General features: G+C 67.3%; 55 protein-coding genes (2 of these 55 only partly in view). 32 read left to right on the forward strand and 23 right to left on the reverse strand.

Annotation, left to right across the window (positions count from 1 at the left end):
- From OH146_RS01300 to tkt, 3 genes are all read right to left on the reverse strand, one after another.
- A protein-coding gene (locus tag OH146_RS01300) for a phosphoglucose isomerase-related protein (RefSeq protein WP_265156584.1) crosses the window boundary here: on the reverse strand, window positions 1-1277 show its 5' portion. It extends 322 nt beyond the left edge of the window; only the first 1277 of its 1599 coding nucleotides appear in the window; it begins with the start codon at window positions 1275-1277; its stop codon lies off the left edge, out of view.
- Window positions 1274-2383, reverse strand: a complete 1110-nt coding sequence (tal, locus tag OH146_RS01305; RefSeq protein ID WP_265156586.1) for a transaldolase — start codon at window positions 2381-2383, stop codon at window positions 1274-1276. The genes OH146_RS01300 and tal overlap by 4 nt, the downstream gene beginning before the upstream one ends.
- 86 nt (window positions 2384-2469) lie before the next feature.
- Window positions 2470-4563 carry a transketolase gene (gene tkt, locus OH146_RS01310; RefSeq protein ID WP_265156588.1) on the reverse strand — a complete coding sequence of 698 codons (2094 nt, stop codon included), beginning with the start codon at window positions 4561-4563 and terminating at the stop codon, window positions 2470-2472.
- Window positions 4564-4830: 267 nt separating this feature from the next.
- Here tkt and OH146_RS01315 point away from each other — a divergent pair, with 267 nt between their 5' ends.
- Window positions 4831-5751 carry a heme o synthase gene (locus tag OH146_RS01315; protein WP_265156591.1) on the forward strand — a complete coding sequence of 307 codons (921 nt, stop codon included), beginning with the start codon at window positions 4831-4833 and terminating at the stop codon, window positions 5749-5751.
- A gap of 34 nt (window positions 5752-5785) precedes the next feature.
- Here OH146_RS01315 and OH146_RS01320 read toward each other — a convergent pair whose 3' ends face one another.
- Window positions 5786-6826: a COX15/CtaA family protein gene (locus OH146_RS01320; RefSeq protein WP_434056244.1), complete on the reverse strand. Its 1041-nt coding sequence runs from the start codon at window positions 6824-6826 to the stop codon at window positions 5786-5788.
- Window positions 6827-7219: 393 nt separating this feature from the next.
- On the opposite strand from OH146_RS01320, the gene sufB reads away from it, so the two are divergent.
- The 5 genes from sufB to OH146_RS01345 are packed head-to-tail and all read left to right on the forward strand — an operon-like array spanning window position 7220 to window position 11305.
- Window positions 7220-8638 (forward strand): Fe-S cluster assembly protein SufB, encoded by a 1419-nt coding sequence (gene sufB / locus OH146_RS01325; RefSeq protein ID WP_265156594.1) that lies wholly within the window; start codon window positions 7220-7222, stop codon window positions 8636-8638.
- On the forward strand, window positions 8639-9841 hold the full coding sequence (gene sufD / locus OH146_RS01330; RefSeq protein WP_265156597.1) for a Fe-S cluster assembly protein SufD: 1203 nt from the start codon (window positions 8639-8641) through the stop codon (window positions 9839-9841).
- Window positions 9838-10161 (forward strand): non-heme iron oxygenase ferredoxin subunit, encoded by a 324-nt coding sequence (locus OH146_RS01335; RefSeq protein WP_265156599.1) that lies wholly within the window; start codon window positions 9838-9840, stop codon window positions 10159-10161. Before sufD ends, OH146_RS01335 begins: the two co-directional genes overlap by 4 nt.
- Before the next feature lie 45 nt (window positions 10162-10206).
- Complete coding sequence (gene sufC / locus OH146_RS01340; RefSeq protein ID WP_265156601.1) at window positions 10207-10971, forward strand: Fe-S cluster assembly ATPase SufC; 765 nt, start codon at window positions 10207-10209, stop codon at window positions 10969-10971.
- Window positions 10972-10975: 4 nt separating this feature from the next.
- The gene (locus OH146_RS01345; RefSeq protein WP_265156603.1) at window positions 10976-11305 is read left to right on the forward strand and encodes a metal-sulfur cluster assembly factor; all 330 of its coding nucleotides are present in this window, start codon (window positions 10976-10978) and stop codon (window positions 11303-11305) included.
- 16 nt (window positions 11306-11321) lie between these two features.
- Here OH146_RS01345 and OH146_RS01350 read toward each other — a convergent pair whose 3' ends face one another.
- Window positions 11322-12011 carry a biotin transporter BioY gene (locus OH146_RS01350; RefSeq protein WP_265156605.1) on the reverse strand — a complete coding sequence of 230 codons (690 nt, stop codon included), beginning with the start codon at window positions 12009-12011 and terminating at the stop codon, window positions 11322-11324.
- A gap of 99 nt (window positions 12012-12110) precedes the next feature.
- Between OH146_RS01350 and OH146_RS01355 the strand changes: the two genes are divergently transcribed.
- Entirely contained in the window at window positions 12111-13709 is a 1599-nt protein-coding gene (locus tag OH146_RS01355; RefSeq protein WP_265156607.1) for an ABC-F family ATP-binding cassette domain-containing protein, read from the forward strand.
- A 9-nt stretch (window positions 13710-13718) separates the two neighbouring features.
- On the opposite strand, the gene OH146_RS01360 is transcribed toward OH146_RS01355, so the two are convergent.
- From OH146_RS01360 to OH146_RS01370, 3 genes are read right to left on the reverse strand one after another with little or no spacing between them, the layout of a single operon-like run.
- Window positions 13719-14570, reverse strand: coding sequence for an SURF1 family cytochrome oxidase biogenesis protein (locus OH146_RS01360; protein WP_265156609.1), 852 nt, complete (start codon window positions 14568-14570; stop codon window positions 13719-13721).
- On the reverse strand, window positions 14567-14788 hold the full coding sequence (locus OH146_RS01365) for a hypothetical protein (protein ID WP_265156612.1): 222 nt from the start codon (window positions 14786-14788) through the stop codon (window positions 14567-14569). The genes OH146_RS01360 and OH146_RS01365 overlap by 4 nt, the downstream gene beginning before the upstream one ends.
- Entirely contained in the window at window positions 14785-15066 is a 282-nt protein-coding gene (locus tag OH146_RS01370) for a DUF3099 domain-containing protein (protein WP_265156615.1), read from the reverse strand. The genes OH146_RS01365 and OH146_RS01370 overlap by 4 nt, the downstream gene beginning before the upstream one ends.
- Before the next feature lie 115 nt (window positions 15067-15181).
- Here OH146_RS01370 and OH146_RS01375 point away from each other — a divergent pair, with 115 nt between their 5' ends.
- Window positions 15182-15910, forward strand: a complete 729-nt coding sequence (locus OH146_RS01375) for a beta-ketoacyl-ACP reductase (RefSeq protein WP_265156618.1) — start codon at window positions 15182-15184, stop codon at window positions 15908-15910.
- On the opposite strand, the gene serB is transcribed toward OH146_RS01375, so the two are convergent.
- Window positions 15907-16551, reverse strand: coding sequence for a phosphoserine phosphatase SerB (gene serB / locus OH146_RS01380; RefSeq protein ID WP_265156621.1), 645 nt, complete (start codon window positions 16549-16551; stop codon window positions 15907-15909). The two genes, OH146_RS01375 and serB, sit on opposite strands and share 4 nt — an antisense overlap.
- Window positions 16552-16588: 37 nt before the next feature.
- Window positions 16589-17830: a glucose-1-phosphate adenylyltransferase gene (gene glgC, locus OH146_RS01385; protein WP_265156624.1), complete on the reverse strand. Its 1242-nt coding sequence runs from the start codon at window positions 17828-17830 to the stop codon at window positions 16589-16591.
- A gap of 46 nt (window positions 17831-17876) precedes the next feature.
- Between glgC and glgA the strand changes: the two genes are divergently transcribed.
- The 3 genes from glgA (at window position 17877) to OH146_RS01400 (ending at window position 20233) form a co-directional block, all read left to right on the forward strand.
- Window positions 17877-19079, forward strand: a complete 1203-nt coding sequence (gene glgA, locus OH146_RS01390; protein WP_265156627.1) for a glycogen synthase — start codon at window positions 17877-17879, stop codon at window positions 19077-19079.
- A gap of 32 nt (window positions 19080-19111) precedes the next feature.
- Window positions 19112-19894: an ABC transporter ATP-binding protein gene (locus tag OH146_RS01395; RefSeq protein WP_265156630.1), complete on the forward strand. Its 783-nt coding sequence runs from the start codon at window positions 19112-19114 to the stop codon at window positions 19892-19894.
- Window positions 19895-19981: 87 nt separating this feature from the next.
- On the forward strand, window positions 19982-20233 hold the full coding sequence (locus tag OH146_RS01400) for a type B 50S ribosomal protein L31 (RefSeq protein WP_265156633.1): 252 nt from the start codon (window positions 19982-19984) through the stop codon (window positions 20231-20233).
- A 73-nt stretch (window positions 20234-20306) separates the two neighbouring features.
- On the opposite strand, the gene OH146_RS01405 is transcribed toward OH146_RS01400, so the two are convergent.
- Both OH146_RS01405 and treS read right to left on the reverse strand, forming a co-directional pair.
- Window positions 20307-20996: an exonuclease domain-containing protein gene (locus OH146_RS01405; RefSeq protein ID WP_265156634.1), complete on the reverse strand. Its 690-nt coding sequence runs from the start codon at window positions 20994-20996 to the stop codon at window positions 20307-20309.
- A gap of 9 nt (window positions 20997-21005) precedes the next feature.
- The gene (treS, locus tag OH146_RS01410; RefSeq protein ID WP_265156637.1) at window positions 21006-22742 is read right to left on the reverse strand and encodes a maltose alpha-D-glucosyltransferase; all 1737 of its coding nucleotides are present in this window, start codon (window positions 22740-22742) and stop codon (window positions 21006-21008) included.
- Between the two features lie 106 nt (window positions 22743-22848).
- Here treS and OH146_RS01415 point away from each other — a divergent pair, with 106 nt between their 5' ends.
- Both OH146_RS01415 and OH146_RS01420 read left to right on the forward strand, forming a co-directional pair.
- Window positions 22849-23748, forward strand: a complete 900-nt coding sequence (locus tag OH146_RS01415; protein ID WP_265156639.1) for an alpha/beta fold hydrolase — start codon at window positions 22849-22851, stop codon at window positions 23746-23748.
- Window positions 23745-24854, forward strand: a complete 1110-nt coding sequence (locus OH146_RS01420) for a glycosyltransferase family 4 protein (RefSeq protein WP_265156642.1) — start codon at window positions 23745-23747, stop codon at window positions 24852-24854. The genes OH146_RS01415 and OH146_RS01420 overlap by 4 nt, the downstream gene beginning before the upstream one ends.
- Here OH146_RS01420 and OH146_RS01425 read toward each other — a convergent pair.
- Both OH146_RS01425 and OH146_RS01430 read right to left on the reverse strand, forming a co-directional pair.
- Window positions 24808-25440, reverse strand: coding sequence for a histidine phosphatase family protein (locus OH146_RS01425; RefSeq protein WP_265156645.1), 633 nt, complete (start codon window positions 25438-25440; stop codon window positions 24808-24810). The two genes, OH146_RS01420 and OH146_RS01425, sit on opposite strands and share 47 nt — an antisense overlap.
- Window positions 25437-26333, reverse strand: a complete 897-nt coding sequence (locus tag OH146_RS01430) for a Sir2 family NAD-dependent protein deacetylase (protein WP_265156648.1) — start codon at window positions 26331-26333, stop codon at window positions 25437-25439. Before OH146_RS01430 ends, OH146_RS01425 begins: the two co-directional genes overlap by 4 nt.
- Before the next feature lie 118 nt (window positions 26334-26451).
- On the opposite strand from OH146_RS01430, the gene OH146_RS01435 reads away from it, so the two are divergent.
- The 3 genes from OH146_RS01435 (at window position 26452) to OH146_RS01445 (ending at window position 29805) form a co-directional block, all read left to right on the forward strand.
- Complete coding sequence (locus tag OH146_RS01435) at window positions 26452-27255, forward strand: TrmH family RNA methyltransferase (RefSeq protein ID WP_265156650.1); 804 nt, start codon at window positions 26452-26454, stop codon at window positions 27253-27255.
- 45 nt (window positions 27256-27300) lie between these two features.
- Window positions 27301-28530, forward strand: a complete 1230-nt coding sequence (locus OH146_RS01440) for a D-alanyl-D-alanine carboxypeptidase family protein (RefSeq protein ID WP_265156652.1) — start codon at window positions 27301-27303, stop codon at window positions 28528-28530.
- A gap of 168 nt (window positions 28531-28698) precedes the next feature.
- On the forward strand, window positions 28699-29805 hold the full coding sequence (locus OH146_RS01445; protein ID WP_265156655.1) for a fatty acid desaturase family protein: 1107 nt from the start codon (window positions 28699-28701) through the stop codon (window positions 29803-29805).
- A gap of 43 nt (window positions 29806-29848) precedes the next feature.
- Here the strand turns inward: OH146_RS01445 and OH146_RS01450 are convergent, their stop codons facing one another.
- Window positions 29849-30610, reverse strand: coding sequence for an SGNH/GDSL hydrolase family protein (locus OH146_RS01450; protein WP_265156658.1), 762 nt, complete (start codon window positions 30608-30610; stop codon window positions 29849-29851).
- Between the two features lie 121 nt (window positions 30611-30731).
- Here OH146_RS01450 and OH146_RS01455 point away from each other — a divergent pair, with 121 nt between their 5' ends.
- A complete protein-coding gene (locus OH146_RS01455) occupies window positions 30732-32546 on the forward strand; it encodes a DEAD/DEAH box helicase (protein ID WP_265156661.1) in 1815 nt (604 codons plus the stop codon).
- Window positions 32547-32608: 62 nt separating this feature from the next.
- Here OH146_RS01455 and OH146_RS01460 read toward each other — a convergent pair whose 3' ends face one another.
- Window positions 32609-33886, reverse strand: a complete 1278-nt coding sequence (locus OH146_RS01460; RefSeq protein ID WP_265156664.1) for a glutamyl-tRNA reductase — start codon at window positions 33884-33886, stop codon at window positions 32609-32611.
- 38 nt (window positions 33887-33924) lie between these two features.
- Here OH146_RS01460 and hemE point away from each other — a divergent pair, with 38 nt between their 5' ends.
- Genes hemE through hemL form a run of 8 tightly spaced genes read left to right on the forward strand, consistent with a single transcriptional unit; the run spans window position 33925 to window position 42261 of the window.
- Complete coding sequence (hemE, locus tag OH146_RS01465; RefSeq protein WP_265156667.1) at window positions 33925-34998, forward strand: uroporphyrinogen decarboxylase; 1074 nt, start codon at window positions 33925-33927, stop codon at window positions 34996-34998.
- A 10-nt stretch (window positions 34999-35008) separates the two neighbouring features.
- Window positions 35009-36418, forward strand: a complete 1410-nt coding sequence (locus OH146_RS01470) for a protoporphyrinogen/coproporphyrinogen oxidase (protein ID WP_265156669.1) — start codon at window positions 35009-35011, stop codon at window positions 36416-36418.
- Complete coding sequence (hemQ, locus tag OH146_RS01475) at window positions 36415-37113, forward strand: hydrogen peroxide-dependent heme synthase (protein ID WP_265156671.1); 699 nt, start codon at window positions 36415-36417, stop codon at window positions 37111-37113. Before OH146_RS01470 ends, hemQ begins: the two co-directional genes overlap by 4 nt.
- Window positions 37110-38255, forward strand: coding sequence for a ferrochelatase (locus OH146_RS01480; RefSeq protein WP_265156673.1), 1146 nt, complete (start codon window positions 37110-37112; stop codon window positions 38253-38255). The genes hemQ and OH146_RS01480 overlap by 4 nt, the downstream gene beginning before the upstream one ends.
- Window positions 38252-39196 carry a hydroxymethylbilane synthase gene (gene hemC / locus OH146_RS01485; protein ID WP_265156675.1) on the forward strand — a complete coding sequence of 315 codons (945 nt, stop codon included), beginning with the start codon at window positions 38252-38254 and terminating at the stop codon, window positions 39194-39196. The genes OH146_RS01480 and hemC overlap by 4 nt, the downstream gene beginning before the upstream one ends.
- A gap of 7 nt (window positions 39197-39203) precedes the next feature.
- On the forward strand, window positions 39204-39947 hold the full coding sequence (locus OH146_RS01490) for a uroporphyrinogen-III synthase (protein ID WP_265156677.1): 744 nt from the start codon (window positions 39204-39206) through the stop codon (window positions 39945-39947).
- On the forward strand, window positions 39944-40921 hold the full coding sequence (hemB, locus tag OH146_RS01495; protein ID WP_265156679.1) for a porphobilinogen synthase: 978 nt from the start codon (window positions 39944-39946) through the stop codon (window positions 40919-40921). The genes OH146_RS01490 and hemB overlap by 4 nt, the downstream gene beginning before the upstream one ends.
- Before the next feature lie 26 nt (window positions 40922-40947).
- Window positions 40948-42261: a glutamate-1-semialdehyde 2,1-aminomutase gene (gene hemL / locus OH146_RS01500; RefSeq protein WP_265156682.1), complete on the forward strand. Its 1314-nt coding sequence runs from the start codon at window positions 40948-40950 to the stop codon at window positions 42259-42261.
- 9 nt (window positions 42262-42270) lie between these two features.
- Here hemL and OH146_RS01505 read toward each other — a convergent pair whose 3' ends face one another.
- The 3 genes from OH146_RS01505 to OH146_RS01515 all read right to left on the reverse strand — a co-directional run bounded on the left by OH146_RS01505 (window position 42271) and on the right by OH146_RS01515 (window position 46265).
- The gene (locus OH146_RS01505) at window positions 42271-44487 is read right to left on the reverse strand and encodes a right-handed parallel beta-helix repeat-containing protein (protein ID WP_265156684.1); all 2217 of its coding nucleotides are present in this window, start codon (window positions 44485-44487) and stop codon (window positions 42271-42273) included.
- A gap of 288 nt (window positions 44488-44775) precedes the next feature.
- Window positions 44776-45615: an endonuclease/exonuclease/phosphatase family protein gene (locus tag OH146_RS01510; RefSeq protein ID WP_265156686.1), complete on the reverse strand. Its 840-nt coding sequence runs from the start codon at window positions 45613-45615 to the stop codon at window positions 44776-44778.
- Window positions 45612-46265 (reverse strand): LysR substrate-binding domain-containing protein, encoded by a 654-nt coding sequence (locus OH146_RS01515; protein ID WP_265156688.1) that lies wholly within the window; start codon window positions 46263-46265, stop codon window positions 45612-45614. Before OH146_RS01515 ends, OH146_RS01510 begins: the two co-directional genes overlap by 4 nt.
- Window positions 46266-46323: 58 nt before the next feature.
- Here OH146_RS01515 and OH146_RS01520 point away from each other — a divergent pair, with 58 nt between their 5' ends.
- A complete protein-coding gene (locus OH146_RS01520; protein WP_265156690.1) occupies window positions 46324-47061 on the forward strand; it encodes a glycosyltransferase family 2 protein in 738 nt (245 codons plus the stop codon).
- Between the two features lie 70 nt (window positions 47062-47131).
- Window positions 47132-47416: a hypothetical protein gene (locus OH146_RS01525; protein WP_265156692.1), complete on the forward strand. Its 285-nt coding sequence runs from the start codon at window positions 47132-47134 to the stop codon at window positions 47414-47416.
- A gap of 24 nt (window positions 47417-47440) precedes the next feature.
- On the opposite strand, the gene OH146_RS01530 is transcribed toward OH146_RS01525, so the two are convergent.
- Window positions 47441-48334, reverse strand: coding sequence for a Cof-type HAD-IIB family hydrolase (locus tag OH146_RS01530; protein ID WP_265156694.1), 894 nt, complete (start codon window positions 48332-48334; stop codon window positions 47441-47443).
- A 93-nt stretch (window positions 48335-48427) separates the two neighbouring features.
- On the opposite strand from OH146_RS01530, the gene OH146_RS01535 reads away from it, so the two are divergent.
- Both OH146_RS01535 and OH146_RS01540 read left to right on the forward strand, forming a co-directional pair.
- Window positions 48428-48676: a DUF1653 domain-containing protein gene (locus OH146_RS01535; protein WP_265156696.1), complete on the forward strand. Its 249-nt coding sequence runs from the start codon at window positions 48428-48430 to the stop codon at window positions 48674-48676.
- Window positions 48677-48728: 52 nt separating this feature from the next.
- Complete coding sequence (locus tag OH146_RS01540) at window positions 48729-49367, forward strand: YitT family protein (RefSeq protein ID WP_265156698.1); 639 nt, start codon at window positions 48729-48731, stop codon at window positions 49365-49367.
- Between the two features lie 60 nt (window positions 49368-49427).
- Here the strand turns inward: OH146_RS01540 and OH146_RS01545 are convergent, their stop codons facing one another.
- Window positions 49428-50870, reverse strand: a complete 1443-nt coding sequence (locus OH146_RS01545) for an NCS2 family permease (RefSeq protein WP_265156700.1) — start codon at window positions 50868-50870, stop codon at window positions 49428-49430.
- 97 nt (window positions 50871-50967) lie between these two features.
- On the opposite strand from OH146_RS01545, the gene OH146_RS01550 reads away from it, so the two are divergent.
- The 3 genes from OH146_RS01550 to OH146_RS13845 all read left to right on the forward strand — a co-directional run bounded on the left by OH146_RS01550 (window position 50968) and on the right by OH146_RS13845 (window position 54905).
- On the forward strand, window positions 50968-52560 hold the full coding sequence (locus tag OH146_RS01550) for a bifunctional phosphatase PAP2/diacylglycerol kinase family protein (RefSeq protein ID WP_265156702.1): 1593 nt from the start codon (window positions 50968-50970) through the stop codon (window positions 52558-52560).
- A gap of 165 nt (window positions 52561-52725) precedes the next feature.
- Window positions 52726-53460: an alpha/beta fold hydrolase gene (locus tag OH146_RS01555; RefSeq protein ID WP_372508485.1), complete on the forward strand. Its 735-nt coding sequence runs from the start codon at window positions 52726-52728 to the stop codon at window positions 53458-53460.
- Window positions 53457-54905 carry a sensor domain-containing protein gene (locus OH146_RS13845; RefSeq protein ID WP_265156704.1) on the forward strand — a complete coding sequence of 483 codons (1449 nt, stop codon included), beginning with the start codon at window positions 53457-53459 and terminating at the stop codon, window positions 54903-54905. Before OH146_RS01555 ends, OH146_RS13845 begins: the two co-directional genes overlap by 4 nt.
- Here OH146_RS13845 and OH146_RS01565 read toward each other — a convergent pair.
- Window positions 54891-55754 carry an NAD-dependent epimerase/dehydratase family protein gene (locus OH146_RS01565; RefSeq protein ID WP_265156706.1) on the reverse strand — a complete coding sequence of 288 codons (864 nt, stop codon included), beginning with the start codon at window positions 55752-55754 and terminating at the stop codon, window positions 54891-54893. The two genes, OH146_RS13845 and OH146_RS01565, sit on opposite strands and share 15 nt — an antisense overlap.
- A 293-nt stretch (window positions 55755-56047) precedes the next feature.
- Window positions 56048-56991: the 3' portion of an alpha/beta hydrolase family protein gene (locus OH146_RS01570; protein ID WP_265156708.1), read on the reverse strand. Its footprint extends 865 nt past the window's final position; the window shows 944 of its 1809 coding nt (coding positions 866-1809); its start codon lies beyond the right edge, outside the window; it ends in the stop codon at window positions 56048-56050.

Here is a 56991-nt window from a genome sequence, read left to right on the forward strand (position 1 = left end):
GCGAGGCGATTGAGGTAGGCCTGCACCGCGACGTAGCCCGAGCCGGGCACAGAAGCGAGGAGGCGGTCCACCGCTGCCTCGAGTGTCTCGACGCCATCGAGCGCAATCCCGCCGGCCCGTACCTCGATTGAGTCAACCGTGAAGGCGGGAGCGGAGGGCTCCGGACGCTCGTCGAGCAGTCCGCGCGTCGCGACCTTGGCCGACTCGACATCGGGCTGGTCGAAGGGGTTGATGCCGAGAAGCCTGCCGGCGACCGCGGTCGCGTACTCCCAGACGAGGAGCTGCGCTCCCAGCGTGCCGCTGATTTCGACCTCTCCCTCGACGACCTCGCGAGTCTCCCGTGCACTTTCGACGAGTCGAACGACCTGTACATCGTCGGCGGGAGAGACCACCTCCGGTGCGTCGGGGCCGAGGACGATGGGAAGAATGCCCTTGCCCTCCTTGCCCGTCGATTCCGCGATGAGCTGCTCGGCCCAGTCGGCGAAGCCCACGATGTAGGTTCCGTCGGGAACGATCGCGAGCTTGTCACGGAGCGGACGCGTCCCTGCCATCACGGCGCCGAGGATGAGGCCGGGGTTCTCTTCGTGGTCGACGGCGAGCCGGCCCGCGATCGAAGACGCCTCGTCGAGGAGCGCGGCGATGTCGACGCCGGCGAGACCCGAGGGGACGAGCCCGAATGCCGTGAGGGCCGAGTACCGCCCGCCGACATTGGGGTCGGCATTGAAGACGCGGTAGCCGTCAGCGCGCGCCGAGCGGTCAAGCGGTGAGTCGGGGTCCGTCACCACGACGATGCGGTCGACGGGATCGATTCCGGCATCACGGAAGGCCTGCTCGTATACACGCTTCTGGCTGTCGGTCTCGACCGTCGACCCCGACTTCGAGGAGATGACGACTGCTGTCGAGGCGAGCCGGTGAGTGAGCGCCGCGGCGACCTGAGAGGGGTCCGTGGCGTCGAGGACCGTGAGAGGTACCCCGGCGGTGCGGGTGATGACCTCGGGGGCGAGGGAGGATCCTCCCATGCCCCCGAGCACGATGTTGTCGACACCCATTGCGTGCAGGTGCTCGCGGAGGGCGAGGATGTCGTCGACGAGTCCCTCCGAAACAACTACCGCTTCGGTCCAGCCGAGCCGGCGACTCGCCTCGTCCTCCGCCGCGGGGCCCCAGAGCGTTGCGTCCTGCGCCGTGATCCTCGACGCAACGAGGTCGGAGACGAGCTGTGGCACGACGCGCTCGACAGCGTCGCGCGCGTCACCGCTCACCGTGATGTCGAAGCTCACCGCGCAGCCTCCAGTGCGGCGCTTACGGTGTCGAGCAGCTCATTCCAGGAGACGATGAACTTGTCGACGCCCTCGGACTCGAGCTGGGCGGTCACCTCCTCATAGGAGATGCCCAGCGCGTCGATCTCGTCGAGCACCTCGTTGGCCTCGGGGTAGGCACCGGTGATGGTGTCTCCACGGATGACGCCGTGGTCGAAGGTCGCCTCCATCGTCTTCTCGGGCATGGTGTTGACCGTGTGGGGGGCGACCAGCTCCACGACGTAGGCGGTGTCGGGGAGTGCCGGGTCCTTGACCCCCGTCGAGGCCCAGAGCGGGCGCTGGATGTTGGCGCCCGCTGCGAGGAGCCCCTTGGCGCGCTCCGTGTCGAACGACTGCTCGAAGACCTGGTAGGCGAGCCGCGCATTCGCGATCCCTGCCTTGCCCTTGAGTGAGAGCGCCTTCTCGCCGCCGATCTCGTCCAGACGACGATCGATTTCAGTGTCGACGCGGGAGACGAAGAAGGAGGCTACCGAGCGGATGGTGGAGAGGTCGATTCCCTCGGCGCGTGCCTGTTCGAGCCCCGTGAGGTAGGCGTTGATGACGTCGCGGTAGCGCTCGAGGCTGAAGATGAGCGTGACGTTGACGCTCACCCCCGAGGCAGTGAGGGCCGTGATCGCCTCGAGGCCTTCCACGGTCGCGGGGACCTTGATCATGGCGTTCGGGCGGTCGACCTTCTCCCAGAGCTGTCTTCCCTGCTCGATCGTCGCCGCAGCGTCGTGTGCGAGTCCTGGCTCGACCTCGATCGAGACGCGGCCGTCCTGGCCATTCGTTGCGTCATAGACGGGGCGGAGCACGTCGCATCCGTTGGCCACGTCATCGGTCGTGATCTCGAACACGGCCTCGGTGACATCGGCACCGGCTGCCGCGAGGGCCGCGACCTGCTCGTCGTAGGCATCACCCTTGGCCAGGGCGCTCGCAAAGATCGTCGGGTTTGTGGTCACGCCGACGACGCTGCGCTCCTCGAGCAGGCGCTGAAGGGCGCCAGAGGTGATGCGCTCGCGCGAGAGGTCGTCGAGCCAGATGCTGACGCCGGCGGCGCTGAGGTCTGCGAGGGGGTTGGTGGTCATGGCTTCATCTTCCGCTTGGCTGCTGTGCAGGGGGTGGGAGCTGTGCAGGGGAGGGCGGATCAGCAAGCGCGGATCCGCCCCCGAGGTCACACCGCGCCGAGGGACTCGCGCGCGGCGGCCACGGCGTGCTCTGTCGTCATGCCGAACTCGCGATAGAGCGTCTTGTAGTCCGCGGATGCGCCGAAATGCTCGATCGAGACGCTGCGGCCTGCATCGCCCACGTACGGGCGCCACGTCAGAGAGACGCCGGCTTCGATCGAGACTCGGGCGCGCACGGCGGCGGGAAGCACCGACTCGCGGTACTCGGCATCCTGCTCCTCGAACCACTCAAGGCAGGGAGCGGAGACGACGCGAGCGTTGATGCCCTCCGAGCGCAGCTGCTCCCGTGCGTCGATCGCGATCTGCACCTCCGAGCCGGTCGCGATGAAGATCACGTCGGGGCTTCCGCCGGGCGCCTCAGCAAGCACGTAGGCTCCGCGGGAGACGTTTCGTGCTGAGGCAAGCGTGTCGCCCTCGGCATCGCCCTCGCCACGCGCGAACACGGGCACGTTCTGTCGGGTGAGCGCGATGCCTGCCGGGCCCTCTCTGCGTTCCAGGATCGTCTTCCATGCCCAGGCGACCTCGTTCGCGTCCGCGGGCCGCACGACGTCGAGCCCGGGGATGGCCCGCAGCGACGCCAACTGCTCGATGGGCTGATGCGTGGGGCCGTCCTCGCCGAGGGCGACCGAGTCGTGGGTCCAGACGAAGATGGAGGGCGCCTTCATGAGGGCGGCGAGACGCACGGCGGGGCGCATGTAGTCGCTGAAGATCAGGAACGTGCCTCCGAAGGGGCGCGTGTTGCCGTGGAGGACGATTCCGTTGAGGATCGCCGCCATTGCGTGTTCCCGGATGCCGAAGTGCAGCACTCGCCCGTACTGGTTGCCCGACCATTCCTCCGTGGATCGGTGAGCGGGCACGAAGGAGGCGCCCCCCGCGATCGTCGTGAGGTTGGACTCCGCGAGGTCGGCGGAGCCGCCCCAGAGTTCGGGGATGACGGAGCCGAGTGCGCCGAGCACCTTGCCCGAGGCGGCGCGGGTGGAGACATCCTTGCCCGCTTCAAAGCTCGGCAGGACCTCGTCGATCCCCTCGGGAAGCTCACCCGACAGAACGCGGTCGAGAAGTTCCTTGCGCTCGGGGTTCGCCTTTGCCCAGGCTTCGAAACCCTCGTTCCACTCGGCGTGGGCACGCTTGCCGCGGTCGACGGCCTGACGGGTGTGGGAGATGACCTCGTCAGAGATCTCGAAGGTCTTCTCGGGGTCGAAACCGAGCACCGACTTGGTGGCGGCGAGCTCGTCGGTGCCGAGCGCGGAACCGTGGATCTTACCCGTGTCCTTCTTGTTGGGTGCGGGCCAACCGATGATCGTCTTCAGGATGATCAGCGAGGGCTTGGAAGTCTCTGCTTTCGCCGCTTCGATGGCGGCGTGAAGCTCTTCGATGTCCTCGTGGTACTCGCCCGTCTTCTTCCAGTCAACGACCTGCACCTGCCAGCCGTAGGACTCGTAGCGGGCATGGACATCCTCCGTGAACGCGATGTCGGTGTCGTCCTCGATCGAGATCTGGTTGCTGTCGTAGATCGCGATCAGGTTGCCGAGCTCTTGGTGCCCGGCTAGCGAGGATGCTTCGCTCGTGACGCCCTCTTGAAGGTCGCCGTCGCTCGCGATGACATAGACGTGGTGGTCGAAGGGGCTCGCGCCGGGGGCGGCGTCGGGGTCGAAGAGACCGCGCTCGAAACGAGCGGCATAGGCGAAGCCGACAGCGGACGCGAGGCCTTGCCCGAGCGGGCCGGTCGTGATCTCGACGCCGTCGGTGTGGCCGTACTCAGGGTGTCCAGGGGTCTTCGAGCCCCAGGTGCGCAGCGCCTTAAGGTCGTCCAGCTCGAGGCCATAGCCGCCGAAGTAGAGCTGAATGTACTGCGTGAGGGATGAGTGACCAGCCGAGAGGATGAAGCGGTCGCGCCCGATCCACTGGTTGTCGCTCGGGTCGCGGCGCATGACCTTCTGAAACAGTAGGTACGCGGCGGGAGCGAGGGACATCGCCGTGCCGGGGTGCCCGTTGCCGACCTTCTCGACGGCGTCGGCTGCGAGCACTCGCGCCGTGTCGACGGCGAGGCTGTCGATGGGATCCCATTGGAGAGCTGCCACGTGAATCTGACCCTTCTGACGCAGGTTGTGTGCACGCCGTTCGGCGCGCATCCGTTGTGCAGCCGCCCGTACGATGTCCGGAACTCCGAGCGTGCATTGGCCACGACGCGGTCGGAGACGGGGGAGTCGCAATGAACCGGGGGAGACTTTCCCAAGTATAGGGACAGCCGGTGTGTCGGAGGTGTTGCTGCAGGCTCTCTCGGGCGCCGATGCCTTGTGAGTGGCCTAGACTTGATGGCTGGAGTCAGAACAGCCGTTAGAGGAGCGATGGACGCAGCCGTAGACACTCCGATCCGTCAGGAGAGGGCCCACGGGATCGCGAGGATTCGGGCGTATGTGGCGCTCACGAAGCCGCGCGTCATCGAGCTTCTGCTCGTCACGACCGCGCCGGTCATGATCCTCGCCCACGGTGGCATTCCCGATCTGTGGCTCATGTTGTGGACCCTCGTGGGCGGCGCCCTCAGCGCTGGAGCGGCTGGCGCCTTCAACTGCTATATCGATCGGGACATCGACCGGGTCATGGCCCGCACGAGTGGGCGTCCCCTGGTGACCGGTGCCCTGAGCGATCGTGAGGCGCTTGTCTTCTCCTGGGTGCTCACGGTGCTCTCGATCGGCGTACTGTGGCTCGCGACGAACTGGCTCGCGGCGACGCTGTCGGCAGCGGCCATCTTCTTCTACGTCGTCGTCTACACGCTCATTCTCAAGCGCCGCACGTCGCAGAACATCATCTGGGGCGGGATCGCCGGATGCTTTCCCGTGCTGATCGGATGGGCGGCTGTCACGGAATCCATCAGCTGGTCGCCCATCATCCTGTTCCTCGTGGTGTTCCTGTGGACGCCTCCGCACTACTGGCCGTTCTCGATGCGCTTCCGTACCGATTATGCGACGGCCAACGTTCCGATGCTGTCGGTCGTGCGAGGGCGCTCACAGGTGGGCCTGCAGACGATCCTCTACGCCTGGGCGACCGTGGCGTGCTCGCTGCTGCTCATCCCCGTGCATCCGATGGGTCTGACGTACTCGGTCGTGGCCCTCGCCTCCGGTGCCTGGTTCATCGTCGAGTCACACCGGCTCTACAGCAGGGCGATCCGGGGCGAAGAGGTCAAGCCGATGAAGCTCTTCCACGCGTCGATCACGTATCTCACGCTCGTCTTCGTCGCGGTGGGCGTCGACCCGCTCCTGCCCTTCTAGCTTCTTCCGAGGGGGCGGATGCCTCGCTCCGAGGCTACTTCGCCGGAACGGTGGAACTTGCCCCCGCCGATGCGACCCCATCCACGGAAGGATTGGCCGGTCGCTTCAGGCGCAGCACGATGACCGTGTAGGCCGCAGCTGACAGCGCCGCGAGCACCATGTGGATGCCCACGAGCAGGGGCGGCAGACCGTTGCGAGCCTGTGCAACGCCCACGACGACCTGCACGACGATCACGAGGGCCAGTACGACGAGCCAGCGGCGCAGCGGGAGGCGCAGCGCCCATGCGGCCGCGGTGAGGACCGCGACCAGTAGCGCAAGCACGTAGCCGGGCCAGGAGTGGACATGCGCGAGCGCCGACGCGTCGAAGCCCTCACGGATGACGTTCGCGTCTCCCGAGTGCGGTCCCGAGCCGGTCGTGAGCACGCCGAAGAAGATCGTGGCCGCAAGCGCCAGCCCCGTGGCGTGACTCAGGATCGCGAACCAGAGCGGAACGGCGAGTTCGCGAGGGCCTGGGACGTCACTCATTCGCACGAGGTAGGCCGCCGTGACAGAGACGAGCACTACTGACAGCGTGTAGTGGAACCCCACGATGAAGGGGTTGAGCTGCGTCAGCACTGTGATCCCGCCCACGAAGGCCTGCGCCATCACGCCGATCAGGACGACCCATGCGAGCGCGGCCAGATCGCGGCGCTCGGGAACTGTGCGCAGAGAGTGCACCGCACCGGCGACCGTCACGAGGATGAGGCCCCCGGTGAAGAAGGGGAAGCCGGCAGCTCCCGTGAAGCCCGCGACTGCGGCGAGTCCCCACGCAGCGGCGCCGGCACCGAGGGCACCCAGGGCGAACCAGAGCGCGGCGGCGAGGGAGCGGCGCCCGCCGACGGCACGCAGCGTCGTGAGCAGGACGATGATCGCGAGGATGCCCACCAGCCCCGTGAGTGTCCGGTTGCCGAACTCGATCACCCCGTGGAAGCCCATGGCCTCGGTGGGCACGAGAGACTCGGGCGTGCACAGGGGCCACTCCGAGCATCCGAGGCCCGAGCCGGTCAGCCGCACTGCCCCGCCTGTCGCGATGATGAGGACCTCGGCGCAGAAGGAGAGCCAGGCGGCGACACGCAGGGTGCGGCCAAGGGGAAGGGGGAGTCGGCCGAGGAGTCCCTGATGGCGTGCAGGCGCGGGCGACTGGTGGTTCACTGGCAACATTCTCTTTTCGGCAGCAGCACCCTATAGAATTGACGAGTTCATGAACATAGCCAATGCCGGGGTGTCAGCGTAGACATTCGGGGGTGAGCCCCGTTTTCCCTGTTCATTCTAGGCAGGCTGCATCGGCACGGGATGCCAGGCAACCGACCGGGCGAACGTCACCCCGCATTGCGAGACGCACGCGCGAGCGTGAGATCACGGCACACGGATCGGGAATGAACACCCCTGTGCATCCGTTGGAGTCAGTGAGGATTGAAGAGGTAAGCCATGTCAGATGTTCTGATCGACCGCCCGGAACTCTCCAGCCTGGGCATCTACGAGTTCGGCTGGTCCGACACGGATGTCGCGGGTGCTTCGGCCCGCCGCGGACTCTCGCCCGAGGTTGTCGCCGACATCTCGCAGCTCAAGGGCGAGCCGGAGTGGATGCTGAAGAATCGGCTCAAGGCGCTCTCGTTGTTCTACAAGAAGCCCATGCCGTCCTGGGGTGCCGACCTTTCGGGCATCGACTTCGACAACATCAAGTACTTCGTTCGCTCCACCGAGCAGCAGGCGGCGTCATGGGACGACCTGCCCGAGGAGATCAAGAACACCTACGAGAAGCTCGGCATCCCGGAGGCGGAGCGTCAGCGCCTCGTCGCGGGCGTCGCGGCGCAGTACGAGTCTGAGGTTGTCTACCACCAGATTCGTGAGGATCTCGAGGCGCAGGGTGTGCTCTTCCTCGACACCGACACGGCGCTGCGCGAGCACCCCGAGATCTTCCAGGAGTACTTCGGCACCGTCATCCCTGCGGGCGACAACAAGTTCGCCGCCCTCAACACGGCGGTGTGGTCCGGCGGTTCCTTCGTCTACGTGCCGCCCGGCGTTCACGTCGAGATCCCGCTCCAGGCATACTTCCGCATCAACACGGAGAACATGGGCCAGTTCGAGCGCACGCTCATCATCGCCGACGAGGGCAGCTACGTGCACTACATCGAGGGCTGCACGGCCCCCATCTACAAGTCGGACTCGCTGCACTCGGCCGTCGTCGAGATCGTGGTGAAGAAGAACGCCCGCGTGCGTTACACGACCATCCAGAACTGGTCGAACAACGTCTACAACCTCGTCACCAAGCGCGCGATCGCGCATGAGGGCGCGACTATGGAGTGGGTCGACGGCAACATCGGCTCGAAGGTCACGATGAAGTACCCCTCGGTGTACCTGGTGGGCGAGCACGCCAAGGGCGAGACGCTCTCCGTCGCCTTCGCGGGCCCCGGGCAGCACCAGGACGCCGGCGCGAAGATGGTGCACATGGCGCCGCATACGCAGTCGTCGATCGTGTCGAAGTCGATCGCCCGTGGGGGCGGCCGAACCGGCTACCGCGGCGAGATCCGCATCGCAGCGGGGGCCCACCACTCGGCCAACACCGTGCGCTGTGACGCCCTCCTGGTCGACACGATCTCGCGCTCGGACACCTACCCCGTCACCGATATTCGTGAGGATGACGTGCTCATGGGCCACGAGGCCACCGTCTCCCGCGTGAGCGAGGAGCAGCTGTTCTACCTCATGTCCCGGGGTCTCCCGGAGGATGAGGCGATGGCGATGATCGTACGCGGCTTCATCGAGCCGATCGCGCGAGAGCTGCCGATGGAGTACGCCATGGAGTTGAACAAGCTCATCGAGATGGGCATGGAAGGATCCGTCGGATAGATGTCAGTACCCGTAACATCCGCGAAGCCCCGAACAGAAGCACCGCTCGACCACTCGAAGATCGGCTCGGCTCAGCACAGCGCCGGGGGTCTCGGGCTCTCACCCGTGCAGACGCGCTCCGAACGTTTTGCCGCGTATGAGGTCGAGCGTTTTCAGCCTGCGAGGCCGACCGACGCCGAGTGGAAGTACACGCCCCTCGCCAAAGTCGAGCCCCTCACTGCCGGTGAGCTCGACGGTGGCAGCTACGAGTACGAGTCCCAGGTGCAAGGCGGAGCGAGCGTGTCTTGGATCGCTCGTGACGACGCGCGCATCGGCACCGCGGGAACACCCGAGGACCGAGCATCCGCCAACGCCTGGAGCTCCTTCGAGCGTGCCCTCGCAATTGAGATCGAGGGCGAGGATGCCGCCGCGACCGTCGCTCGTCGGGCGATGGGCGGCACGGCGCGCGCCGCGCACCTCGTGATCGAGGCGGCGCCCAACTCCCGTGGAGTCGTTGTGCTCGAGAACACCGGCGGGGCGCTTCTCGCCGAGAACCTGGAGATCATCGTCGGAGACGCTGCAGAGCTCACGGTCATCAGCCTGCACGAGTGGGAGGATGACGCCATCCACCTCGCGAGCCACTTCACGAGCATCGGGCGTCAGGGTCATCTCAAGCATGTCTCGGTGACGCTCGGTGGCGATGTCGTCCGTGTGAACCCGACCGCGCGGCTCGGAGCCGAGCGCGGTGAGGTTGAGCTCTACGGCCTGTACTTCGCGGACGCCGGGCAGCACATCGAGCACCAGGTGTTCGTGAATCACGATGCTCCTCACACGACGTCGACCGTCACCTACAAGGGCGCCCTCCAGGGCGACGGTGCGCACACGGTGTGGATCGGCGATGTGCTGATCGGTCGCAATGGGACCGGCACCGAGAGTTATGAGCAGAACCGTAACTTGCTGCTCTCCGACGGCGCGAGGGCCGACTCCGTGCCCAACCTCGAGATCGAGACCGGAGACATCGTCGGCGCCGGTCACGCGAGCGCGAGCGGTCGTTTCGATGACGAGCAGCTCTTCTACCTGCAGGCCCGCGGCATTCCTGAGGATGAGGCGCGACGGCTCGTCGTCCGTGGCTTCCTGGGAGAGGTCGTGCAGAAGATCGGCGTTCCCGAGATTGAGGAGCGACTGGACGCGGCGATCGAGGCCGAGCTGGCGGTGACACCGTGAGCGTCCGTATCTGCGCCCTCGACGACCTGTCGGTGAGCACTCCCGTGCGCGTCGTCATCGAAGAGACTCCCATTGCCGTCGTCCGTGACTCAGAGGGGGCGGTGCACGCCATCGGCGACACCTGCACTCACGGCGACATCTCGTTGGCCGAAGGCTTCGTCGAGAACGGCACTCTCGAGTGCTGGGCTCATGGCTCGCAGTTCTCCCTCAGTACCGGCAAGCCGCTGACCCTTCCCGCATACGAGCCCGTTCCGGTCTTCGCTGTGACGATCGTTGATGGCGACGTCTACATCGATCCGACCCCGACCTACCCGTCCTGAGCATCCGGCCACAGCATCGGCCGAAGAGAGAGAAGTACTCACACCATGTCTGAACTGACCATCCGGGACCTCCACGTCTCCGTCGAGACCGAGCAGGGCAACAAGAAGATCCTCAAGGGTGTCGACCTGACCATCAAGTCCAATGAGATTCACGCGGTCATGGGGCCGAATGGCTCGGGTAAGTCGACGCTCGCCTACACGCTTGCGGGGCACCCGAAGTATCACGTCGAGGGCGGATCGATCGAGCTCGACGGTGAGGACGTGCTCGAGATGAGCGTCGACGAACGTGCTCGCGCCGGTCTCTTCCTGGCGATGCAGTATCCCGTTGAGATTCCGGGAGTGACGGTGACGAACTTCCTTCGCACCGCCAAGACCGCCATCGACGGGGAGGCCCCCGCCATCCGTTCCTGGGTGAAGGACGTACGCGAGTCAATGCAGAACCTGCGCATGGACAAGTCCTTCGCGGAGCGCAACGTGAACGAGGGCTTCTCGGGCGGCGAGAAGAAGCGTCACGAGATCCTCCAGCTCGAGCTGTTGAAGCCGCGTTTCGCGGTGCTCGATGAGACCGACTCGGGCCTCGACGTCGACGCTCTCAAGGTCGTCTCCGAGGGCGTCAACCGTGCGAAGGAATCGACGGGTCTTGGCCTGCTTCTCATCACGCACTACACGCGCATCCTGCGGTACATCAGCCCCGACTTCGTCCATGTTTTCGTCGACGGTCGCGTCGCCGAGGAGGGCGGGGCCGAGCTTGCCGACCGCCTTGAGAACGAGGGCTACGATCGCTTTCTTACGGGCACGAACGTAGGCTAGTCGCATGGCTGTTGCGCTCGAGCCCCAGCTCTTCGACCGCGTCGAGGAGGCACTCAAGGAGGTCATGGACCCCGAGCTCGGGGTCAATATCGTCGACCTCGGGCTGATCTATGACCTGACCTGGGATGAGGAGCACGACGCTCTCATCATCAGCATGACGCTGACGTCGGCGGGCTGCCCGCTGACTGACGTCATCGAGGATGAAACCGCTCAGGCGCTTGACGGCGTCGTCGAGCAGTTCCGGATCAACTGGGTGTGGATGCCGCCGTGGGGTCCCGAAAAGATCACCGACGACGGCCGCGACATGATGCGGGCTCTCGGCTTCGCCATCTAGTAGAAGCGTCCGCGCGTCAAATGCGCAGGCTGTCTGTCTGCGGGCGTGGCGGGGCTTTCGCTGCCTTCCGCACGAGCCTGCCGTCGATGTACCACGCTCCCGTGATGATGATCGCCACGACGAGATCCTTGATGACCCCGGCAAGCACGAGCGGGAGGAATCCTTCCTCGACTGCGCTGAGAAGGTCGTAGCCGCGCACCGCCATGAGCCGTAGGACGCCCAGCGTGTACACGACGAGTGTGATGACGATCGAGCTCCCGAAGGCGGGCAGGAAGCGGCGGTCCCATCCCCGCGCGGCGCAGAGGCCCGCGAGGATGCTCGCGACGACGAAGCCGACGAGGTATCCGCCGGTGGCACCCATCAGATGCTGCCAGCCCGCCGTGGCCTGGTTGAACACAGGGACGCCGGCGGAACCGAGTGCGACATAGAGAGACAGGGCTAGGCCTCCGCGGAGCGCGCCGAGCCCGTATCCGACGAGGAGCACGCCGATGATCTGGCCGGTCGAGGGCACGGGCCACAGGGGCACGACGAACTGTGCTGAGAGCGCAACGACGGCGGCACCACTCAAGATGAGGACGAGATCCATGAGCAGCGCAGGCGTGAACAGGCGGTCGGCGAGCGTGTCCGGGCCCAGGTGGATGCGGCGGCGATTGAACGAGTTGAAGGCGCCGCGAATCCCGACGGTTCTTGGATCGAGCAACGTCACCTCCCCACCCCGGAACGCCCGAGCGGCCGAAGGCAAATATACTAGGGGTTTCCCCCCTTGCCCCCGCTCCCTTCCGGAGCATTCGAATGGATTCTGCCTGTGCTGAGCGTGATGGACCTCGAGATCCGTGTCGGCGCTCGCACACTCATGGAGGGGGTCACCTTCCGTGTCGACAAGGGTGACAAGATCGGCCTGGTCGGGCGCAATGGCGCTGGCAAGACCACGCTGACCAAGACGCTCGCGGGGGAGACGCTGCCGACGAGCGGCAAAATCGAGCGCTCGGGGGAGGTCGGCTACCTGCCCCAGGATCCTCGCTCCGGCAATCCCGAGGATCTCGCTCGCACGCGCATCCTCGACGCCCGTGGGCTGGGCCAGCTCGTGCTGGGCATGCAGGAGGCGAGCGCTCAGATGGCTTCGCAGGACGCAACGGTCGCGGAGGCTGCCATGAAGCGGTATTCGCGACTGACGGACCGCTTCGACGCGCTGGGTGGCTACGCCGCCGAGGCTGAGGCGGCGTCCATCGCGAGCAACCTCAATCTTCCCGACCGCATCCTCGACCAGTCGCTCTCGACCCTTTCAGGCGGACAGCGTCGTCGTATCGAGCTCGCCCGCATCCTCTTCTCCGACGCCGAGATCATGATCCTCGATGAGCCGACCAACCACCTCGACGCCGACTCGGTCGTCTGGCTCCGTGAGTTCCTGAAGGGCTACAGCGGAGGCTTCATCGTCATTAGCCACGACATCGACCTCGTAGGCGAGACCGTCAACAAGGTCTTCTATCTGGACGCCAATCGGCAGGTCATCGACATCTACAACATGGGCTGGAAGCACTACCTGCGCCAGCGCGAGGCAGATGAGGAGCGGCGTAAGAAGGAGCGTGCCAACGTCGAGAAGAAGGCGAGCGTGCTGCAGCAGCAGGCGGCGCGCTTCGGAGCCAAGGCGAGCAAGGCGGCCGCCGCGCACCAGATGGTGCGGCGCGCGGAGAAGATGCTGTCGGGCCTAGAGGAGGTGCGCGCTGCGGATCGCGTCGCCAAACTGCGCTTTCCCGAACCCGCTCCGTGCGGTCGCACGCCGCTCATGGCGCACAATCTCAGCAAGAGCTATGGCTCCCTCGAGATCTTCACGGCCGTCGATCTCGCGATCGATCGCGGCTCCAAGGTCGTCGTGCTCGGCCTCAATGGCGCGGGCAAGACCACCCTCCTTCGGATGCTCGCGGGGGTGGATGCTCCGGATACCGGTCAGGTCGAGCCCGGCCACGGGCTTCGTATCGGCTACTACGCGCAGGAGCACGAGACCATCGACGTCAAGCGCTCCGTGCTCGAGAACATGATGTCGGCCTCGCAGAACCTCACGGAGACCGAGGCGAGGCGGGTTCTCGGCTCCTTCCTCTTCACGGGGGATGACTCGCACAAGCCCGCAGGGGTGCTCTCGGGCGGAGAGAAGACGCGCCTCGCCCTCGCCATGATCGTCGTCTCAGGGGCCAACGTGCTGCTCCTCGACGAGCCGACGAACAACCTTGACCCGGCCAGCCGCACGGAGATTCTCGACGCGCTCGCCAACTATTCAGGCGCGGTTGTGCTCGTGAGCCACGATGAGGGCGCCGTGGAGGCTCTCAACCCCGAGAGGGTGCTCATCCTGCCCGACGGTGTCGAGGATCACTGGAGCCCGGACTACGCCGAGCTGATCTCGCTCGCCTGAGCGGAGGCCTCAGCCGCGCGCCTCGTCGAGGAGAGCATCCTCGATTTCATCGTCGGTGGGGGCGCGACGCGAACGTCGGCTCTCTCGGCGCTCGGCGGCACGGCGCACTCGCTCGTCGTCCGAGTTGACGACTCGGTACTCCTGGCGCAGCGCCCAGCCGAGTCCGACGAAGGCAAGCAGTGCGAAGACGTACCACTGCAGGGCGTAGGAGAGGTGCGGGCCCTCGTCGGGCTCCGGCCTCGGTGGGGTCAGCAGCGCCTCGGCGGGTGCCGGGTCCTGCGAGGCGACGAGGCCGTACGCGCCCGTGTAGGTGGGAAGCCCGAGGCGCTCGGCCACTTCCGTGAGATGAATCGTCGCGATCTGGTTCGTCCCGGCGGGCGCACCTCGTCCGGGGAGCGTGGGTTCGCCCGCCTTGAGCCGAGCGACGACAGTCACCCTACCCTCCGGCGCCGCAGGCACAGCATCCGGTTCATCCTGCGCAGAGCCGGTCGGCACCCAGCCGCGATCCACCACGAAGACGCTTCCGTCATCGAGTTGCAGGGGCGTCAGTACTTCGAAGCCGGGCGCGCCCCGCAGGGGCCGGTTCCGGACCAGCAGCTCTTCGTCGCGGAGATACTTACCCTGCAGGACGACGGGCGTCCACTGTTGCTCATCGTCGTAGGCGTCGAGGGTCGGTAGCACCTCGTGCAGCGGTTCCGGCTCTCGGTCGTAGTTGTCCTCGACGAGCCCGATTGCGTGCTGCGCCTCGGCGCGCCGATCGAACTGCCAGTTGCCGAAGCCGACGCTCACGATGGCGAAGACCACGACGAGCGCGAAGTACCCCGCCCAGCGCGGTGTGAGCACGAAGCGCCAGCTGCTCACGACACCGCCTCGTGGAAGGGCGTGACCTCCACAGGAAAGTCCCGCGCCGCGAGGTAGTCGCGCAAGAAGTCCACGTGCCCGGCGCAGGCCAACCAGGTCTTCCTTCTGTCGACACCGTGGATGCGGGGATTACGCCAGAGCACGGCCCAAGCAGCAGCATTCGAGCAGCCGGCGCGGGAGCACCTGGGGGACCCCGCCTCGGCACCGAGGCCGATCATCCGCGCTCCTGGTCGCCGCCGTATACGACGACGCTCCGTGGCTCCGGCTTCTCGAGTGCGCCGCCACTTGAGGGGGAGACGTTCGCGACGATGACAGCGATGTACGGGAGCACGACGGCTCCAATCGCGGGAATGAGCAGCCACCAGCCCGGCGTGAAGAAGCAGGCGAAGATGCAGACTACTCGGATGCTCATGGCGATCGTGTAACGGAGCATGCGGCTGCGACGGTCGTCATCGGGCGACCGGGGAAGCGTGGTAATCGATTGCGGCTGTGCCATGGGAGGTCTGCCTCTAGCCTACGACTAAGATCGTATGAGTTTGCCGGGTGCTCGACGCTCCCGAAGGTCTGCGGTGCCGGGAGTTCCTCGGCGGAATGGATGTGGTGACGAAGCGATGACGGATGTCACGGCGGAAGGCACGTCAAGGACCGTGCTGGTCACGGGCGGCAATCGTGGTATCGGTTACGCGATCGCCCAGGAGTTCGTTGCGCAGGGCCATCGGGTGGCCGTGACGGCGCGTTCAGGGGAGGGGCCGGACGGCTCCCTTACGGTGCGTGCGGACGTGACGGACGCGGAGTCGATCGACGCAGCATTCGCGCAGGTGGAGGCAGAGCTCGGCCCCGTCGAGGTCGTCGTCGCGAACGCCGGCATTACGCGGGACACCCTTCTCATGCGCATGAGCGACGAGGATTTCACGTCGGTCGTCGACACCAACCTCACGGGAGCTTTCCGCGTCGTCAAGCGCGCCTCGAAGAACATGCTGAGGGCGCGATTCGGGCGCATTGTCCTGGTCTCGAGCGTCGTCGGCCTCTATGGCGGGCCAGGGCAGGCGAACTACGCCGCGTCGAAGGCCGGTCTCGTGGGCTTCGCGCGCTCGGTGACGCGGGAACTCGGTGGGCGAGGCATCACGGCGAATGTCGTCGCACCGGGTTTCATCGAGACGGACATGACCGCGGAGCTGCCGGAGGACACTCAGAAGCAGTACAAGGCGAGCATTCCTGCCGGGCGCTTCGCATCGCCGCAGGAGGTCGCCCGCGTTATCACGTGGCTCGCGGGAGATGACGCCGCCTATATCAGCGGCGCGGTCATCCCGGTCGACGGCGGCCTAGGGATGGGGCACTAGGCCTTCGCGCGCTCGAGGCCGATCGCGGGAAGGACGAGCGAGAGGTCGCGCTCGTCGAGTACGAGGTCAGCGGCCTCCCTGACGGAAGCCTTCGCATCGAAGGCGATGGAGAGCCCGGCGCGCTCCATCATCCGCAGGTCGTTCGCCCCGTCGCCAATCGCGACGGTGGCGTGGGGGTGGATGCCCGCCGCATCGGCCCACTCGGTGATGGCGGATGCTTTCGCCTCGGCGTCCACGATGTCGCCGAACACACGCCCCGTGAGTTTCCCGTCACGCACCTCGAGTCGGTTCGCCCTGCAGTGATCGAGGCCGAGACGCTCTGCGAAGGGGTCGACGATCTCGTGAAAGCCGCCCGAGACGACGCCGATGCGACCGCCGGCTGCGTGCACGCCCGCCACCAGCTCCTCGACGCCGCGCGTGACCGTGACGAGGCCCTGCACCGTCGCGAAGGCATCCGCCGAGAGTCCTGCGAGCGTCGCAACTCGTTCGCGCAGGCTCGCGGTGAAGTCGATCTCGCCGTTCATGGCCCGCTCCGTGACCCGGGCAACGAGGTCGAGGCTCCCTGCCTCGGCGGCGAGCAGCTCGATCACCTCGTTCTCGATGAGGGTCGAATCGACATCGAGCACGACAAGTAGGGGCATCGGGTGCATCCAATCGCTTCGACGCACCGCGCCGAGGTCAGTTGACGACGTGGATGCCCTTGCCGACGACTGTGATGCCCGAGTCGGTCACGGTGTAACCGCGTTCCCGATCGGCGGTGGCGTCCACCCCCACCGTCGCACCGGCATCGACAACGACTTCCTTGTCCAGAATAGCCCGTTGCACGACTGCGCCTCTGCCGATGCGCACTCCGTCGAAGACAATCGAGTCGACCACCCGAGCTGCCGAGTCCACGGTCGTCCACGGCCCAAGCACACTGCGCTCGATGTGGGCGCCGGAGAGGAGGCAGCCTAGGGCGACGATGGAGTCGATCGTCGTGCCGAGATTGCCCGAGGCATCCCGCACGAACTTCGCCGGGGGAGCATTGAACTGCTGATTGAAGATCGGCCAGGTGCGGTTGTAGAGGTTGAAGACGGGCAGGGCCGAGATCAGGTCACGGTGCGCGTCGTAGTAGGAGTCGATCGTTCCCACGTCGCGCCAGTAGTAGCGGTCGCGGTCGGTCGCCCCCGGCACCTCGTTGCGGATGAGGTCGTAGACCGCCGCGTCGCCCCGAGAGACGAAGTCGGGAACGATGTCCCCACCCATGTCGTGATTCGACGACGCCTTCTCTCCGTCGCGCAGCACGGCGTCCATGAGCACGTCGGCGTCGAAGACATAGTTGCCCATGGAGGCGAGCACCTCATTCGGCGAATCCGGGAGGCCGATGGGGTTCTCGGGCTTTTCATGGAAGGCGCGAATGCGTGTGGGGTCGCTCCCGTCGACCTCGATGACGCCGAACTGGTTCGCGAGAGAGATCGGCTGGCGAATGGCCGCGACCGTGACTCCCGCGCCCGATTCGATGTGCGCGTCGATCATCTGGCTGAAGTCCATGCGGTACACGTGGTCGGCGCCGACGACGACGACGATGTCGGGTTTCTCGTCCCGGAGCAGGTTGAGGCTCTGCAGGATCGCATCGGCGGAGCCGGCGAACCAGCGCTTGCCGAGCCGCTGTTGGGCGGGAACCGAGGCGACATAGGAGTTGGTAAGGCCGGAGAGTCGCCAGGTCTGCGAGACGTGCCGGTCCAGGCTGTGCGACTTGTATTGAGTGAGCACCACGATCTGGCGCAGGCCCGAGTTGATGAGGTTGGAGAGCGCGAAGTCGACGAGTCGGTAGTTGCCCGCGAAGGGGACTGCGGGCTTTGCCCGGTCCGCCGTGAGGGGCATCAGGCGCTTGCCCTCGCCGCCGGCGAGTACGATTCCGAAGATCTTCTGGGAGGCCATGAGTCCACAGTATGCGCGAACTGTGGCCTGTACTACCGTTCAGTCTGTGAGAGTCGACGTCGTAACGCGTGAGTATCCGCCGGAGATCTACGGCGGAGCGGGTGTGCACGTCGCGGAGCTCGTGCGGGAGTTACGCAGGGCACTTGACGTGCGGGTGCGCTGCTTTGGAGCCGAGCGTGACGAGGACGGCGTCACCGCCTACCGCTCTCCCAGCACGCTCGATGGGGCGAATGCGGCCCTCGGAACTCTCGGGACCGACCTGCAGATCGCGCAGGAGGTCGCTGGCGCCGACGTTGTCCACTCCCACACCTGGTACGCCAACGGCGCAGGTCACCTCGCCAGCATGCTGCACGGCATCCCGCACGTCGTGACGGCTCACAGCCTCGAGCCGCTTCGGCCCTGGAAGGCGGAGCAGCTGGGGGGCGGCTACCGCATCTCGAGCTGGATCGAGGAACAGGCCTTCGCGGGGGCGGCCGCGGTCATCGCGGTGAGCGAGGGCATGCGCCGTGACATCCTGCGCTGCTATCCCCACCTCGACGAGCGTCGAGTGCACGTGGTCTACAACGGGATCGACTTGACGGCGTGGCAGCCCCGCGAGGATGCCGTGACCCTTCGCTCTCTCGGCATCGACCCCGCTCGGCCCTCCGTTGTCTTCGTCGGCCGCATCACCCGCCAGAAGGGGCTGCCGTACCTCCTGAAGGCCGCGGCCCAACTGCCGAAAGACGTGCAGCTCGTACTCTGCGCGGGCGCTCCCGACACCCCCGCGCTCCTCGCAGAGGTGCGTGAGGCGGTGCAGAAGCTGCAGGATGCCCGCGACGGCATCATCTGGATCGATAGGCTCCTGCCCCGCGATGAGCTCTCGGCCGTGCTCACGGCGGCGACGACCTTCGTCTGCCCTTCCGTCTATGAGCCGCTCGGCATCGTCAACCTTGAGGCAATGGCCTGTGGGGCCGCTGTCGTGGGCACCGCGACGGGGGGCATCCCCGAGGTCGTCGATGACGGGGTGACGGGGCGACTCGTGCCCATCGAGCAGCTCGACGATGGCACAGGCACGCCGGTGGAGCCTGAGCGCTTCGTTGAGGACCTGGCACAGGCCCTCATCGAGGTGGTCTCGGACCCTGAAGCGGCCGCGCGGATGGGAGAGGCGGGGCGCCGCCGTGCCGAGCGGGAGTTCGGCTGGGACCGCATCGCCCAGCGCACGGAAGAGATCTATCGAGACGTGCTCTCCTCGCCCGCTGTGTCGGCCTGAGAGCCGCGTCTTCGGGGGGTAGGGTTTAGGGCATGTCCAGGGTTCTGCAGCTTTCCGACGTGTCCGTGGTGCGGGATGGCAACGTCATCCTCGATTCGATCGATTGGACGGTGGACGGCGACGAGCGCTGGGTCGTGCTGGGGCCGAACGGTGCGGGCAAGACCACTCTTCTGCAGCTCTCCTCGGCGCTCATCCACCCGACCTCGGGAGAGGCGGAGCTGCTGGATGCTCGGCTCGGCAGCGTCGACGTCTTCGACCTGCGGCCGCGAATCGGCTTCGCCTCCACCGCCATGGCCCGGCGGCTTCCCCGGAACGAGCGGGTCATCGACGTCGTCATGACGGCCGCGTACTCGGTCACGGGGCGCTGGACGGAGACCTACGAGGAGCTCGACACTCGTCGGGCCGAGCGGGTCCTTGCGGAGTGGAAGCTGAGCCACCTCGCTGAGCGACGCTTCGGCGACCTGAGCGACGGCGAGCAGAAGCGCGTGCAGATTGCCCGCTCCGTCATGACGGACCCCGAGCTACTGCTGCTCGATGAGCCGGCCGCGAGTCTCGATCTCGGCTCGCGGGAGGAGCTGCTGCAACTCCTCAGCGGCTACGCGTCGTCGCCTGAGGCTCCCGCGATCGTCATGGTCACGCATCATGTCGAGGAGATTCCGGTGGGCTTCAGCCACGCGATGCTCATGGCGGATGGCGCCGTGCGGGCGGCGGGCCCGATCGACGAGGTCGTCACCTCCGAGCGCCTGAGCGACACCTTCGGTATCGCGCTCGACGTGCGTAACGAGGAGGGGCGCTTCACAGCGCGCGCCGCCTGATATCTGGTATCGTGGTCTGTCGGCCATGCGCCCAGCATCCCCACGTCTTTTTTTCATATCTACGACATCCCATTCAAGGAAGTACCAATGAAGTCTGGCATCCACCCCGAGTACGCCCCCGTCGTCTTCCGCGACCTCGCCTCGGGCGCCTCGTTCCTCACGCGCTCCACGGTCGGCAGCGACAAGACGATCGAGTGGGAAGACGGCAACACCTACCCGGTCATCGATGTCGAAATCTCGTCGGAGTCGCACCCGTTCTACACGGGCAAGCAGCGCATCATGGACTCCGCCGGTCGCGTCGAGAAGTTCAAGAACCGCTACAAGGGCTTCGGCTCCTAAGCACTGCTTTCTTCGAAGCGGGCGGATGACCTCGGTCGTCCGCCCGCTTCGTCGTTGTGCACCGCTCGGCGGCTCAGCGCACAGGCCACGCGGTCGAGGTGACGAAGGACGGGTCCTTCGTGCGGCGCATGTAATCCTGGAAACTCTCTGCCTGCTGAGCGTGCCAGGTGACCTGTGCCGCGTGCAGGGACGCGGCATCCGCCGGCAGTTCTCCCGCGAAGCGGCGCACGATGGCCTGCGCGACCCGCCCTGCCGCGATCGCGTCCGCTCCCGCGTCGTGAGCATCGCTGAGGGTGACGCCGTAGTGCTGGGCCGAGACCTCCAGGGTGCGCTTGCCGCGGCGGTAGCGGTCGACCGCCTTGTCGATCACGAGGGGATCGACGATGGGAAAGGGGTCGGCGATGGGTTCGAGCCCGTGTCGGCGTGCCTCGCGATCGAGGAGTGTCAGGTCGTACGGCGCATTGAAGACCGTGATGGGGATGCCCCGGTCGAGGAGTCGACGCAGGCTCGAGAGAATCTCGGCGACGACCTCGCGAGCGGGCCTGCCGAGGGTACGCGCCCGGTCCGTCGTGATGCCGTGAACGGCGGAGGCCTGCGCCGGTATCTCGATGCCGGGGTCGGCGAGCCAGAGGTGCTGCTCGACGCTCGCGCCGCCGCCGTCGATCAGGCCGACGTGCGCGGAGACGATTCTGCTCGTATCGACGTCGATGCCCGTCGTCTCCAGGTCGAAGACCCCCAATACGTCAACCCATGAACTAACCACGCCCTCACTCTAGGGGTGGCTACCGACACTCTCGTGCCCGGCCCCATGCGAGCCGATGTGCAACCAGTAGAAGCTCTGGGTGGCAAGGGTCAGGGTCACGGCACCGTTCTCATCGAAGGCGGGAAAGTCGCCCCCGCTGAAGAGGTCGACGAGACCGGCACCCGCAAGGTCCTCCGCCGTGATCGTCGCTGCGACCGGGTTATGCGCAAAGCTGAAGACGCAGAGCACCTCCTCCGCCGAATCGCCGAACTGGGTGCCCGAACCGGGGTAGGAGCGCACGAAGGCGAGAACGGATTCGTGGCTCGTCTCGAGCACCCTGATGCTGCCGAGACCGAAGACCGGGTGCGCCTTGCGCACATGGATGACGTTGCGCACCCAGTGCAGGAGCGAGCGTGACTGGGCCAGCTGTGACTCCACATTGGTCTGCGTGTAGTTGTAGACGAGCGACTGCACGACGGGCAGGTAGAGCTTGCCCGGGTCAGCCGTGGAGAAGCCGGCGTTGCGGTCGGGGGTCCACTGCATGGGAGTGCGCGAGGCATCGCGGTCGTCGAGCCAGATGTTGTCGCCCATGCCGATCTCGTCGCCGTAGTAGATGAAGGGGCTTCCGGGGAGTGAGAAGAGCAGAGCGTGAGCGAGCTCCAGCTCGGCCCGCGAGTTGTCGAGCAGGGGCGCGAGACGGCGACGGATGCCGACGTTGACGCGCATCCGCGGGTCGTAGGCATACCAGCCGTACATCGCCTGGCGGTACTCCTCGGAGACCATCTCGAGCGTCAGCTCGTCGTGGTTGCGGAGGAACACGCCCCAGCCGGCGCCCTCGGGGATGTCGGTCGTCTCGCTGAGCACCTGCACGAGTTCGGCCGCGTTTTGGGAGCGAAGCGAGTAGAAGATGCGGGGCATGACGGGGAAGTCGAAGGCCATGTGGCATTCGGGTTCCTCCTCCGTGCCGAAGAAGGCGGCGACCTCGCGGGGCCACTGGTTCGCCTCTGCGATCATGACGCGTCCGGGGTAGTCGTGGTCGACCATCGCCCGGAGGGTCTTGAGAAACTCGTGCGTCTTGGGCTCACCCTCACCGTTGCCCTCGTCCGACTCGTAGAGGTACGGGATGGCGTCGAGGCGGAATCCGTCGACGCCCATGTCGAGCCAGAAGCGCACGATGTCGAAGACGGCATCGACGACCGCCGGGTTGTCGAAGTTGAGGTCGGGTTGGTGCGAGAAGAAGCGGTGGAAGTAGAACTGGCGCCGCTCGGAGTCGAAGGCCCAGTTGGACTCCTCGTAGTCGGTGAAGATGATACGGATGTTCTCGTACTTCTTGTCGGTGTCACTCCAGACATAGAAGTCGCCGTAGGGGCCCTCCGGGTCGCTTCGGGACTGCTGGAACCACTCGTGCTGATCGGAGGTGTGATTGAGCGGCAGGTCGATGATGACCCGCATGTTGCGCTCGTGCGCCTTCGTCACGAGATCACGAAACTCATCGAGAGTGCCGAACTCGGGCAGGATCGACTTGTAGTCGGCGACGTCGTAGCCGCCGTCGCGCAGGGGCGAGCTGAAGAATGGCGGGATCCAGAGCGCGTCGACCCCCAGCCACTGCAGGTAGTCGAGCCGCGAGATCAAGCCAGCGAGGTCGCCGTTGCCGTCGCCGTTGCTGTCGACGAAGGACCGCACCATCACCTGGTAGAACACCGAGCGGCGGTACCACAGCGGGTCAAGGGTGAGGCCGGGCAACTGGATGGGGGCGGTGAAGCTCACGTGACTCCTCTTGCCGATAGGGGTTCTGTGCTCCCGAGTCTAAGTCGAGTCCAGCCCCCTCGGGTGTGAAACGGCTGACGCGCACGCGAACCATAGACTGGACCGGATGAATGCCCCGTCGCCCTATGCCGAGTCCCTCGCGCGCATCCCCGTCACCGAGGCGCGAGTGACCGTGCTCGGCAGCGACACGCACTACTGGACGTACGGCGACGCGGATGCCGCGACCACGGTTCTGCTCGTGCATGGTTATCGCGGCGAACACCATGGGCTCGAGCCCGTCGTGGCCCAGCTGCCCGGCGTGCGGTTCATCGCCCCCGACCTGCCTGCCTTCGGCGAGTCATCTCCGCTGAGGGAGGGAAGGCATGACATTGAAGGGTACGCGCGCTGGCTCGCGGCGTTCGTAGATGCGCTCGACCTCGCCTCCCCGCCCGTCGTCCTGGGACACTCCTTCGGTTCGATCGTGGCGGCGGCGGCCGTGTCCGCCGGCCTCGAGACGCCGGCACTCATCCTCGTCAACCCCATCGCGATCTCGGCACGGCGAGGCCCCAGGGCCTTCGCGACCGCGTTGACGGTCGGTTTCTACCGTGCGGCGCGATTCCTGCCCGAGCGCGGCGCACACGCCTTTCTCGGCGCCCCGCCCATCGTGCGCGGCATGAGCATCACGCTTGCCAAGACCAAGGACCGAGCCCTGCGCGCCTGGATCCACTCGCAGCACGCCACCTACTTCAGCCGCTTCCACTCGAAGCGGACGATTCTTGAGGGCTTCGAGGCATCCGTCTCGCGCAGCGTGGGGGAGTACGCCGCCGGTATTCGCGTGCCGACGCTGCTGGTCGCGGCCGAGCGGGACGACATCACCCCCCTCTCCGCCGTGCGGGCCCTGCGCGCCTCACTTGCGGATGCCGAACTCGTCGTGATCCCCGGGGTCGGGCACCTGATCCACTATGAGACGCCCGGGGAGGCGGCATCCGCCATCACGGCGTTCCTCAGCAGGCGTCTCGAGCAGTGAAGATCGTCTTCGACTGCCGCTACACCCGGCTTGAGCGGCACGATGGCATCAGTCGCTACACGGCGGAGCTCGTGACCGAGCTCGCGAAGCTCACCCCGGTCACGATGCTCATCAGCGACGAGCGGCAACTCGCGATGCTGCCGGAGCTCCCCTGGATCAAGGGAACCGATCCGACGAGCCTGCGCGAGCCCTGGGTCTCCCGCATTGTGAATCGTGCCGAGCCGGATATCGTCTTCACGCCCATGCAGATGATGGGCTCGATCGGCAGGCGCTACCGCTTCGTGTTGACCCTGCACGACCTGATCTACTACCGCAGCCCGACGCCGCCGCGTGAGTTCTCCTGGGCGGTGCGTGCGGGCTGGCGGGTGTATCACTGGAGCTACCTTCCGGTGCGGATGCTTCTGCGCCGGGCCGATGCGATCGTGACGGGTTCCTACACGACGCGTGAGGAGATCCGGGCGGCGGGACTGACCAGGCGGCCCATCACGGTCGTCCGGAGTGCCGTCCGCCAGCAGCCCGTCGAACCGCGCCACGCACCCGAGGAGCGGAACATCGTCTATATGGGCTCCTTCATGCCCTACAAGAACGTGGAGACGATCGCCCGCGCGATGCACGAACTGCCCGGTTACCGCGCCCACCTGCTGAGCCGGGTGAGCGACGCCGATCGGCGGCGGCTGGATGCATTGGCGCCGGCGGGCTCGCTCGTCTTCCACGACGGGGTCACGGATGCCGCCTACCGCGACATGCTCGCGAATGCGACCGCCCTCGTGTCGGCCTCGCGGGATGAGGGCTTCGGGATTCCCCTCGTGGAAGCCATGGCGGTGGGCACTCCCGTCGTCGTGAGCGACATCCCGGTGTTCCACGAGATCGGGGGCGACGCTGCAGGCTTCTTCGCGCCCGATGATCCCGCAGCCCTGGCCGCACGGGTGCGGGAGCTGGAGGCTCCGGGGGAGTGGGAGCGGCGCTCGGCCCGCGCAGTGGAGCTTGCCGCCGAGTTCACCTGGGAGCGCTCCGCCCGCACGCTCTACGAGCTGGCTCTCGGGCTCATGGAGCAGCCGCTCAGGCGCGGGAGGGTTCGCGGCCCTCGACGGCGTTCTGCTCCGTGATGTCCTCGTCTCCGGGGGCCACGAGCTGCTCGTCGAAGGTCACGAGCGAGAGAACACCGTCGTGATGATGGATCGAGTGCAGTGAGCCGTTCGTGATGGGTTCGCTGTGGTGGAGACCCTCCGCCGGTTCGATCGCCATGAGGAGGGATCGGATGAGGCCGCCGTGGCTCACCACGAGGACGCTGCCCCCGGGGTGGAACCGCGCGAGCTCGTGGAGGCTCGGAATCACTCGCGCCGCGGCATCCGCTCGGCTCTCCCGGCCTGGTACGGACGAGCCCGCGGGATACGCGGCGTCGAGCTCAGCGCCCGTGAGGCCCTCCGCGGCGCCGTAGTTTCGTTCCGTCAGGGCGTCAAGCGGCCTGGGCGCCGGCAGTTCAAGCACCTCGGCGATGATCTGTGCCGTCTCGAAGGCGCGCGAGAGCGGGCTCGTGTACACCGCGTCCCAGGTCCCTGATCGGAGTGCGCCCGCCGTCCACCGCGCTTGCTCCCTCCCACGCTCGTTGAGGGGCACGTCGGTGCGACCCTGGATGCGGTGCTCGCGATTCCAGTCCGTCTCACCGTGGCGGATGAGTCCGATGCGAGTCACGTCAGCAGGCGTTCGGCGAGGCCGACGAGGGTCGGGGTCGTGCCCGCATCGATCTTGAGGGCTGCCCGTCCATCGCCCTTCGTGACGCCGCGATTGACGATGATGACGGGCGCCTTGCGACGGTGGGCGGCCTCGAGGAGTCGCACGCCGGAGTTGACGACGAGGGAGGAGCCGGCGACCAGCAACACGTCGGCCGATTGGACGAGGGCACGCGCCTCGGCGAAACGCTCGACCGGCACAAACTCGCCGAAGAAGACGACGTCGGGCTTGAGCGTGCCCCCGCAGACGGTGCACTGGGGGATCGTGAAATGCGCGAGTTGGCCGGGCGCAACGTCGCCGTCGGGACCGAGCTCGACGGAGCCCGGCTGCTCCAGCCAGGGATTTGCCGCGACGATCGTCTCGGCGATGGCCGTGCGGGCGAAGAACTGGCCACAGTCGAGACAGCGCACGCGGTCCATGGAACCGTGCAGGTCGACGACGTGCGCGGAACCGGCGCGAAGGTGCAGACCGTCGACGTTCTGCGTAATGACGCCGTTCGAGACGCCACCGGCCTCGAGTCGGGCGAGAGCGTCATGCCCCGGGTTCGGACTCGCGGCCGAGAAGGCGCGCCAGCCCAGGTGGCTGCCGGCCCAGTAACGTCGGCGGTAGGCCTCGCTCTCGAGAAACTGCGAGAAGGTCATGGGGGATCGGGCGGGGGCGCCCTCGCCGCGATAATCGGGGATGCCCGAGTCGGTGCTGACGCCGGCTCCCGTCAGCACGGCCAGGCGCCGGCCACGGATGAGGGAGACTGCCGCCTCGATCTGGGCCGCGAGCTTCGTCGCCTGCCCGGGAGGAGTCGGCACAGCGTCATTTCGCTGCCCGGCCGCGCGCTGCACGGTGGCGTCATCTGGCATTGCTGTTCCTTCGCGATCGGGCCTCCGGCCCCTCTCACACCTTAAACGCTTCGAGCATCGGATATGTTTCGTGGGGCGGTCTCACGGGTCGCCGGAAAGGGCGGAGAGCGGAGTCGGTATGCGCATCATCAGGATCGACGACCTCACCGCCTCCGGGCTCGAGGACTACGCGCGTCTCACCGATGTCGTGCTCCGCCGCCTCCAGGAGCCGGCAGGCGGCCTCTATATCGCGGAATCGACGAAGGTCATCACGAGGGCGATCGAGGCGGGGCACCGACCCCGTTCCTTCCTCGTGCTCGAGAAGTGGCTTTCGGAGATTGGGGACTTCGCCGAGCGTTTCGGTGTCCCCGTATACGTCGGTGATGACTCGGTCTTGAGCGCCCTGACCGGGTTCAGCCTGCACCGTGGTGCCCTCGCCTCTATGCACCGCCCGCCGCTCGCCGCTGTGAATGAGGTGATCGCGGATGCTCGGCGCATCGTGATCCTCGAGGACCTTGCCGATCACACCAATGTCGGTGCCATCTTCCGCGCCGCCGCGGGCCTCGGCGCAGACGCCGTGCTCGTGACCCCTCGCTGTGCCGACCCGTTCTACCGCCGGAGCGTGCGGGTGAGCATGGGGAGCGTGCTCCAGGTGCCGTGGACCCGGCTACCCGAGTGGCGGGACGCTCGCGGCATCCTGAAGGCTGCCGGTTTCCACATCGCCGCCCTCGCCCTCGACGACGCGGCGGTCGAGCTCGATCGCTTCGCCGCAGAGCCTCCCGAGCGACTCGCCCTCGTGCTCGGAGCGGAGGGTGACGGCTTGAGCAGAGCCGCGATCGAGGCCGCCGACTCCGTCGTGACGATCCCCATGTCGCGGGGCGTCGACTCCCTCAATGTCGCGGCGGCGAGCGCTGTCGCGCTCTGGGAGCTGCGCGCACGCTGACACGCGTTGCCCGTAGCGCCGACGGCAGCACCTTAGAATTGCCCGGTGCCACCCACCCGAGCCCAGGTATATCGGCGACGCCGTCTCGCGGTCTTCGGAGGCGCTGGAGCCCTCCTCCTCTCCATCGCCTACCTGCCGATGACCCTCTTTGCGCCCCTTGAGCCGACCGCTGCGGTCGCGATCGAGACGGAGGCTCCCACGGCCGTCCCCGCCGACCTGGCCTGGCCGAACAGTGCCGCGATCGGAGTGGGCGCAGTGGGTTTCCCGGGCGTGCTCGCCTCGACGGGGAGCGCTGAGGCGCTGCCGATGGCGAGCATCTCAAAGGTCGTCACGGTGCTGACGGTGCTGGAAGAGCATCCGCTCACTCTCGAGGACCGCGGGCCGACCGTTGAGCTGACGGCGAAGGATGTCGCGTACTACGCGCAGTTGGAGGCGGTGGGGGCCGCCGTCAAGCCCGTGTGGTCGGGTCTCACGCTCTCGCAGTATGAACTGCTCCAGCTCGTGCTGGTCCCCTCGGCGGCCAACTACACGCACTCGCTCGTGGACTGGGCCTTTGGCAACGAAGAGGCCTTCGTGGCCGCAGCGAACGAATGGCTTGACGCGCACGGCCTCACGGAGACCAGCTTTGTCGAGCCGACCGGGCTCTCGCCCCAGAACCGCAGCACGGTCGCGGAGCTGATCGAGCTCGGCAAGTTCGCTCTAGCGGACCCTGTGGTCTCCGAGATCGTGGCGACGACGGTCGTGGCGATCCCGGGCATCGGAGTCATCGAGAACTCGAACGAGATCCTCGGCAGCTACGGCATCGACGGCATCAAGACGGGCACGCTTCCGGAGGCGGGTGCGTGCCTCCTGTTCTCGTCCGACCTGACGGTCGGGGCGCATTCGGTCACGATCGTCGGCGTGGCCCTCGGCGGCGCCCACCATGATGTTCAGAATCCGCAGATCCAGGCCCTCGTGCAGACCGTGCAGGCCGGATTTCAGGAGCTTGACCTTGTCGAGTCGGGTGATGTGTTTGGCGAATACACGACCGCATGGGGAGACACGGCCGAAGCGGTCGCGACGGAGGATCTCTCCGTGCTCGTCTGGGGTGACACTCCGACCTCGCTCGCCGTGCAGATGGACGCTATCGGTGCCGCTCCTTCAGGAACGACGGTGGGCGCGGCCAGCTTCACCGTGGGACAGGAACTCCTGGAGGTGCCTCTCGTGCTCTCCGACGCCCTTAATGACCCCGGTCCGATGTGGCGTCTCACTAATCCCGCATTGCTCTTCGGCTGAGCGGCACGACGCACACATTCCTTCGGGGGAATGTTCAGCCTGTGAATATGCACGAATTGTGCACCCAGGGTGGTGACTCTGCAGCGGCCCGTCTAGGCTCGTGAGCATCCGTTGTAGCAGCGCGCTTCATCTTGACCGGGCTGGGAAGTCACCAGAACGAGGAGATGGATGACCGCCTCAACGCATCCACCACAGCCCACCGTGACCTTCACTCGCACGCGAGCAGGGGGAGACCGCAAGAGCCCGACGAGCGAGTACTCGGCCCTACTCAACACGGTGCGTGACGCAGGGTTGCTGCGAAGGGCCCGCGGCTTCTACATCGCGATGTTCAGCGCCGTCACACTCGCGCTCGGCGGAGTGGTCACCGGATTCATCCTGCTCGGGGACAGTTGGTTCCAGCTCCTCATGGCGGCCGCCCTCGGCGTGATCCTGACCCAGTACGCCTTCCTTGCTCACGAGGCGTCGCACCGTCAGATCTTCACGTCCGGCAGGCTCAACGACGTCGTGGGCCGGGCTCTCGCGAATGGTTTCGTCGGCATTAGCTACCAGTGGTGGATGACGAAGCACTCGCGTCATCACGCGAACCCCAACACGGTGGGCAAGGATCCGGACATCGAGCCGGACTTCATCGTCTTTCAGGAGGCGGACGCCGCGAAGTCTCGGGGGCTGTATGCCTGGCTTCTGAAGCGGCAGGGATACCTGTTCTTTCCCGCACTCATGCTCGAGGGTCTGAACCTTCACCTGCACGGATTCAGGACCGTGTTCGGCCGTTCCAAGGTGCAGGAGCGCTGGGTCGAGATCACGATGCTCACGACGCGGCTCGGCGCCTACCTCGCAGTCCTGTTTCTCATGCTCCCCGTCGGGATGGCGTTCGCCTTCCTGGGTGTGCAGCTTGCCGTTTTCGGCGTCTATATGGGGGCATCCTTCGCCCCGAACCACAAGGGCATGCCCCAGCTTCCGCACGACAGCAAGGTCGACTTTCTCCGTCGGCAGGTGCTGACCTCCCGCAATATTCGAGGGGGGTGGCTCATGGACTCCTTCATGGGCGGCCTCAACTACCAGATCGAGCATCACCTGTTCCCCAACATGCCGCGCCCCCATCTCAAGCGGGCCAACGAGATCGTCAGGGAGTACTGCGAGAAGCACAACATCCTCTTCACCGAGGTGCGTCTCGCGGAGTCCTACGGGATTGTCGTGAAGTACCTCAACCGTGTGGGGCTTGCAGCGGGCGGCGATCCCTTCGACTGCCCGGCAGCCGCGCGATTCGGCCGCTGACGGCCACCACGAGCCGGACTCGCACGGCGGGGTCGACGAGAGCCTAGAAGGCGGGGCGCTTGGGCGTCACGTTGTCGCCAGAGGATCGACCCCGGATGCGGCGGACGACCCAGGGCACGAAGTGTTCCCTGGCCCACACGATGTCATCGGCACGCGCGTGACGCCATGGCCGTTCAGGCAGGGGCTCCGGGACAAAGGGCTCGAGTTCATGCTCGACCCCGAGTGCGTCGAGTACAGCGAGGGCGATCGTGTGGTGGCCCACGGGAGAGAAGTGCAGGCGGTCGGGAGCCCACATCCTCGGGTCCTGCAGCTCCCGCAGTGACCACATGTCGACGACGACGGCGTCGTGACGGTGTGCGATGCCCCGCAGATTCTCGTTGAAGATCGCGACCTTGCCGCGGAGGCGACGCATGACGGGGGTCATCCCGATGTCGGGACCGTTGAAGAGGACGACGGTTGCTCCGTCGCTGCGCAGCCGTGCGACGGCGCTCTCGAGCCGGCCTGCGACCTCGTCGGGATCCGTGTTGGGCCGGATGATGTCGTTGCCGCCCGCCGACATCGACACGAGATCCGGTTTGAGCGCGAGGGCCGGCTCGACCTGCTCGTCGATGATCTGCTGGAGGAGGCGCCCGCGGATCGCGAGGTTGGCGTAGGAGAAGGGCTGGTGGTCGATGCTGAGGACCTCGGCCACGCGATCTGCCCAGCCGCGGTGCCCTCCCGGGCTATCGGGTTCCGGGTCTCCGATGCCCTCCGTGAAGGAGTCGCCGATCGCAACGTAGCGCGACCACGGGTGAAGCGATGTCATTCCCCAATGTTTGCGCACGAGCGGGATGCTCACCAAACGATGCGAGCAGATCGCGCAAGGTCTGGTGGAGAGAGACAACGGCGAAGCCCAATGTCGGTCGCGCCAGCTACCATTGTCTCCAGTGAACACCTCTGCGAATTTCGGCCGCCCTGTCGGTACCTTCGCGGCGGAGCACCTGCCACCCGCGTTTCCTGAGCGCGCGGCTCGCGGCACGGCGGGCAAGCTGCGTGCCTGGCAGCAGGAGGCTCTCGATGCTTACTTGGAGCGACAGCCGCGGGACTTCCTCGCCGCAGCAACGCCCGGCGCAGGCAAGACAACCTTCGCCCTCCGGATCGCGACGGAGTTGCTCGCAAGCGGGGTCATCAACCGCATCACGGTCGTCGCGCCCACCGAGCATCTCAAGACCCAGTGGGCCGAGGCGGCGCACCGTGTCGGCATCCGCCTCGATCCCGGTTTCAAGAACGCTGACGGGCGGCACGGTAGGCATTTCCACGGCGTCGCCGTGACCTACGCGCAGGTCGCGACGAGGTCCTCATTGCACCGCTCGATGACCGAGAGCGGCCGGTCGCTCGTGATTCTCGACGAGGTGCACCACGGCGGCGACGCGCTCAGCTGGGGTGATGCAATCCGCGAGGCCTTCGAGCCCGCCGTGCGGCGGCTGTCGCTGACCGGCACGCCGTTCCGCTCCGATACTGCACCGATCCCCTTCGTCAGCTACCACCCCGACGAGCAGGGCATCCGTACGTCGCGTGCCGACTACAGCTACGGCTACGGCCGCGCCCTCGCCGACGGCGTCGTGCGCCCCGTCATCTTCCTTTCCTACGCCGGCCGCATGCGCTGGCGCACCCGCACGGGGGACGAGATGGAGGCGCGCCTAGGCGAGGGCGACACGAAGGATGTCACGGCGCAGGCCTGGCGCACGGCTCTTGACCCCGAGGGGGAGTGGATCCCCTCCGTGTTGCGAGCCGCAAACACCCGCCTCACTGAGGTGCGTCACGGCGTTCCGGATGCGGGCGGTCTCGTCATCGCGACCGACCACTACGCCGCGCGGGCCTACGCGGAGATCCTGAAGCAGATCACGGGCGAGGAGGCGACGGTCGTACTCTCCGACGAGAAGGCCGCGAGCGATCGGATCGCCGAGTTCTCGGCGGGCACCTCCCGATGGATGGTCGCGGTGCGGATGGTGTCGGAGGGCGTCGACGTGCCCCGCCTCGGGGTGGGTGTCTACGCGACATCCGCGTCGACTCCGCTCTTCTTCGCCCAGGCCATCGGACGCTTCGTGCGCACTCGTCGTCGCGGAGAGACCGCCTCGATCTTCCTGCCGAACGTGCCCGCGCTCATGGCTCTCGCCCAGACGATGGAGCTCGAACGCGACCATGCGCTCGATCGTGAGGTGAACGAGGATGGTCTGGAAGAGATCGTTCTCGATGACGAAGCCCTCGAGGAGGCGAACCGGAGCGAGCGAGCGTCGGCTGACGCGGATCTCTTCGACTTCAAGGCCCTCGGTTCGGACGCCCAGTTCGACCGCGTGCTCTATGACGGGGGCGAGTTCGGCTTCCAGGCGGAGGTTGGGAGCCTCGAGGAGCTCGACTTTTTGGGGCTGCCCGGCCTGCTGGAGCCCGAGCAGGTGCGGGAGCTCCTCCAGTCCCGGCAGGCGAAGCAATCGCGGCGCGCCGAGGGGCGTAGGCGCGTTGCCGAGGCCTTCGAGGGGGAGGTGCAGGAGGCCCAGCCGCTTCATCGCACCCTCAAGGAGCAGCGGCGACTGCTGAATAGCCTCGTGGGGATGCGAGCGAAGCGCACGGGCGAACCGCACGCGCACATCCACGCGGAGCTCAGACGCATGGCGGGAGGGCCCGCCGTGCCGCAGGCGAGTGTCAGTCAGCTGCAGGCGCGCATCGACATCCTGCGGCGCGGTGCCATGCACTACAACCCATAGCGCGGCATGACGGCACGGCGAGTGCCAGGGGCGACGGCTCGATGAGGATGCGCGGGCGCCGCTCAGGCGGGAAGCTCGCGGGATGCGGCATCCGCCGCAGTTGCCCGTTCACGGTCGAGTGCATCGACGTTGCCGAAGAGCGTTTCGACCGCACTGAACACCAGGTCGGCGTCGCCGTCGCGGGCGGCGTGGCGGGCGCGCTCCGAGGGCGAGTGGAGGAGCACCCCAACGAGGTGGCGCATGTCGGCTTCGGACTGCTCGCTCCAGGTGCCGCGGCGCTTTGAGCGCTCGATCTCAGCCTCGAGCACCTCGAAGGCGCGACGACGCATCGCCGCGATGGCGGGAGCAGCCCGGCGTTCCGCCTCGCGAGCGTGAAACTCGGCTGCGGCATCCAACACAATCTCATGGGCGTCGCTGGTGGCGTTGAGCTCTTCGAGGGGAGCGTGCAGCCGGATCGTCTCGAGGTCGAGCAGTTCGATGCCATCGATTCCGGCGACGGCAGGGTCGACGTTGCGGGGCAGCCCGAGGTCGACGACAAGGCGCCTGAGCCCCGGGGTCATGACCTCGGGCGTGACGACAGGCTCGGGGCGACTCGTGCAGGTGATGACGACGTGCGCCGTCGCCAGTGCTTGGACGAGGTCGGTGCTCGCGACGAGCCCCAGGCGGGTCGCGAAACGCGCCGCACGCCCCGAGGGGGAGTAGACCGTGATGTCGCGCACGCCTCGGTCGCGCAGTGCCGCGACGGTCGTGGCGGCGTAGGCGCCCGTACCGATCAGCAGCACGGGGGTTGCGCTCCAATCAGAGATGCGGCTGGAGGCGAGCTGCAGGGCGAGCCGCACGACCGAGCGCCCCGCGTGACCGATCGCGGTACGCGTCTTGACGCCGCGTGATGCCGTCGAGGCTTTCTGGAAGAGCCGCTCCAGGTTGGAGGTGGATGTGCCGTGGGAGCGTGCCGAATCGAGGGAGCGACGCACCTGGCCTGCGATCTCGTCCTCGCCCACGACGACGGACTTGAGGCCGGCCGAGACCGCGAAGAGGTGATGCACGACATCCTCGCCGCCGAGCGCTTCAACGGCGGAGCGAAGCGTGCCCTCCTCGATGCCCGTCGAATCGGAGAGTGCGCCGAGGATGCGACGCGCGGCCAGCTCCCGGTCGTCGAGGCGGTCCTCGTCGATGTCGAGATACGCCTCGAAGCGGTTGCAGGTGGCGAGCACGACGGCACCCTGCACGAAGTCGTTGTCGCGCACGAAGCGCGGGCCGATATCGGTGCCGCCTGCCGCGAGGCGTTCGAGTACGTCGAAGCTCGCACTGTTGTGGTTGGCGGAGAGACAGACGAGCACCCATCAATGGTACCTGCCGTTAGTGACAGACTTGACGCGTGACGCTACCTGAACAGCACCCCCTCGTATCGGGCCGCACGGCCGACTCCTCCCTCATCCGTAGCTACCGCGGCGAACGCACGGCGCCGCTGCCCGTCTGGTTCATGCGCCAGGCGGGGCGCTCGCTTCCCGAGTATCGCGCGCTGCGCGAGGGCGTCGCGATGCTCGACTCGTGCCTCACGCCTGCCATGGCGAGCGAGATCACTCTGCAGCCGGTGCGGCGCCATCGAGTCGACGCCGCCATCTTCTTCAGCGACATCGTCATCCCCCTGAAGCTGGCCGGTATCGGGGTCGAGATTGTGGCGGGTCGAGGGCCGGTCATGGATGCCCCCGTGCGCACGGCTGCGGATGTCGCGGCTCTCCCTGAGCTCGACCCTGCCGCCTTGGCGCCCATCGAGGAGGCCGTCGCGATGACGGTCGCGGAGCTCGGGGAGACGCCGCTCATCGGCTTCGCGGGCGCACCTTTCACGCTCGCTTCGTATCTCGTGGAGGGTGGGCCCTCTCGCGAGCAACTACGAACGCGCGCGCTCATGCATTCCGAGCCCGAGGTGTGGGATCGACTGCTTGCGTGGACGGCGGATGTGACGGGCGTGTTCCTACGCGCTCAGGTGTTGGCGGGCGCGAGCGCCGCACAGCTCTTCGACTCCTGGGCCGGCTCCCTGTCGCTCACCGACTACCGGGAGCGGGTTGCCCCGCATTCGGAACGGGCCCTCGACCACGTGCGGGACCTCCCGGTGCCCCGCGTGCACTTTGGCGTCGGCACGGGCGAGCTCTTGGCCGCCATGCGCGATGTCGGCGCCGACGTCGTCGGGGTCGACCACCGGATCCCGCTCGATGAGGCGAACCGGCGGCTTGGCGGGGGAACTCCGCTGCAGGGCAACATCGACCCGGCCCTGCTCTCGGCCCCGTGGCCCGTGCTCGAGGCACACGTCCGCGACGTCATCACTCGCGGCGGTGAAGCGCCCGCCCACGTCGTGAATCTGGGGCACGGAGTGCCGCCCGAGACCGACCCGGACGTGCTGACGCGACTCGTCGACTTCGTGCACACATCCACAAGCGGCACGGGAGAGTGACGCGGGCGAGATGAGGGCCGACGTACCAGAGCCCGAAGGTCGCAAGGCGGAAGCCTCGGAACCAGAAGCGACGGCAGAGCGCGACGGCGACGCGGCACCGGATGCCGACTGCATCGTCGTCGGAGGCGGCATCGCGGGGCTTGTCGCGGCCCGCGAGCTCGTGCTCGGCGGATGCTCCGTCATTCTGCTGGAAGCGTCATCTCGGCTGGGGGGCAAGCTCATGCCGCACACGGCCAATGGGCTCACGGTCGACGCCGGGGCCGAGAGCTTTGCGACACGACGGGGCACGGTCGCCGATCTGGCGGAGCGGCTGGGGCTCGGCGACGACGTCGAACTGCCGCAGAGTTCGGGCGCCTGGCTGCAGGTGGACGACGCAACGGCGGCCCCTCTGCCTGTCGCTGGGATGCTCGGCATTCCCTCGGTGCCCCTCGCGGCTGACGTCATCGCGATCGTCGGCCTCGGCGGTGCTCTTCGGGCGCAGCTCGATGCGCTTCTGCCGGGATTCGTCGGCGCGAAGGAACGCACCCTCGGGAGTCTCGTGCGCCGGCGGATGGGCTCGCGCGTCGTCGAGCGCCTCGTCGCGCCCGTGACGATGGGCGTTCATTCGCGGCATCCGGACTCCCTCGATGTCGACGTCATCGCCCCCGGGCTGCGCGCAGGCCTGAAGGCCGAGGAGTCGCTCGCGGCCGCGGTGCGGGCAATGCGCGCGGCCGCACCGGCGGGATCGGCCGTCGCCGGCATCCGTGGCGGCGTTTCGAGGCTCGTCACGACGCTAGAGGCCGCCCTCGCACGTTTCGGCGTCGACGTGAGGCTCGACAGCCCCGTGACGGCGGTGGATGCTGCGGGCGTCGCCCTCGCGGACGGCACCCGCCTCTCGGCCCGCGCCGTCGTGCTCGCGGCGCCGCAGCCTCAAACAGCAGAGCCCGACGCGGCACAGCCGCCTATCGTGCTCGCGATACTCGTTGTCCGCTCGGCGCAACTCGATGCGGCGCCGCGCGGCTCGGGCGTGCTTGTCGGCGGGGCAGATTCCCGGGCGACGGCGAAGGCTCTGACGCATGCGACGGCGAAGTGGGCCTGGCTCGCGGAGCAGGCGGGCCCCCATCGGCACGTGCTGCGGCTCTCCTATGACGGTGCGCGAGTCGAAGGGGCGTCCGACGAGGAGCTCCGGTTGCTGGCGCTGCGCGACGCGTCACACCTTCTCGGTGTGTCCCTTTCTGACCCGGATGTTCTCGACTTTGCGCGCGTCACCTGGGTCGCCGGAACGAAGGCGCCTGAGCTTCCCGAGGATGGGATCACGAGAGTGGGGGAGACGGCCGCAGGGACAGGACTGGCTGCGGTCGTGGCGCAGGCGCAGAATGCCGCCAGGCGGCTCGTGCAGGATTTCAATTCTCGGCGCGACGAGGGGATGATTGAACAATGACCTCGACCCCTCCCGAAGCCATCGTCACCCCCGCCTCCGGCGATACCGAGTACACCCTGTGGGCGGTGCTGCGAAGGGACCCTGCGTCCTCTGCCAGCACGGGGGATACGGCGGAACTCGCGGCGGCCGCCGCTCGCGTGGAGGACTCGGGTGTGACCGTCCGGGGCTTCTACGATGTCTCCTCCATCCGGGCGGATTCCGACGTCATGGTCTGGCTCCACGGCACGTCCCCCGAACGCGTGCAGGCCGCCCTGCGCGACCTGCGGCGCACGAGCATCCTTCGCCCGCTGCTGCCGACCTGGAACACCATGGGGGTGCATCGCGACGCCGAGTTCAGCGCCCAACATATCCCCGCCTTCATGCGCGGCAAGGAGCCGGCCGAGTGGCTCACGGTCTACCCCTTCGTCCGCAGCTACGAGTGGTACTTGCTCGACCCGGCCGAGCGTCGCGCGATGCTCGGCAACCACGGCCGGATGGGTGCACAGTTCCCCCGCGTGCTCGCCAACACCGTGGCATCCTTCGCCCTCGGCGACTACGAGTGGATCCTCGCCCTTGAGGCCGACGACCTGCTCGAACTCGTCGACCTCATGCGTCACCTCCGTGCAACGGATGCCCGCATGCACGTTCGCGAGGAGGTCCCGTTCTATACGGGGCGCCGCGTGGATGTGAGCGAACTCGCGGACGTGCTCGCGTGAGCCGCGTCCCCGGGGCAAGCGAGCCCGCGGCCTCCGGTCCCGAGCACGTCACCGAGCCCGTCGCTTACGACGCCATCCTGCTCGCGTCCTTCGGCGGGCCCGAGGGGCAGGACGACGTCATCCCCTTCCTGCGCAATGTGACGCGCGGACGCGGTATCCCAGACGAGCGTCTCGAGGAGGTCGCGCATCACTACCGCGCCTTCGGCGGCGTGAGCCCGATCAACGACCAGAACCGTGAGCTCAAGGCGGCGATCGAGGCGGAGCTCGCGCGCCGCGGCGTCGACCTGCCCGTCTACTGGGGCAACCGCAACTGGACACCCTTCGTCACCGAGGCGCTGCAGCAGGCTCATGATGACGGGCACCGCACGATCATCGCGATCGGCACGAGCGCCTACAGCTCTTATTCGAGCTGCCGTCAATACCGCGAGGACTTCGCCCGAGCGCTCGAGGAGACGGGGCTGGAGGGCATTGTCACGATCGACAAGGTGCGGCAGTTCTTCGATCACCCCGGCTTCGTCGAGCCCTTCGAGGAGGGTGTGGAGCAGGCTCTTGTGGACTTCGCCTCGCGCGGATTCAGCACCGCCGAAACGCACGTGCTCTTCTCGACGCATTCCATCCCCACGGCGGATGCCGAGAGAAGCGGGCCGCGCGAGCGCGGCTTCGGTGAGGGCGGAGCCTATGCGGCACAGCACCTCGCGGTGGCTGAGGCGATCATGGCGAAGCGTGAGGTCGACTGGACTCTCGTGTATCAGTCCCGCAGCGGCCCGCCCAGCCAGCCCTGGCTCGAGCCCGATATCAACGACGAGATCGAGAAGCTCGCGGGGGAGGGCATCCGTGCCGTCGTCATCGTGCCGCTCGGCTTTGTGAGCGACCACATGGAGGTCAAGTGGGACCTCGACACGGAGGCGATGCAGACCTCCGAGGAGCACGGTGTCGCCGCCATCCGCGTCCCGACGCCCGGCGTGCATCGGGCCTTCGTGTCGGGTCTCGTCGACCTTGTGCTCGAGCGGCGCGACGGAACTCCCGTGGCGGAGCGGCCTGCCGTGACATCGCTCGGGCCCTGGTACGACGTGTGCCGTCCCGGCTGCTGTGAGAATGTGCGGCTCGGCTTCAAGCCGGCCCTGGCGGGGATTGCACCGTGAGCGCCACGGGGGCCATTCGAATCGGAACGCGGGGCAGCGCCCTTGCGCTCGCCCAGACCGGCCAGGTCGCCGATCGCGTGCGCAAGGTGTCGGGGCGCGAGGTGGAGATCGTGCGCGTCACGACCGAGGGTGACACCTCTCGTGCGTCGCTGTCGAGCCTCGGCGGCACGGGAGTCTTCGCAAGTGCCCTGCGAGAGTCGCTGCTCGCCGAGGAGTGCGACCTCGTCGTGCACTCCCTCAAGGACCTGCCGACGGCGGCAGCGCCCGGCCTGCGCATCGGCGCTGTTCCGAAGCGAGCGGATGCCCGTGATGCCTTCATTGCCCGCGATGGGCTCACCCTCGAGGCACTCCCGGAGGGGGCCGCCGTCGGAACGGGCTCACCGCGACGCGTGGCGCAGCTCCGGGCTCGCCGCCCCGACCTCGACGTCCGTGACATCCGCGGCAATATCGACACCCGCATCGGCTTTGTGGACTCGGGCGAATTGGACGCCATCGTCCTTGCGGCGGCGGGACTCGGTCGCCTCGATCGTCTTGAGGTCGTGAGCGAGTTCTTCGAGCTCGACGAGCACCCGTCCGCCCCAGGGCAGGGAGCCCTCGCGATCGAGGGGCGAGCGACGTCCGACCCGGAGCTGGATCGCGTGCTCTCGACCCTCGACCACGGCCCCAGCCGGCAGACGTCGGCTGCGGAGCGCGCCGTACTCGCTCGGCTGGAGGCGGGGTGCGCTGCCCCCGTCGGCGCGAGCGCGATCGTCGACAGCGAACTGCTGCTGCTCACCGCGACCGTCTACAGCATCGACGGGAGCCAGTCGCTAACCGCCTCGCACGGCCTCGTGCTGGAGGGCTCGCCTGCCGAGCGTGAGGCTCTCGCCGTCGAACTCGGCAGTCGTGCGGCTGACGAGCTGCTCAAGCGCGGCGCCGCCGATCTCGCGCCCCTGCGCTGAGGATCTCGTGGTCGCCACGCCCCTCGCCGGTCGCCGCGTCCTCGTTCCGCGGGGCGGTGAGCTGGGTGAGTGGCTTGCGGCACAGCTCAGGATGCTGGGGGCGAAGCCCACTGTCGCGCCCCTCATCGCATTCGCCCCACCGTCCGATTCCGCGCCCCTCGCGCGCGCACGTGAGGGTCTCGCGCAGGCGTGCTACGACTGGCTCGTCGTGACGAGCGCCACGACGGTCGACGTGCTCGGCGACAGCCTCGTCCACATTCCCGATTCGACACGTGTCGCCGCGGTGGGGGACGCGACCGCCACGGCGCTGAGGGCACACGGTTGCCGGGTTGATTTTGTGCCGCGGGAGGAGCAGTCTGCGACGGGTCTGCTGCGCGAGTGGCCCGGCGACGGCGGGCGTGTGCTGCTACCGCAGTCCGAGATCGCGGCCGACACGCTCGAGCGCGGACTGGGCGCATTGGGGTGCGAGGTGGTGGCCGTCGCCGCCTACACGACGCGCGGCGTCCTGATGGACGAGGAAGTGCGTCGGCGGGTCAGCGAGGGTGCCATCGACGCGGTGCTGTTGACCTCGGGGAGCATGGCCCGGGAACTCGCGGCGCAGTGCGCTCCGCTCCCGGAGTCGACTCTCGTCGTGTGCCTCGGCGTTCCGACCGCAAGCGCTGCTGCCACTGCAGGGCTGAGCGTCGCGGCGGTGGCGCGACGCAACGACCGAGAGGCTCTCATCGAGGCTCTCGTAGAATTGAATCCATGACTTCGGGACCCGGCATCCGTCCTCGCCGCCTTCGTACGACGGAGGCGTTCCGCCGTCTCGTCGCGGAGACGCGCATCCACCCCGCACAGCTCGTCTTGCCCGTGTTCGTGCGGGAGGGCATCTCAGAGCCGGTGGAGATCGCATCCATGCCGGGTGTCCAGCAGCACAGCCTTGAGAGTCTTCGGTCGGTGATCGCGGATGCTGCGGCGGCCGGCATCGGCGGTGTCATGCTCTTCGGCGTGCCCGAGACGAAGGACGCTGTGGGCTGCGGTGCCACGGAGGAGGACGGCATCCTCAATGTCGCGACGCGCATCGCAGCGCGTGAGGCGGGGGATGCTCTCGTCGTGCAGACGGACCTCTGTCTCGACGAGTTCACCGATCACGGCCATTGCGGCGTGCTCGACGCGAGTGGTCGCGTCGACAATGATGCGACGCTCGAGCGGTACCGGGAGATGGCGATCGCTCAGGCCGAGAGCGGTTCGCAGCTGTTGGGACTCAGCGGGATGATGGACGGTCAGGTCGCCGCCGTGCGTGAGGCCCTCGACGGGCGCGGCTTCACGGATACAGCTGTTCTCGCCTACAGCGCCAAGTATGCCTCCGCTTTCTATGGCCCGTTCCGAGACGCGGTCGATTCGAGCCTGCAGGGTGATCGCAAGACCTACCAGCAGAACCCGGCGAACCGACGCGAGGGTCTGCGCGAGGCGCTCCTGGACGTGGCCGAAGGTGCCGATGTCGTCATGGTCAAGCCTGCCCTGAGCTATCTCGACGTGCTTGCGGATGTCGCCACCGCGAGCCCCATCCCCGTCTGGGCTTATCAGGTGTCGGGGGAGTACGCCATGATCGAGGCGGCCGCAGCCCAGGGTTGGATCGATCGCGAGCGCGCGATCGAGGAGTCCGTCGTCAGTATCCTCCGCGCGGGCGCCGACACCGTGCTCACCTACTGGGCTCTCGAGCTGGCCCGCAGCATCCGCTGATCATCATCGACGCCGAAGGAACCGCAATGGCCACCAACACCGCATCGTTCGACCGCGCCCGCGCGCTGATCCCGGGCGGGGTCAACTCGCCGGTCCGGGCCTTCGGGTCGGTGGGCGGGACTCCGCGCTTCCTTGTCTCGGCGAGCGGCGCGATGGTGACGGATGTCGAGGGTCGCGAATACGTCGACCTGGTCGCCTCCTGGGGCCCCGCCCTGCTCGGCCATGCACACCCCGCGACGGTCGAGGCGGTTCAGAGCGCCGCCGCTCGGGGCCTCTCCTTCGGCGCGTCGACGCCGGGCGAGACGGAGCTCGCGCAGCTCGTCATCGACCGGATGTCGCCCGCCGTCGAGAAGCTCCGCCTGGTCTCTACGGGCACGGAAGCGACCATGACGGCCATTCGTCTTGCCCGCGGAGTGTCGGGCCGCGACCTCCTGGTGAAGTTCGCGGGTCACTACCACGGGCACTCGGATGGGCTCCTCGCGGAGGGCGGTTCGGGCATTGCGACACTCGCCCTGCCGGGCTCCGCAGGGGTGCCGGCCCCCATCGCGGCGCAGACCCTCGTCGTGCCCTACAACGATCCCGAGGCGCTGCGCCTCGTCTTTGAGGAGCACGGTTCGAGCATTGCGGCGGTCATCACGGAGGCCGCGCCCGCCAATATGGGTGTCGTGCCGCCTGCCCCAGGCTTCAACGCCGAGGTCGTCCGTATCGCGCACGAGCATGGTGCCCTCGTGATCCTCGACGAGGTGCTCACGGGCTTCCGCGTGTCGGAGGCCGGCTGGTGGGGCCTCGAGGGGCGCGGCAGCGAGCATCCGTACACCCCCGACCTCGTGACCTTCGGCAAGGTCATCGGCGGCGGCATGCCGCTCGCTGCGGTGGGCGGGCCGGCCTCCATCATGGACCACCTCGCGCCCGCCGGCCCGGTCTACCAGGCAGGTACCCTCAGTGGGAACCCGCTCGCCGTCGCGGCCGGCATCGCGACGCTGACAGCAGCGGATGCCGCGGTGTATGAGCATCTCGACCGCACCGCCGACACGCTTGCCGACGCGGTCTCCGCGGCCCTGTCAGCGGAGGGTGTCGCTCACGTCGTGCAGCGGGCCGGAAACCTCTTCTCCTTCGCCTTCACTGAGGTCGCCCCGCGCAACTACGCCGAGGTGAAGGAGCAGGAGGCGTACCGCTACGGGCCATTCTTCCACGCCATGTTGGAGCAGGGTGTGTCGCTGCCGCCTTCAGTCTTCGAGGCGTGGTTCGTGACGGCGGCGCACGATGAGTCGGCGGTCGAGCGGATTCTGAACGCGCTTCCGGCGGCCGCGCGTGCTGCCGCGGCCGCCGACGCGTCCTAGGATCTCGGCCTACTCCTCCTCAGCTACGTCGAGGTTGGCTCCGTCGATCTCGACCCCGGTCGTCGCCTCAGCGGCTGTGCCGGTTTCGTCGACGGGCGCGACCTCGACGGCCGGGTCCGAGGTGGTGGTTGCATCCTGCCCTTCAATGGCAGCGGCCGCTTCGAGGGGCTCGGTGATCTCGGTGACCTCCGGGAACTCGGTGACCTCCGCCACCTCGGGCGCGTCAACGGGAGCCGCCGTCGTACCCTCCTCGCGCGCGACGAGAACCTGGGGCGTGCTGTTGCCCAGGCGTCCGAGCGCGAGCGGCAGTGCGCACAGGCCGGCGTTCCATGCAAGGACGACGGAGTTGCTCAGCTTGGCGTCACACTCGCCCAGGTAGGCGATCGTGTTGGCGTCGACCGCGGCGCCGTCGCCGAACCGGGTCGAGCCCGAGAGGAGCTGGTTGTCGCGGACCGTGACTCCCGTAGCGTCACGGACGTCGAGCGCGACGCCGACCTTGCCCGCCACGATGTTGCCGGCAACCAGGACGTTGTCAGCGTTGCCGCCCACGATCACGGCGGCGGCGGCGCAGTCCTGCAGGGCGTTGTCACGGATCGAGTGGCCCGTACCGCCGATGATCTGCACGCAGTCGCCACCGAACCCGGTGACGCTCGTGTTCTCGATCGTCACGCGATCGGCGGAGCGCACGTGGATCCCGTCACCGCTGCCCCCGGTGAACGCCGAGTCGCGGATTACGACATCCGAGGCGAGGATGTAGGCACCCGCGCCCGAGAGGCTCACGCCATCGAGGATCGTCCCGGTCGCCCCCGCACTGGTTGCCACGCCCGCCGTGAAGGAGAGCGAGTGCCAGTGGACGTGGGGGATCGCAGTCGTCAGCTTGGCGAAGCGCACCACGGCGCCGTTCGCGGGCTGTACGACGATGGGCTCGGCGGCGCTGCCCCCGGCGCCGCTCACGCTGACGCGTCCGTAGTCGCCCGAAGCAAGTTCGAGGGCGCTTCCGGGCTCAGCCTGGCCGAGGGCGGTGGAGAGGCTGCACGGCTCGAGGCTCGTGCAGGCCGTCCCGGTGCCCTTGACGCTGACGCTGAGTGCGATCGTGATGGGGCTGTGTGCACCGGCGATGCTGTCCTTGACGGGCTGGCCGTCGATATCGATCAGCGCCATTCGGGAGTCGATGGCCATTCCCGAATCGATGGGCGAGAGCTGCGCGTCCCCCGCCGACATGAGGCGCAGGTCGCCGCTCGCCGCGTCCACGAAGGTCACGGAGCCCGAGCGGTTGCCGTCGACCCCGAGCTGGGGGAGGCAGGAGGCGTAGCGGGAAGCCACCACGATCGTGTTGGTCATGGGCGCGTCGCATCCGAAGAAGTACTCGACGATGTTGCGATCGAAGATGAGGCCGGGCGTTGCACCGATCCGGGCGGGCCCTGTCGCGATCGTGTTGTTGCGGATGACGGTGCCAACGAATACAGGCTCGCGGGTGTCGATCGACGAGCCGCCCACGCAGACCGTCGTCACGACGGTGCAGCCTTGGATGAAGTTCGAGAGGATGTGGATGTTGCTGCTGCCGTAGCCGTTACCGTTCGAGAGGATGATGGCCGAGTTGCTGCAGTCGCGCAGCGAGTTGCGCTCGATCGTGACGTCGTGACTGTCGAAGACCTGAACGCAGTCCACGTGGACGTTGTTGCCCGGGATGAGCGAGTAGTTGCGCACGGTGTTACCCGAGAAGGTGACGCGACGCGAATCCTTGATCTGGATGCCGTCGATCGCCGTGCCGTTCTCGAAGAGGGAGTCGCGGATGACGACGTCCGTCGAGCGGACGAAGGAGCCGGCGCCCTCGAGGTGTGCTCGCTCGACGACCGTGCCGACCGCGGTGGGGTGCACGTAGAGCACGACGGTGATGTGCGGGGCCACCCAGGTCACGTGGGGGACGTGGGTTTCGAGCCGCTGGAAGGTCGCCCCATCGCTCGCGGTCACCGTGATGGGCTGCTCGGCCGTGCCACCCCGCATGCCGCGGAGGATCTGTGCGCCGTATTCGCCCGGGAGCGCCGTGATGGCGGCGCCTGGGGTTGCGACGGTGAGGGCCGACGCTAGCGTGCAGGGCGCCGCGGTCGTGCACTGGTTCCCGCTTCCGGCGGGGGAGACGGTGAGCTCCTGTGCGGCGGGCGAGGTAGCGACCGTGGCGGCGTTCGCCGGAGCGGCGACGGCGCCAAGGGAAAGGGCGGCGGCCACGAGGCCTGCCGCGGCGGCGGAAACAACTGTTCTGAGTGAAATGATTCGCATGATGTGTGGCGGGAGCGCGTCCGGGCATGCCGAAGGCACGCCGAAGTGGCGTTGGTCGAGGGGTGGGTGCGCCCGCCGCCAGCGTTCCCCCGTGGCATCCGGGCGCACTTCAATTGAAGCACCGCAGTCGACGTGTGTCGCTACGGAGTGACCGTTTCAGACCACAACTGGGGGCACAGACCGGTACGTCTGTGACCCCAAGGGGGCGCAAGACTCTGCGGCACCTAGTGCTTGGGATCAGGAGAAGCGGAGCACGGCCTGGATCGGCTCATGATCGGAGGCGGCGCGCCCCTCGAAGCGTGTCGTGTTGATTGCGGCGGTGACGACCTCGAGGCCGGCCGACACGAACATCCAGTCGATCCGGCGCCCGTCGGCCTGCGGCGCGCCGAAGCCCGAATAGGTGCCGCGCGCACGACCGCGACGCTCGGAGGCCACGACCCACGTGTCGCGAAGGCCGGCGGAGCGCAGCGCACGGTAGGGAGCGGAGCGCGGCGTCGTGTTGAAGTCACCCATGACGATCACCGGATGCTCGGCCCGCTGTGCGAGCGAAGCGATCATCTCCGTCGAGCGGATGCGTGAGCGCCGAGAGAGGTGGTCGAGGTGGGCGTTGAGGAGGCCGAAGCGCTGGCCGGTATCCCGGCGGGCGAATTCGGCTGCGACAGCGATGCGTGGCACGAGGTTGCCCCAGCCGCGAGAGCCTGGCGAGGAGGGGGTGGGGGAGAGCGCGAGCTGCCGCCAGCGCACGAGCTCGAGTCGGCGGGAATCGTAGAAGACAGGGCATCCCTCTCCCGTGCCTGACGCGCTTCGGCCGCGCCCGATGCGATGCATGTGGGGGCCGAGCATGGCGCTCAGGTCGTCCGCCTGTGAATGCAGGGCCTCCTGCACGCCAAGGACCGTGGGCGATTCGGCCCGCAACAGGCGTTCGACCAGTCCCCGGCGTCGCGGCCAGAAGTCGGGGCTCCCGTGGCGGGTGCCGCGGATGATGCGACGGATGTTGTAGCTCATGAGGTGAAGGTCGTCGCCCTGCGGACCGACGAGGGGCGCATCGTTCTGCCCGAGCTTCGTTGCAGAGGTCATCGCCGCCTCCGCCCCGCCCCGCTGGCGCGAGCCCTGCCTGTCGCCGTCTTCTTGGCGGCGCCGGACTTCTGCTTCCGCTTCTGCTCCTTCGGAGAGGACGTCCCTTCCGCACCCCGTGAACTCGTGGCCGTGCGCCCGCGCACGATCCCCACGAAGTACTCGATGTCGTCACTCGTGGCCGCATGGGGCCACGCGAGGGCGATCTCGGTCTCCGCAGCATCCGTCAACGGCACCGCCACCACGTCTTTGCGGGAGTGGAGTCGGGCGATCGAGTGCGGAACCCGCATGACCCCTGCACCTGCCGCGACGATCTCCACGGCGTCGGCCGGCGGCTCGTGCCGCACGACCTCACCCTCCAGATCCGACAGCGTCACCTCGTCGGCGAGGGAGAGGAGATGCTCCCGGGAGACCACGACGACGGGAGCCTCCGCGTAGAGGCGGATGACGTCGAGCCCCTCGCGGTCGACAGGGAGACGCACGAAGCAGACGTCGGCCAGGCCATCGTCGAGGGCAGCCCGCTGCTCCTCCTCCGCGAGAGGCACAACCTTCAGCGGATGCCCCGGCCGACGCTCCTCCCACGCCCGCGTCCACCGTGTGATGGTCACGCCGGGCACGATTCCCACGCGGAACGGCTCGGGACGCTCATCCATCCCCTCAGCCTATGTGCCTCGCCGCTGCGGTCGGGCGCCGCGTCCTACAATTCACGGCATGCCCTCGGTCTCGGTTGTGATCCCCTCGTGGAACGACGCCGAGCTTCTCAGCGACTGCCTCGCCGCCCTTGCACGGCAGACGCGCCTCGCCGACGAGATCGTGGTCGTCGACAACGCGAGCACGGATGCGACAGCTGAGGTCGCCCGCCGCTTCGGCGCCCGCGTGGTGCAGGAGGACGTGCGGGGCATCCTGCGGGCCACGGCCGCGGGGTTCGATGCCGCCCACGGGGACATCCTCGCCCGCCTCGATGCCGACTCCATTCCCGCTCCCGATTGGCTCGAGACGGTCGTCGCCCACCTGGGCTCCCTGCCCACACCCGCGGCCGTCGCGGGGCCGGGGGAGTTCCGCGGAGCGTCGGCGTTCGTGCGCTGGTTCGGTCGACGCGTCTACTTAGGCGGCTACTTCCGCGCTATGGCGTTCGTGCTCGGCCAACCCCCGCTCTTCGGCTCGAACATGGCGATGCAACGCCAGGCGTGGGAGGCGGTGCGCCCGCGGCTGGATGTGTCGGCTCGCGCCGTGCACGACGACCTGTACATCAGCATCCGTCTGCCGCGGGAGGTTCAGGTCGCCTATGACGCCGAGCTCCGCGTGTCGATCTCGGCACGCCCCTTCGCTTCGCCGACAAGCATCGGCAAACGGATGCTCTGGGGCTGCAACACCCTGCTCGAGGGCACCGTCCGCGGTCGGCTCCTGCAGCGGCGCGCGGCCCGCCGCCGGGCACGCGCGAAACTGTGAGGAGCCCGGATGCTCGTGGCTCTCGACGGTGCTTGCCTGAGGAGAGTCACGACTGCACGAGGAGGTCAGCATGAGCGAGCAGCAGGGCGGAGCGCCCGAGCGCAAGCACGACGACATCAAGAACGAGAATGAGTCGACCGAGATCGAGCGCGATGTGGTCGACAGCCCCCGGAGCGAGCGGGACGTGCAGGAGCTGCAGCGCTCCCAGATCGGGGAGAGCCCCGCGCTCGACGACCCCGATATCGACGAGAGCGATGTGGATGTTCTTCCCGGCACAGGCGGCCAGGACGATCAGGGCGACGTCAATGTTGCCCCCGGCGACGTGAACATGCCGCGCGATACGGGCGCGCACTAGGCGCCCGATTATCCCTGGCTCGGCTCAGCTGAGCAGTTCACGGCGGCAGCGCGCCAGGAACTCGGCGCCCGCGGCGTCGTTGATCGCCCCCTCGATCGTGATGATCGGGTAGGGGCGCTCAAGCATCCCGTCGCTCGGTCGTACGTCCACGTGGGCTGCGTCGTAGCCCGCCTCGTGCAGATGGTCCGCCATGCGGTAGTCGCCCCGTGAGTCGCCGACCGAATACCAGCGCCTCGGCAGTTCGCCTGACTTCGCGAAGTGTGCGAGGCAACGCTCGGCTCCGAGCGCCTTGTCGAGCGTGATCGACTCGATGTCGGTCGAGATGATGGTTGGGTCGATGCGGAAGTGCACCTCGCCACGAGCATCCGTCGCTTCGCGTTCGCCCAGCCGCACCCCCAGGCCGTGTGCCGCGAAGAGCTCGAAGGCGGCGTCGTTGAAGCGCGCCTGGGCCGCAAGGTAGTCCCGGTTCGCCACGTCGGTGCGCTGCTCGAGTGAGATCATCGCCTGCTTCGTCTCGTCGAAGAACATGGTGTCGGAGAATTCGGATGCCGCGAGCTCCCGCACCGCATCAGTGACAGGCCCCGGCACCGCGACCTCGTGGGCGACCCGCGCCTCGCCGGTGCCCTCCGCCGTGATCTGGAACCACACGCCGCCCTTCTCGCAGACGCTGTAGACGCGCGCATTCGGGGCGAGACCGTGGGCGAGGAGTGGAGCCGCGACCTCCTCGACCATGAAGCTCTCGGATCTGCCCGTGACGAAGCCGACCGGAACTCCTGCTGCGGTGAGCGCCACCAGGTCCTCAACGAGGGAGGGGATCGCGATGCTGCGGGTCTCGGGGCTCGCGATCGGGCCGTCGACGTCGAGCAGGAGGCCGAGCGGGGGCCGCGAAACGTCTGCTGGTGAACTCTGTGTGCGCATCCTCCAATTCTCCCATCGCGCCGCCACGCCGCCCTGCCCAGTCGACTGACGCGGGGGTAACGTGGCTGCGATGACGGCAAGACGGGAAGAAGCATGAGCGGGATTGATCCTTCGGGCATGGTTCCGGATGCGGCGGCTCACCTCCGCGGAAAGTACCGGCACTACAAGGGCGGCGTGTACGAGCTCGTCGATGTGGCGCGGCACAGTGAGACGCAAGAGGAACTTGTCGTCTACCGGGCGTCCTCGGGCGAGCTGTGGGTCCGCCCGCGCGAGATGTTCTTTGAGACCGTGACGGTCGACGGCAGTGAGGTGCCGCGTTTCGAACGAATGACGGAGCTGTAGCCGTCTTCTTGCCGTGGCGTCACGTCAGTGACTGCTGCGATAGATTCTCCTGATGCCGCAGGATTCTTCCCCGGGCGTTGCCGAGGGCACGGGTCTCTCCATCGCGCCGCACCGCCCGACGGAGGACGCGATCGCGCTCGTCGTCGGCTCGTTGCTGCTCTCCTTCGGGGTCGTGTTCCTCGAGGCGGTCGGGGCTGTCTCAGGCGGCCTCGCGGGCGTCGCCTTCCTCGTCAGCTATTCGAGCGGGTGGCCCTTCGGCGTCGCCTTCTTCATCGTCAACATCCCCTTCTACGCGCTCTCCCTGTTGCGGATGGGCTGGCAGTTCACCCTGAAGACCGTGGTCGTGGTCGTGCTGGTGTCGGCCTTCGCGGAGGTGCATCCGCTCTTCTTCGAGATTGAGCGCATAGCGCCGCTCTACGCGTGCCTGTTGGCCGGTGTGCTCTTGGGCATGGGAATGCTCGTGCTGTTCCGTCATCGCGCGAGCGCGGGCGGCCTCGGGATCCTCGCCCTCTTCCTGCAGGACCGACTGAAGTGGAGCGCCGGTCTTGTGCAACTCGCGTTCGACTCGATCATCGTGCTCGCCGCACTCCTGGTGACGGATGTCGCGACCGTCCTCGCCTCCGTCGCCGGCGTCGTCGTGCTCAACGTCATCCTCGCGATGAACCACCGGCCGGGCCGCTACTTCGGCTGAGAATTCGAGGTGACCGCGGCAGGGGCGAGCGAGGTTGTCAAGGCTCCTGGCCCAGGCAGGTCAGCCTCCGATGAGCGTCTCGATCGGCCCGCGCGCGAAGTAGATGAGGAAGCCGGCGGCGACGATCCACAGCAGCGGGGAGATGTCCTTGACCCGGCCCGCAAGAGAGCGCACGATGACCCAGCTGATGAAGCCGACGCCGATGCCGTTCGCGATCGAGTAGGTGAGCGGCATGACGACGATTGTGAGGAACACGGGGAGCCCCACCGAGAATTCGGTCCAGTCGACGAAGCGGATCTGCGACACCATGAGCACGCCGACGACGACGAGGGCAGCCCCCGCCACCTCGAGTGGCACGACCTGCGTGAGGGGGGTGAAGAACATTGCGAGCAGGAAGAGCACGCCCGTCACGATGTTGGCGAGGCCGGTGCGGGCGCCCTCGCCAACCCCCGCAGCGGAGTCGATGAAGATCGTGTTGGAGGACGACGAGGTGGCGCCGCCCGCGACAGCACCGACGCCCTCCACGATGAGTGACGACTTGAGGCGGGGGAAGTCGCCCTTCTCGTCCTGGAGGCCGGCCTCCTTGGTAAGGCCCGTGAGGGTGCCGACGGCGTCGAAGAAGTTCGTGAAGACAAGGGTGAAGACGAGCATGATGGCGGCGAGCCATCCGATGCGCTCGAATGCCCCGAAGTTGAAGGCGCCGAGCAGGCCGAAGTCGGGCACCGCGACGATCGCGTCGGGCAGCGTGGGCACGTTGAGGTTCCAGCCTGCCGGGTTGGGGCCGTCCTCCGTGAAGGAGGGGCCGACGCGGAAGACGGCTTCGGCGATGATCGCGATGACGGTCGAGACGAGGATGCCGATGAGCAGCGCCCCCTTGACGCGCCGCGCCATGAGCACACCCATGATGAGGAGCGCGAGCACGAAGATGACCGTGGGGAGGGTCGTGACGGATCCGCCCTCGCCCAACTGCACGGGGGGAGAGGCGGCCCCGCTCGAGCGCACGAAACCCGCATCGACAAGACCGATGAAAGCGATGAAGAGGCCGATGCCGACCGTGATTGCGGTCTTGAGCTGCGCGGGGACGGCGCGGAAGATGAGCTCGCGCAACCGGGTGGCGGAGAGCAGCACGATGATGAGCCCGTTGATGACGACGAGGCCCATCGCCTCCGCCCACGTCACCTGGCCCACGACGCTGACGGCGAGGAAGGAGTTGATGCCAAGACCTGCGGCGAGACCGAAGGGCAGGTTCGCGACGAGCCCGAAGAGGATCGTCATGACGCCCGCCGTGAGGCCGGTGACGGCGGCGAGCTGGGCTCCGTCGAGGGCGTCACCCGTGACATCCGGGGTCCCGCCGAGGATGAGGGGGTTGAGGATGACGATGTAGGCCATCGTCATGAAGGTGACGAGGCCACCCCGAACCTCTCGACCGACTGTGGAACCGCGTTCGGAGATGTGGAAGAAGGAGTCGAGGCGGCCGCGGGTGGGGGAGCTCTGCGTGGTCACCGAAACACTCTAGCCACCAGTGCCATCCGGTGTGTCACCGGCAGGCCGGGCTGTCCCCCCCCTGAACGCGGAGGCAAGGTCGGTCTACCCTGCGAACATGCTCCGCCTCGCGCATCCGTTCATCTCCTGGCGTCGTGCCCGGGTCATGCCGCGGTGGGTGCGCCGAATCGATTCGCGCGTCTCTCGCGCGGTCAACGGGCACACGCATCTTCCCGAGTTGGATCGGAGCCTCACGCGGCTCTCGCACGCGGCGGACCGCAGTCGCCTCTGGGTGGCGATCGCCGTCGTGCTGTATCTGAGCGGGGGAGCGCGGCGGCGAGCGGCGGTGCGAGGGGTGGGTTCCCTCATCGTGGGGAGCGCCCTCGCGAACCTCGTCGGCAAGCGGGTCTTCGGCGGTGACCGTCCCCTGCTCAAGGATGTTCCGGTGCCGCGCCGCCTGCGAAAGCACCCCACCTCGGCCTCCTTCCCCTCTGGTCATTCCGCGTCGGCGGCCGCGTTCGCCACGGGGGTGGCGCTCGAGTCGACGCGCGCGGGCGCTCTCGTCGCGCCTCTCGCCGCCACAGTCGCCTACTCTCGGCTGCACACCGGGGCGCACTGGCTCTCCGACGTAGTGGGTGGTGCCGCCCTCGGTGCGGGGGTGGCAGTGGCCGGCCGGATGCTGCTTCCCGCGCCTCCCCACGTCGAGCTGACCCATTCGGGGCCGCCCGCGGCGCTGCCGGCGCTTCCCGACGGCGCGGGCGCCCTCATCTTCGTGAACCCCCACTCGGGAATCGACCCGCGCAGGCCCGACCCGCAGACCCTTCTTAGGGAGGCCCTGCCAGCGGCCCGCATCCACGCCCTTCAGGAGGGTGACGACATCGCTCAGCTGGTGCGCGAAGCGATGGGCTCGGAGCATCCGCCTCGGGTCGTCGGGGTGTGCGGCGGCGACGGCACGGTGTCGGCGACGGCGGACGTCGCACGCAGTGTCGGGCTGCCCCTGCTGGTGTTGCCGGGCGGCACCTTCAACCATTTCGCCCGGACGGCGGGGGTTCCCACGATCGAGGACGGAATCGCGGCGTTGCAGGCGGGCAGGGGCCTGCGGGTGGATGTCGCGGAGCTGAGGGTCGACGACGGCGGCGCGATGACGGTGCTGAATGCGGCATCCGTGGGCGTGTACCCCGACTTCGTTGCGGAGCGGGAGACGATGGAGAAGCGTCTCGGCAAGCCCGTTGCAGCCCTCATCGCGGGGGTGCGAGTCCTGGCCCGTGCACCCACGATCGATGTGCTCGTTGATGGCCGCCGCGCCCGCGTCTGGTCGGTTGCGGTCGCGGCGGGTGAGAATTCATCCGCGTCGATGGTGCCGCTGCAGCGGCGTCAGCTCGACGACGGTGTGCTGGACGTTCGGGTGCTGCACGCGTTCGGTCGGTTCCCGCGCATCCGCGGTCTCGTGGCGTTGGCGTTCGGGCAGCGTGCCTCCGCTCTCCTCGATCGGATGCCGCTGCACTCGCGCCTGGCGACGATCGAGTCGTTCACGGCCCGCGAGGTGCGGGTCGAGGTCGTCCGCAGTGACGACGGAGCGCCCGTGTTCGCCCACGACGGCGAGGTGATCGTCGGTTCCGCCCGGAATTCTCCGCGCGGCTACACCGCCTCTGTCAAGGCCGTGCCCCGCGGGCTAAACGTCTATAGCCTCGGACCGGCTCTGGAGCAGTAGGCGGGCGTGTCGTTGTCAGGGTGACGCCGGGTTGCTAGCCTTCAAGCACCCCATCCGCGTCGACTGTCCTGGAGCCAGACCATCCCTTCGAACATCGCAGAGCCCTCCACCATCCTCCGCAGGAACAACGTCACCGTTGTGGGAAATCCCTCGGGTCGCCCGATCGTGTTCGCCCATGGCTTCGGGTGCAATCAGGAAGTGTGGCGCCACGTCGTTCCTCAGTTCACCGATGACTACCGGGTCGTGCTCTTCGATCTGGTCGGCGCCGGGGCATCCGACCTTCAGGCCTATGACTATGCGAAGTACGATTCCCTCGACGGTTATGCCGAGGATCTGATCGAGATGCTCGAGGAGCTTGACCTCACGGATGCTGTGTTCGTCGGCCATTCGGTCAGTGCCATGATCGGCGTGCTTGCTGCAAAGCTCGATCCCGCCCGTCTGGGCGCCCTCGTGCTCGTCGGCCCGACGGCCCGATACATCAACGACGGTGACTACGTCGGCGGATTCGAGGAGGGCGACATCCTCGCCCTGCTCGACGACCTCGACTCGAACTACCTGGGGTGGTCTGCGGCGATGGCGCCCGTCATCATGGGCAATCCTGATCGCCCCGAGTTGGGTGAGGAACTCACCGGCAACTTCTGCAGCACGGACCCCAAGATCGCGCGACACTTCGCGCGGGTCACATTCCTCTCCGACAATCGGCGTGACCTCTCTGCCGTGAGTCTGCCGACGCTCGTTCTGCAGTGCAGCGAAGACCTGATCGCGCCAGAAGCGGCGGGACAGTTCGTGCACGAGCAGATCAAGGGGAGCGTGTTCGTGAAGCTCAAGGCGACCGGGCATATCCCAAACCTGTCGAGCCCTGAGGAACTCGTTCGAGAGACCAAGACATTTCTCGCGTGACTAGTGAGCCCATTTCGGGAATCGATGCCATAGAGACCTCTCTCGCTGATCTTTACGAGAACGCTCCGAGCGGATACCTCTCGATCACCCTGGATGGGGTGATCGTGCGCGTCAACGACACCTTCTTGGCGATGAGTGGGTACACACGCGACCAGCTTGTCGGCGCGCCGCTGCTGTCGCTTCTGAGCCCGGGCGGGCGACTCTTCTTCGAGTCGCGTTTTGTCCCGACGCTTCTTCTCGAGGGAGATATCCGTGAGGTTGCGTTGCCTCTTCAACATGCCTCGGGTGATCCCCTCCCGATTCTTGTCAATGGGCTTCTTGTAACAAACGACGAGGGGCGTCGCGTCGCCATCCGCATGGCTGTCTTCGAGTACAGCGGCCGGAAGGAGTATGAGAGGGAACTCCTCAACGCGCGGCGAAAGGCCGAGGCGTCCGAGACGCGCTTGCGCTTGCTGCACGAGGCGGCTGGGCGGTTTGGCGCCGCAGACAGTGATGAGAGTCTCGCTGAGGAGTTGGCCGCCAGTTTGCGGAAGGCGTTCGCGGCACGAGAGGTTGCCGTGTACCTGCGCGAGGACGCGGACAGCGCGCATCTCGCCGCCGGGGCACCCCTTCTCCAGGCGGAGCTTCACGCCGAAGGCGGCCCTGTCGAGCAGGCGATGCGCGGCGAGCGGGTCGTCACGGTGGGCGGCGCTGAGGAGCTGACATCCTGGGCTGCGGAGGCTGCCGGGGCGATGCGCGCGGTTCGCGTCGAGAGCGTGGCAGTGGTTCCCATCCTCGGGCAGCAGAAGGCGCAGGGCGTCGCCGTCATGTTCTTCCGGAGAACGCGTCGCTTCGACAGCGACGAGACGGACCTGAGCATGACTTTTGGGCGGCAGGCCGCCGAGGTGCTCACGCGGCTCCGCGTTGAGCGGCTTCTGGAGCGTAGCGCGCTCTATGACGAGGTCACGGGGCTTCCGACCCGACGCCTGATCGGCGCCCGCGTCAACGAGACGATCGATGCCGCGAGGTCTCGCAAGCGGCCGATGGCGCTCGCCACGGTCACCCTGGACGGTCTCAAGAGCATCTACGCCACGTTCGGGCAGGTGGCCGGGGATGAGGCGCTCACGGAGATCGGCGCTCGCCTCGCCCATACGGTGCGGCACGGTGATCTCGTCGGCCGGCTTCGCGAAGACGAGTTCGTGCTCATCTGCCCGGGCGTGGATGAGGAGTCGGCGAGAGAACTCGTGGATCGTTTGCTCGCTGCCCTACGCCGCCCGCTGCAGGCGGGGGATGGCGAGCAGACGGTTGCGTCGAATGTTGGTGTGGCCGTCTATTCGGGTGTCGACGGAGCTCGCGTCTCGTCGCAGAAGCTCTTCGAGCTCGCGGGGGCGGCGATGTATCGCGCGAACAGTGCGGGAAGAAATCAGGGCTCCATCATTGCCGTCGGGGAGTCAGTCTCCCTCTGACGACGGTTCGTCACGCCACGAGTGGGTCGGCTCGTAGCCGAGCAGTCGCCGCGCCTTGTCCACCGAGAAGAGCGAAGAGCGTCCTTCGATCCGAGTCCTGCACTCGAGCGCCGCGAGGTTGCCCGTGAGGAGTTCCTCGGTCGGTCGCAGCATGACAGTGTCTGCCGCCGCGATGATGAATGGCTCGAAGCCGCGGATGTCGCTTTCCAGTGCCAGCCGCACGGCCTCGGCCCCGTCCCGCGCATCGATATAGCTCCAGAGGTTCCAGGCCCGCAGGGCGGGGTCATCCTGCCACTCCTCGAAGGCGGCGTAGTCCTCGGGCAGCATGACGTTGGAGTAGCGGAGGCCGATGATCGAGAGCTCGGGATCCCAGCGGGCAAAGTGAGCGGCCATCTCCTCGTCGACGGCCTTGCCGAGCGAGTAGGAGGTTTCAGGGCGCACCCGATACTCCTCGTCGACGGGCAGGTAGGGCGGAGGGGTATCGAAGGGGAGCCCGAGCACGGTCTCGCTCGACGCCCACACGACCTTCTTGATTCCGGCGACCCGCGCCGCTTCGAAGACGTTGTGGGTGGAGATGACATTGTTGGCGAGCAGGTGCGCATTGGTGGTGAGCCCGGGAGCGGGTATCGCCCCGAGGTGCACGACCGCCTCGGCGGCACTCCAGCGGTCGTGCACGCCTGTCAGCGCGCCGAGCACCTGCCCGAAGTCGGTGAGATCGACCACCGTGCTCGGCACTCCGAGCGAGGTGGGGACGCGATCGACGGCCGCGACCTCGTACCCCTCAGCGTGGAGATGGGCGACGACGACGCGTCCCAGTTTTCCAGCGGCGCCGGTCACGACAACTCTCATGCGGCCACGCTACCCCCGAATCCAGGGGCTCAGCCGTTCACAATGTCCTGAGGCATCCCAGTGGTGGCTGAGCATGGTCCAGTTTCGGGAGATAGGACGTCCGCAGCGAGACGCTCCGCAGCCAGACGCTCTGAGAGCACGAAAAAGCCGGCCATCAGAGAGCTCTGATCGCCAGCTCGATTCCGTGGGAGGTTCGGACTATCCATCTCGGCCAGCGCCTGCAGGGGAGCGGGGAGGTGGACCCAGGGGCGTTCCACGCCGCAACTCGTGAGATTCCACACAGGGCGCCATTGTCAGTGCTCTTGAGGGGGGACACCAGGTTCGAGACCGTTGTCTCGCATAAACTTGAGGGCCCGTTCGACCGCGGTGATCTTTCTCTTGAGTTCCTTAAGAGAGGATGCTGAAGCGTCAGAAAACTCGTCAAGACGCTCGTGTTGACGCCGCACTTCAATCTCCGTCTCGACGAGGTTTCTCCACACCGCCCGGTCTTGGGGGATCCGCTGCGATTTTCGAAGGATTTCTGCGGCCAGCTGGCGCTCAACGACCGCCTCAAGTGTCTCCGCGGTAGTCCCAGGACTGGCCAAGCCGAAGGCGATGCCGCCGCCGCCTGCTCCAATGAGGGTTCCGGCTGTTAGCAGGCCCCCAACCATGCCACCAGGTCCGAAGGCCGCCAGTGCACTGGTGATCGCCGCTGCTCCCGCTAGGCCGGGCGCGGCGGCGAGCGCCAGCCCGCCGGTGGCAATAACGAGCGCGACAGCTCCCACGCCGAGAGCTCCCCATTTGATCCAGGTCTTCCCCCGCCCGCCGCTTAAAACCTCTTGCGCCTCTTTCGCCGCTACGAACACATCCGTGCCGAAGCGGGTTCCTAGACCCATTTCCGCGCTGAGCTCTTCCATCGCGGCTTGCCACTCATCCTTCCCGATGGAAATTTCGAAGGGGCGGATGACGTTCTCGGACGCAAGGACCGTCAGGAAGACCACCGCGTCTTCTTTTCCAATGTGCGCGCTCGGGAGCGGCTCAGGCACGACAGCGCGGGGGTCCGAAAGATCAAATGCGAGACGTGCGATCTCTGAAGGCATCGGGCGGCGCTCGCTGATGTTTCTCCTTTTGATGTCATCTACGACGGTCGCGTGTACTCGTCGAAGTGCGCCAGAAAAGCGATCCTGGAGTTCGCCCTTTAGTCTCGCCTTTAGAAGATGGGCATAGCGGAGCGCTAGGAGGGCAAGTCGCTCCGCGG

It is taken from the genome of Homoserinimonas sedimenticola, from assembly GCF_026094475.1.
Taxonomy (GTDB): Bacteria; Actinomycetota; Actinomycetes; order Actinomycetales; family Microbacteriaceae; genus Homoserinimonas; species Homoserinimonas sedimenticola.

Bases quoted from the DNA above. Each gene is read 5' to 3' on its own strand.
- tal (WP_265156586.1), bottom strand. From the start codon at position 2,383: ATGACCACCAACCCCCTCGCAGACCTCAGCGCCGCCGGCGTCAGCATC.
- OH146_RS01315 (WP_265156591.1), top strand. From the start codon at position 4,831: ATGGACGCAGCCGTAGACACTCCGATCCGTCAGGAGAGGGCCCACGGG.
- sufB (WP_265156594.1), top strand. From the start codon at position 7,220: ATGTCAGATGTTCTGATCGACCGCCCGGAACTCTCCAGCCTGGGCATC.
- sufD (WP_265156597.1), top strand. From the start codon at position 8,639: ATGTCAGTACCCGTAACATCCGCGAAGCCCCGAACAGAAGCACCGCTC.
- sufC (WP_265156601.1), top strand. From the start codon at position 10,207: ATGTCTGAACTGACCATCCGGGACCTCCACGTCTCCGTCGAGACCGAG.
- OH146_RS01345 (WP_265156603.1), top strand. From the start codon at position 10,976: ATGGCTGTTGCGCTCGAGCCCCAGCTCTTCGACCGCGTCGAGGAGGCA.
- OH146_RS01365 (WP_265156612.1), bottom strand. From the start codon at position 14,788: ATGATCGGCCTCGGTGCCGAGGCGGGGTCCCCCAGGTGCTCCCGCGCC.
- OH146_RS01370 (WP_265156615.1), bottom strand. From the start codon at position 15,066: ATGGCACAGCCGCAATCGATTACCACGCTTCCCCGGTCGCCCGATGAC.
- OH146_RS01375 (WP_265156618.1), top strand. From the start codon at position 15,182: ATGACGGATGTCACGGCGGAAGGCACGTCAAGGACCGTGCTGGTCACG.
- serB (WP_265156621.1), bottom strand. From the start codon at position 16,551: ATGCCCCTACTTGTCGTGCTCGATGTCGATTCGACCCTCATCGAGAAC.
- glgC (WP_265156624.1), bottom strand. From the start codon at position 17,830: ATGGCCTCCCAGAAGATCTTCGGAATCGTACTCGCCGGCGGCGAGGGC.
- OH146_RS01395 (WP_265156630.1), top strand. From the start codon at position 19,112: ATGTCCAGGGTTCTGCAGCTTTCCGACGTGTCCGTGGTGCGGGATGGC.
- OH146_RS01400 (WP_265156633.1), top strand. From the start codon at position 19,982: ATGAAGTCTGGCATCCACCCCGAGTACGCCCCCGTCGTCTTCCGCGAC.
- OH146_RS01415 (WP_265156639.1), top strand. From the start codon at position 22,849: ATGAATGCCCCGTCGCCCTATGCCGAGTCCCTCGCGCGCATCCCCGTC.
- OH146_RS01430 (WP_265156648.1), bottom strand. From the start codon at position 26,333: ATGCCAGATGACGCCACCGTGCAGCGCGCGGCCGGGCAGCGAAATGAC.
- OH146_RS01435 (WP_265156650.1), top strand. From the start codon at position 26,452: ATGCGCATCATCAGGATCGACGACCTCACCGCCTCCGGGCTCGAGGAC.
- OH146_RS01445 (WP_265156655.1), top strand. From the start codon at position 28,699: ATGACCGCCTCAACGCATCCACCACAGCCCACCGTGACCTTCACTCGC.
- OH146_RS01450 (WP_265156658.1), bottom strand. From the start codon at position 30,610: ATGACATCGCTTCACCCGTGGTCGCGCTACGTTGCGATCGGCGACTCC.
- OH146_RS01470 (WP_265156669.1), top strand. From the start codon at position 35,009: ATGAGGGCCGACGTACCAGAGCCCGAAGGTCGCAAGGCGGAAGCCTCG.
- hemQ (WP_265156671.1), top strand. From the start codon at position 36,415: ATGACCTCGACCCCTCCCGAAGCCATCGTCACCCCCGCCTCCGGCGAT.
- hemB (WP_265156679.1), top strand. From the start codon at position 39,944: ATGACTTCGGGACCCGGCATCCGTCCTCGCCGCCTTCGTACGACGGAG.
- hemL (WP_265156682.1), top strand. From the start codon at position 40,948: ATGGCCACCAACACCGCATCGTTCGACCGCGCCCGCGCGCTGATCCCG.
- OH146_RS01510 (WP_265156686.1), bottom strand. From the start codon at position 45,615: ATGACCTCTGCAACGAAGCTCGGGCAGAACGATGCGCCCCTCGTCGGT.
- OH146_RS01515 (WP_265156688.1), bottom strand. From the start codon at position 46,265: ATGGATGAGCGTCCCGAGCCGTTCCGCGTGGGAATCGTGCCCGGCGTG.
- OH146_RS01520 (WP_265156690.1), top strand. From the start codon at position 46,324: ATGCCCTCGGTCTCGGTTGTGATCCCCTCGTGGAACGACGCCGAGCTT.
- OH146_RS01525 (WP_265156692.1), top strand. From the start codon at position 47,132: ATGAGCGAGCAGCAGGGCGGAGCGCCCGAGCGCAAGCACGACGACATC.
- OH146_RS01530 (WP_265156694.1), bottom strand. From the start codon at position 48,334: ATGCGCACACAGAGTTCACCAGCAGACGTTTCGCGGCCCCCGCTCGGC.
- OH146_RS01535 (WP_265156696.1), top strand. From the start codon at position 48,428: ATGAGCGGGATTGATCCTTCGGGCATGGTTCCGGATGCGGCGGCTCAC.
- OH146_RS01540 (WP_265156698.1), top strand. From the start codon at position 48,729: ATGCCGCAGGATTCTTCCCCGGGCGTTGCCGAGGGCACGGGTCTCTCC.
- OH146_RS01550 (WP_265156702.1), top strand. From the start codon at position 50,968: ATGCTCCGCCTCGCGCATCCGTTCATCTCCTGGCGTCGTGCCCGGGTC.
- OH146_RS01565 (WP_265156706.1), bottom strand. From the start codon at position 55,754: ATGAGAGTTGTCGTGACCGGCGCCGCTGGAAAACTGGGACGCGTCGTC.